46 protein-coding genes, 1 tRNA gene, 1 rRNA gene and 5 pseudogenes (1 of these 53 running past the window's edge) are annotated in these 57,671 nt (G+C 66.0%); 23 read left to right on the top strand and 30 right to left on the bottom strand.

The features are described from left to right. On the top strand, positions 1 to 2,289 hold the 3' portion of the coding sequence (locus BLT59_RS26720) for a PAS domain-containing hybrid sensor histidine kinase/response regulator (protein ID WP_210185991.1). Its footprint begins 603 nt before the window's first position; the window shows 2,289 of its 2,892 coding nt (coding positions 604–2,892); the start codon falls outside the window, past its left edge; its stop codon occupies positions 2,287 to 2,289. A 722-nt stretch (positions 2,290 to 3,011) separates the two neighbouring features. On the opposite strand, the gene BLT59_RS26715 is transcribed toward BLT59_RS26720, so the two are convergent. From BLT59_RS26715 to BLT59_RS26650, 14 genes are all read right to left on the bottom strand, one after another. After that, positions 3,012 to 3,428: a DUF1236 domain-containing protein gene (locus BLT59_RS26715; protein WP_091788134.1), complete on the bottom strand. Its 417-nt coding sequence runs from the start codon at positions 3,426 to 3,428 to the stop codon at positions 3,012 to 3,014. A gap of 44 nt (positions 3,429 to 3,472) precedes the next feature. Then, positions 3,473 to 3,709 (bottom strand): hypothetical protein, encoded by a 237-nt coding sequence (locus BLT59_RS26710; RefSeq protein WP_091788131.1) that lies wholly within the window; start codon positions 3,707 to 3,709, stop codon positions 3,473 to 3,475. 171 nt (positions 3,710 to 3,880) lie between these two features. Further along, positions 3,881 to 5,281 carry an amidase gene (locus tag BLT59_RS26705; RefSeq protein ID WP_091788129.1) on the bottom strand — a complete coding sequence of 467 codons (1,401 nt, stop codon included), beginning with the start codon at positions 5,279 to 5,281 and terminating at the stop codon, positions 3,881 to 3,883. Further along, positions 5,274 to 6,206 (bottom strand): DUF1028 domain-containing protein, encoded by a 933-nt coding sequence (locus BLT59_RS26700; RefSeq protein WP_091788126.1) that lies wholly within the window; start codon positions 6,204 to 6,206, stop codon positions 5,274 to 5,276. Before BLT59_RS26700 ends, BLT59_RS26705 begins: the two co-directional genes overlap by 8 nt. A gap of 150 nt (positions 6,207 to 6,356) precedes the next feature. Then, entirely contained in the window at positions 6,357 to 7,088 is a 732-nt protein-coding gene (locus tag BLT59_RS26695; protein WP_091788153.1) for an ABC transporter ATP-binding protein, read from the bottom strand. Next, the gene (locus BLT59_RS26690) at positions 7,081 to 8,886 is read right to left on the bottom strand and encodes a branched-chain amino acid ABC transporter ATP-binding protein/permease (protein ID WP_091788123.1); all 1,806 of its coding nucleotides are present in this window, start codon (positions 8,884 to 8,886) and stop codon (positions 7,081 to 7,083) included. Before BLT59_RS26690 ends, BLT59_RS26695 begins: the two co-directional genes overlap by 8 nt. Continuing rightward, positions 8,879 to 9,712, bottom strand: a complete 834-nt coding sequence (locus tag BLT59_RS26685) for a branched-chain amino acid ABC transporter permease (RefSeq protein WP_091788122.1) — start codon at positions 9,710 to 9,712, stop codon at positions 8,879 to 8,881. The genes BLT59_RS26690 and BLT59_RS26685 overlap by 8 nt, the downstream gene beginning before the upstream one ends. 177 nt (positions 9,713 to 9,889) lie before the next feature. Next, the gene (locus BLT59_RS26680; RefSeq protein WP_091788119.1) at positions 9,890 to 11,044 is read right to left on the bottom strand and encodes a substrate-binding protein; all 1,155 of its coding nucleotides are present in this window, start codon (positions 11,042 to 11,044) and stop codon (positions 9,890 to 9,892) included. Between the two features lie 60 nt (positions 11,045 to 11,104). After that, positions 11,105 to 11,950: a nitrilase family protein gene (locus BLT59_RS26675; protein WP_091788117.1), complete on the bottom strand. Its 846-nt coding sequence runs from the start codon at positions 11,948 to 11,950 to the stop codon at positions 11,105 to 11,107. Between the two features lie 174 nt (positions 11,951 to 12,124). Then, positions 12,125 to 12,751 (bottom strand): ANTAR domain-containing response regulator, encoded by a 627-nt coding sequence (locus BLT59_RS26670; RefSeq protein WP_091788114.1) that lies wholly within the window; start codon positions 12,749 to 12,751, stop codon positions 12,125 to 12,127. Then, a complete protein-coding gene (locus BLT59_RS26665; protein WP_091788111.1) occupies positions 12,748 to 13,902 on the bottom strand; it encodes a transporter substrate-binding domain-containing protein in 1,155 nt (384 codons plus the stop codon). The genes BLT59_RS26670 and BLT59_RS26665 overlap by 4 nt, the downstream gene beginning before the upstream one ends. Before the next feature lie 249 nt (positions 13,903 to 14,151). Further along, entirely contained in the window at positions 14,152 to 14,646 is a 495-nt protein-coding gene (locus BLT59_RS26660; RefSeq protein ID WP_091788108.1) for a hypothetical protein, read from the bottom strand. Between the two features lie 10 nt (positions 14,647 to 14,656). After that, entirely contained in the window at positions 14,657 to 15,811 is a 1,155-nt protein-coding gene (locus tag BLT59_RS26655; RefSeq protein ID WP_091788105.1) for a zinc-dependent alcohol dehydrogenase, read from the bottom strand. Between the two features lie 63 nt (positions 15,812 to 15,874). After that, positions 15,875 to 16,459: a DNA-3-methyladenine glycosylase gene (locus tag BLT59_RS26650; protein WP_091788102.1), complete on the bottom strand. Its 585-nt coding sequence runs from the start codon at positions 16,457 to 16,459 to the stop codon at positions 15,875 to 15,877. Between the two features lie 151 nt (positions 16,460 to 16,610). Between BLT59_RS26650 and BLT59_RS26645 the strand changes: the two genes are divergently transcribed. Continuing rightward, positions 16,611 to 18,335, top strand: coding sequence for an adenylate/guanylate cyclase domain-containing protein (locus tag BLT59_RS26645; protein WP_091788098.1), 1,725 nt, complete (start codon positions 16,611 to 16,613; stop codon positions 18,333 to 18,335). A gap of 163 nt (positions 18,336 to 18,498) precedes the next feature. On the opposite strand, the gene BLT59_RS26640 is transcribed toward BLT59_RS26645, so the two are convergent. Next, positions 18,499 to 19,722 (bottom strand): MFS transporter, encoded by a 1,224-nt coding sequence (locus tag BLT59_RS26640; RefSeq protein WP_091788094.1) that lies wholly within the window; start codon positions 19,720 to 19,722, stop codon positions 18,499 to 18,501. Positions 19,723 to 19,815: 93 nt separating this feature from the next. Between BLT59_RS26640 and gcvA the strand changes: the two genes are divergently transcribed. Continuing rightward, positions 19,816 to 20,703, top strand: coding sequence for a transcriptional regulator GcvA (gene gcvA, locus BLT59_RS26635; RefSeq protein ID WP_091788093.1), 888 nt, complete (start codon positions 19,816 to 19,818; stop codon positions 20,701 to 20,703). Positions 20,704 to 20,931: 228 nt separating this feature from the next. Beyond that, positions 20,932 to 23,076 (top strand): helicase-related protein, encoded by a 2,145-nt coding sequence (locus BLT59_RS26630; RefSeq protein ID WP_091788090.1) that lies wholly within the window; start codon positions 20,932 to 20,934, stop codon positions 23,074 to 23,076. Between the two features lie 9 nt (positions 23,077 to 23,085). Here BLT59_RS26630 and BLT59_RS26625 read toward each other — a convergent pair whose 3' ends face one another. Continuing rightward, positions 23,086 to 23,523 carry a LysR substrate-binding domain-containing protein gene (locus BLT59_RS26625; RefSeq protein WP_244514161.1) on the bottom strand — a complete coding sequence of 146 codons (438 nt, stop codon included), beginning with the start codon at positions 23,521 to 23,523 and terminating at the stop codon, positions 23,086 to 23,088. 1 nt (position 23,524) lies between these two features. On the opposite strand from BLT59_RS26625, the pseudogene BLT59_RS26620 reads away from it, so the two are divergent. From BLT59_RS26620 to BLT59_RS30830, 17 genes and pseudogenes are all read left to right on the top strand, one after another. Next, positions 23,525 to 23,908: pseudogene (locus BLT59_RS26620) on the top strand (IS5 family transposase); the annotation flags it as partial. Further along, a pseudogene (locus tag BLT59_RS30835) lies at positions 23,904 to 24,064 on the top strand (IS3 family transposase); the annotation flags it as partial. The pseudogenes BLT59_RS26620 and BLT59_RS30835, both read left to right, overlap by 5 nt. A gap of 667 nt (positions 24,065 to 24,731) precedes the next feature. Further along, on the top strand, positions 24,732 to 25,244 hold the full coding sequence (gene tssB / locus BLT59_RS26615; protein WP_091788082.1) for a type VI secretion system contractile sheath small subunit: 513 nt from the start codon (positions 24,732 to 24,734) through the stop codon (positions 25,242 to 25,244). Between the two features lie 163 nt (positions 25,245 to 25,407). Beyond that, positions 25,408 to 26,907 (top strand): type VI secretion system contractile sheath large subunit, encoded by a 1,500-nt coding sequence (tssC, locus tag BLT59_RS26610; protein ID WP_091788079.1) that lies wholly within the window; start codon positions 25,408 to 25,410, stop codon positions 26,905 to 26,907. Positions 26,908 to 26,971: 64 nt separating this feature from the next. Then, a complete protein-coding gene (tssE, locus tag BLT59_RS26605; protein ID WP_210185990.1) occupies positions 26,972 to 27,424 on the top strand; it encodes a type VI secretion system baseplate subunit TssE in 453 nt (150 codons plus the stop codon). 11 nt (positions 27,425 to 27,435) lie between these two features. Beyond that, the gene (gene tssF / locus BLT59_RS26600; RefSeq protein ID WP_091788073.1) at positions 27,436 to 29,199 is read left to right on the top strand and encodes a type VI secretion system baseplate subunit TssF; all 1,764 of its coding nucleotides are present in this window, start codon (positions 27,436 to 27,438) and stop codon (positions 29,197 to 29,199) included. Beyond that, positions 29,163 to 30,203, top strand: coding sequence for a type VI secretion system baseplate subunit TssG (gene tssG, locus BLT59_RS26595; RefSeq protein WP_091788070.1), 1,041 nt, complete (start codon positions 29,163 to 29,165; stop codon positions 30,201 to 30,203). Before tssF ends, tssG begins: the two co-directional genes overlap by 37 nt. 2 nt (positions 30,204 to 30,205) lie before the next feature. Next, a complete protein-coding gene (gene tagH, locus BLT59_RS26590) occupies positions 30,206 to 31,738 on the top strand; it encodes a type VI secretion system-associated FHA domain protein TagH (RefSeq protein WP_175544141.1) in 1,533 nt (510 codons plus the stop codon). 3 nt (positions 31,739 to 31,741) lie between these two features. Further along, positions 31,742 to 32,290, top strand: coding sequence for a type VI secretion system lipoprotein TssJ (gene tssJ, locus BLT59_RS26585; RefSeq protein ID WP_091788065.1), 549 nt, complete (start codon positions 31,742 to 31,744; stop codon positions 32,288 to 32,290). A 33-nt stretch (positions 32,291 to 32,323) separates the two neighbouring features. Next, positions 32,324 to 33,685 carry a type VI secretion system baseplate subunit TssK gene (gene tssK / locus BLT59_RS26580; RefSeq protein WP_210185989.1) on the top strand — a complete coding sequence of 454 codons (1,362 nt, stop codon included), beginning with the start codon at positions 32,324 to 32,326 and terminating at the stop codon, positions 33,683 to 33,685. Continuing rightward, positions 33,682 to 34,512 carry a type IVB secretion system protein IcmH/DotU gene (gene icmH / locus BLT59_RS26575; RefSeq protein WP_091788062.1) on the top strand — a complete coding sequence of 277 codons (831 nt, stop codon included), beginning with the start codon at positions 33,682 to 33,684 and terminating at the stop codon, positions 34,510 to 34,512. The genes tssK and icmH overlap by 4 nt, the downstream gene beginning before the upstream one ends. Before the next feature lie 8 nt (positions 34,513 to 34,520). Then, positions 34,521 to 37,148, top strand: coding sequence for a type VI secretion system ATPase TssH (gene tssH / locus BLT59_RS26570; RefSeq protein ID WP_091788059.1), 2,628 nt, complete (start codon positions 34,521 to 34,523; stop codon positions 37,146 to 37,148). A gap of 10 nt (positions 37,149 to 37,158) precedes the next feature. Next, complete coding sequence (locus BLT59_RS26565; RefSeq protein ID WP_175544140.1) at positions 37,159 to 38,682, top strand: sigma-54 interaction domain-containing protein; 1,524 nt, start codon at positions 37,159 to 37,161, stop codon at positions 38,680 to 38,682. Continuing rightward, a complete protein-coding gene (locus BLT59_RS26560; protein ID WP_091788053.1) occupies positions 38,679 to 39,476 on the top strand; it encodes a type VI secretion system-associated protein TagO in 798 nt (265 codons plus the stop codon). Before BLT59_RS26565 ends, BLT59_RS26560 begins: the two co-directional genes overlap by 4 nt. A gap of 24 nt (positions 39,477 to 39,500) precedes the next feature. Continuing rightward, entirely contained in the window at positions 39,501 to 43,139 is a 3,639-nt protein-coding gene (gene tssM, locus BLT59_RS26555; RefSeq protein WP_091788050.1) for a type VI secretion system membrane subunit TssM, read from the top strand. Then, positions 43,136 to 44,638: a type VI secretion system protein TssA gene (gene tssA / locus BLT59_RS26550; protein ID WP_091788046.1), complete on the top strand. Its 1,503-nt coding sequence runs from the start codon at positions 43,136 to 43,138 to the stop codon at positions 44,636 to 44,638. Before tssM ends, tssA begins: the two co-directional genes overlap by 4 nt. Beyond that, positions 44,635 to 45,459 carry a hypothetical protein gene (locus tag BLT59_RS30830; RefSeq protein WP_139174117.1) on the top strand — a complete coding sequence of 275 codons (825 nt, stop codon included), beginning with the start codon at positions 44,635 to 44,637 and terminating at the stop codon, positions 45,457 to 45,459. The genes tssA and BLT59_RS30830 overlap by 4 nt, the downstream gene beginning before the upstream one ends. Here the strand turns inward: BLT59_RS30830 and BLT59_RS32280 are convergent. From BLT59_RS32280 to BLT59_RS26490, 12 genes and pseudogenes are all read right to left on the bottom strand, one after another. After that, a complete protein-coding gene (locus tag BLT59_RS32280) occupies positions 45,404 to 46,150 on the bottom strand; it encodes a hypothetical protein (RefSeq protein ID WP_091788043.1) in 747 nt (248 codons plus the stop codon). The genes BLT59_RS30830 and BLT59_RS32280 overlap by 56 nt on opposite strands. A 96-nt stretch (positions 46,151 to 46,246) precedes the next feature. Beyond that, complete coding sequence (locus BLT59_RS26540) at positions 46,247 to 46,933, bottom strand: GAD-like domain-containing protein (protein ID WP_091788041.1); 687 nt, start codon at positions 46,931 to 46,933, stop codon at positions 46,247 to 46,249. Between the two features lie 805 nt (positions 46,934 to 47,738). After that, a complete protein-coding gene (locus tag BLT59_RS26535) occupies positions 47,739 to 48,083 on the bottom strand; it encodes a GAD-like domain-containing protein (RefSeq protein WP_139174116.1) in 345 nt (114 codons plus the stop codon). 27 nt (positions 48,084 to 48,110) lie between these two features. After that, complete coding sequence (locus BLT59_RS26530) at positions 48,111 to 48,605, bottom strand: hypothetical protein (protein WP_091788035.1); 495 nt, start codon at positions 48,603 to 48,605, stop codon at positions 48,111 to 48,113. A 1-nt stretch (position 48,606) separates the two neighbouring features. After that, on the bottom strand, positions 48,607 to 49,647 hold the full coding sequence (locus BLT59_RS26525; RefSeq protein ID WP_091788032.1) for a beta propeller repeat protein: 1,041 nt from the start codon (positions 49,645 to 49,647) through the stop codon (positions 48,607 to 48,609). Positions 49,648 to 49,656: 9 nt separating this feature from the next. Next, a complete protein-coding gene (locus BLT59_RS26520; protein ID WP_091788029.1) occupies positions 49,657 to 50,865 on the bottom strand; it encodes a DUF4150 domain-containing protein in 1,209 nt (402 codons plus the stop codon). After that, positions 50,862 to 51,932, bottom strand: a complete 1,071-nt coding sequence (locus BLT59_RS26515; RefSeq protein ID WP_091788026.1) for a DUF2169 family type VI secretion system accessory protein — start codon at positions 51,930 to 51,932, stop codon at positions 50,862 to 50,864. The genes BLT59_RS26520 and BLT59_RS26515 overlap by 4 nt, the downstream gene beginning before the upstream one ends. Before the next feature lie 10 nt (positions 51,933 to 51,942). Further along, complete coding sequence (locus BLT59_RS26510; protein WP_091788023.1) at positions 51,943 to 53,919, bottom strand: type VI secretion system Vgr family protein; 1,977 nt, start codon at positions 53,917 to 53,919, stop codon at positions 51,943 to 51,945. A 61-nt stretch (positions 53,920 to 53,980) separates the two neighbouring features. Then, the gene (locus tag BLT59_RS26505; protein WP_139174115.1) at positions 53,981 to 54,343 is read right to left on the bottom strand and encodes a hypothetical protein; all 363 of its coding nucleotides are present in this window, start codon (positions 54,341 to 54,343) and stop codon (positions 53,981 to 53,983) included. A 158-nt stretch (positions 54,344 to 54,501) separates the two neighbouring features. Beyond that, positions 54,502 to 55,017, bottom strand: a complete 516-nt coding sequence (locus BLT59_RS26500; protein WP_091788017.1) for an Hcp family type VI secretion system effector — start codon at positions 55,015 to 55,017, stop codon at positions 54,502 to 54,504. 623 nt (positions 55,018 to 55,640) lie between these two features. After that, positions 55,641 to 55,760, bottom strand: a pseudogene (locus tag BLT59_RS31995) (DUF2274 domain-containing protein); the annotation flags it as partial. 20 nt (positions 55,761 to 55,780) lie between these two features. Beyond that, positions 55,781 to 56,071: pseudogene (locus BLT59_RS26490) on the bottom strand (IS3 family transposase); the annotation flags it as partial. A 43-nt stretch (positions 56,072 to 56,114) separates the two neighbouring features. On the opposite strand from BLT59_RS26490, the pseudogene BLT59_RS31625 reads away from it, so the two are divergent. Further along, positions 56,115 to 56,666 (top strand): annotated as a pseudogene (locus tag BLT59_RS31625) (helix-turn-helix domain-containing protein); the annotation flags it as partial. A 14-nt stretch (positions 56,667 to 56,680) separates the two neighbouring features. Further along, on the top strand, positions 56,681 to 57,010 hold the full coding sequence (locus BLT59_RS31990; protein WP_244514159.1) for a recombinase family protein: 330 nt from the start codon (positions 56,681 to 56,683) through the stop codon (positions 57,008 to 57,010). A 335-nt stretch (positions 57,011 to 57,345) separates the two neighbouring features. Here BLT59_RS31990 and BLT59_RS26475 read toward each other — a convergent pair. Continuing rightward, positions 57,346 to 57,422, bottom strand: a tRNA-Met gene (locus BLT59_RS26475). 110 nt (positions 57,423 to 57,532) lie between these two features. Beyond that, positions 57,533 to 57,648, bottom strand: a 5S ribosomal RNA gene (gene rrf / locus BLT59_RS26470). Positions 57,649 to 57,671: the final 23 nt, after the last annotated feature.

Here is a 57,671-nt window from a genome sequence, read left to right as displayed (position 1 = left end):
TACCCGGCCGAAACGGTCGAGGCGCTGATCCTGCCGGAGGACCAGCCCCTCATCTCGACGACGGTCAGCCGGCGCCGCGGCGACGCCCCGCGCGACGTCGCCTACCGGATCCGGCGACCGGATACCGGCGAGATCCGCTGGATCGCGCGACAGGGGGAGATCGAGCGCGATGCCGACGGGCGACCGGTGCGGTTCTCCGGAGTGGCGCGCGACATCACGGAGCAGAGGCAGGCCCGCGACGCCCTGCGCGCCGGCGAGGCGCGCTACCGGACGCTGTTCGAGGCCATCGACGAAGGCTTCTGCATCATCGAGTTCTTCGACGGGCCGCACGGCCCCCTGAGCGACTACGTCCATGTCGAGGCCAATCCGGGCTACGAGCGCCACACCGGCATCTCTCGGATCGTCGGACGGACGCTGCGCGACCTCGTCCCGGCCGAGGACGCCGAGGCCTGGCTCGACCTGTACGGCGGCGTGCTCCGCACCGGCATCCCGATCCGGTTCGAGCGCTTCTTCGCCCAGGCCAACCGCTTCATCGACGTCTCAGCCGCCCGAATCGAGCCGGCGAGCCGGCGCCAGGTTTCGGTGCTGTTCCGGGACGTCACCGCGCGCCGGGCGGCGGAGGATGCGCTGCGGGCCAGCGAGGCCCTCGCCCGGACGAACGTCGAGCGCGTGCAGCTTGCTCTTGCGGCCGGCGCGATCATCGGGACCTGGCTCTGGGACCTGCCGCGCGACCGCTTCACCGTGGATGAGGCTTTCGCCCGCAGCTTCGGCCTCGATCCGGCCCTGGGGCGCGAGGGGCTGAGCCTGGCCCAGGTGGTGGAGACCGTGCACCCCGACGATCAGGCGGGTCTCGCCGAAGCCATCAGGGCTGCGATCGCCCGCGGCGGCGCCTACGCGCACCAGTACCGAGTCCGGCGCGCCGACGGGCACTATTACTGGCTGGAGGCCAATGGCCGCGTCGACCATGGGCCGGACGGCACGCCCCTGAGCTTTCCCGGCGTCCTGATCGACGTGGATGAGCGCCGCGCCGTCGAGGCGGAGCGGGACCGCGTCACCGCGATGCTGCGCAGCCTCAACGAGACCCTGGAGCACCGCGTCGCCGAACGCACGGCCGAGCTGATGCGGACCGAGGAGGCCCTGCGCCAATCGCAGAAGATGGAGGCGGTCGGCCAGCTGACCGGCGGCCTCGCCCACGACTTCAACAACATGCTGGCCGGCATCGTCGGCTCGCTGGAGCTGATGCAGACCCGGATGATGCAGGGCCGGGTCGGGGACCTGGAGCGCTATATCAGCGCGGCGCAGGGGGCGGCCAAGCGCGCCGCCGCCCTGACCCACCGCCTGCTGGCCTTCTCGCGCCGCCAGACCCTCGATCCGAAGCCGACGGACGTGAACCGCTTGGTCGATGGCATGATGGAACTTGTGCGCCGTACGGTCGGCCCCGCGGTGGCGATCGAATCCGTGGGGGCCGGCGGTCTGTGGCCCACGCTCGTGGACCCGAGCCAGCTCGAGAACGCGCTGCTCAACCTGTGCATCAACGCCCGGGACGCGATGCCGAAGGGCGGCCGCATCGTCATCGAGACCGCCAACCGCTGGCTCGACCACCGGGCCGCTCAGGAGCGCGAACTGGAGCCGGGGCAGTACGTGACGCTCTGTGTCTCGGACAACGGCACCGGCATGACACCCGACGTGGTCGCCAAGGCGTTCGATCCGTTCTTCACCACCAAGCCGATCGGCGAGGGGACCGGCCTCGGCCTGTCGATGATCTACGGCTTCGCCAAGCAGTCCGGCGGGCAGGTCCGGATCTACTCGGAAGTCGGCCAGGGCACGATGGTCTGCCTGTACCTGCCCCGCCATATCGGCGAGGCGGAGGCGGAGGTGAGCCTGCCCGACCTCGCCCACGCGCCCCGCGCCGAACAGGGCGAGACGGTCCTGGTGGTGGATGACGAGCCCACCGTGCGGATGCTGGTGACCGAGGTGCTCGAAGATCTCGGCTACGCGGCGATCGAGGCGGCGGACGGCGCCACGGGCCTGAAGGTGCTCCAGTCGGACGTGCGCATCGACATGCTGATCACCGATGTCGGTCTGCCCGGCGGCATGAACGGCCGCCAGATGGCCGATGCCGGCCGCCAGCATCGCCCGGACCTGAAGGTCCTCTTCATCACCGGCTATGCCGAGAATGCCGCGCTCAACCACGGCCATCTCGGCCCCGGCATGCAGGTGATGACGAAGCCCTTCGCCCTGGAGGCGCTCGCGACCCGCATCCGCGGCATCATCGGGGGTGAGGGGTGAGATCCGGGCCCGGCTGACGGGCGATCCCGTCGGAACGAGCGGGGCCGGGCGTCAATGCCATACCGGGCCGACGCACATGAGGGCCCCGCCATCGCGAGGCCCACTCGGGGCGCGGAAGCCGGTGGTGCGCGTCAGGGCCACGGGCTGGCCGGAATTTCCTTAGCGAACCCGCAAGCGAGATCTCCGAGGTCCTGGATGGCGCCGGGTGGGCGACAGCTCCCCCTTCGTGGGGCCCGCGGTGGGAATCGATGCGTCGGCGGGGGACTTGCGGCTCTGCGCGCAATGCCGGCGCCCGCCCACCGGGCAGGCCTGCATGGGAGTACGGCCCCAATGCCGGGACCTTCATGGTCGACAACACCGCCGGCACGGTGTCCGGCCTCGCCCCGACACACAGCATCCCACTGCCGCCCTAGCGGCAAGCGCGCTCCGCGAGGGCCGTCCCGGCTTCGAGACGGCGTTCCCGGATCACACCCTGCAGATGCCGGAGTTGGTGCTCACACGAAGCTGACGCAGCCGTTCAGGGCCCTAGCCTGTCGCACAGCGTGCCCGTCCTTGCGAGCGCAGCGAAGCCATGCAGTCGGTGCCATGCTTGCCGAGGTTGTGCGGCCCTGAATTGCATCACTGCCCCGGCAAAGACGGGCGTGTCTCCGTACCCTTCACCGGTAAGCCAGGATGGATCTTCAGGAGACGGGGCGCCGGATCATCCGGCGCCCCGTGCAAGATCAGTCGATCACCTCGACGATGCGGTGACCGCGGTCGACCAGGACCGGCTGGTCGTTCACGATGGTGTAGCGGTAGCCCGGCCGCACCCGGTACTCTGTGGGCACGTCGTAGTAGGTGACGCTGTCTTCCGGTAGCACGGTCCCGACCCGGACCGGGCCGCCCCAGCTGTACGAGCGAGCACCGCGCTCGCGGACGTAGCTGCGGAAGCGCGGGCGGTCGTCGACGCCCAGGATGCCACCCACCGTGCCGGTGGCCGCGCCGACCGCACCGCCAACGATGCCGCCGACCGGGCCCGCCGCGGCCGATCCGGCCTCGGCCCCCTCGGCCGCGCCGCGCAGGGTCCCCTGAGCCTGGGCGGCCACCGGAAGGGCGAGAAGGCCTGCGGTCGCCAGCGACAGAAGAAGCTTGTTCGTCATGGGGAAATCTCCGAGGTCGTCAGATCGTTTCAGGCGGCGGCTACTCAGTTGCAGCCTTCCTTATGGACGGTCTTGGAGTTGCCCATGCCGTCCTCCTTGTGGACGGTCTTGGAGCCGCAATCGACGCTGCCAGTCGTGACCTCGCGGCGCTCGACCACGCCCTCGCGGTGATCGACGGCGACGCTCGGACCGCTATCGCGACGGATGACCGTGGTGTCCTCGGCGCTGGCCGCGCCGCACAGGGCAGCAAACAGGGCGCCCGAGAGAATGATGTTCCGCATCAGTAACCTCCTGACTGCAATCAATCAGGGGCAGTAACGGGGATCGCGGAAGAAGGGTTCCGCGGCGATCGACCGGATAGATTGCGGAAACGACCGCGATAAGATGCGGTATTGGTTGCGAACAACCGATCGCATCCGGATCGCTCAGCTTCAGCGGATTGTGCAACCGCTTCAGCCCGCATGTGGCGGAACCCGTCGCCACCAATCATGTGCCCGCTCGTACTGGTGGGCCGCGCGCAGCATCACGGCCTCGGCGAAAGGCCGGGCGGCGATCTGAAGGCTGATCGGCAGGCTGCGCCGGTCGAAGCCGCAGGGCAGCGCGATGGCGGGCAGGCCCGTGAGATTGAACGGATAGGTCAGGCGCCAGGAGGCCGCCAGCACGCTCTCCGCGCGGCCGGCGACCGACACCGTGGTCTCGTCCGTTCGCCAGGCGGTCAAGGGCGAGGCCGGGCCGATGATCACGTCGGCCTCCGCCAGGATGGCGGCCATCTCGTCCATGATCAGGGCCCGCACCTGCTCGGCGCGCAGATAGTCCGGCCCGGTGACGAGTCGGCCCATCTCCACGAGGTCGCGGACATCGGCGGCGAAGCCCGCCACGTGGCCCTGGGTGAGGCTGCGGTCGTGATAGGCGGTCGAGGAGGCGAGTTCGATGGCGTAGATGGCGCCGAGCCCGTGGCGCAGGGACGGCACCGCGACATCGCGGATCGTGCAGCCCTGCGCGGCGAAGAAGCGGAGCGCTCCCTCGACGGCGGCAGCGACATCGTCGTCGACCGCGTCGAAGAAGTGATTGCGGATCACCGCGACGCGCAAGCCCCGGATCGGCCGGTCCAGCCCAGCCGTATAATCGTCGACCGGAGCCGCGCTGGACGCCGGGTCGCCGGCATCCGGGCCGGCCAGGACCTGCAGCATCAGGGCGGCGTCGGCCACCGTCAGGGTCAGCGGCCCGGCATGGTCGAGGGACCAGGAATGCGGCACGATTCCCGAGCGCCCGACCCGGCCATAGGTCGGCTTGAGGCCGACCACGCCGCACAGGGCGGCCGGGATGCGGATCGAGCCGCCGGTATCCGAGCCGAGGGCGGCGGGGCAGAGCCGGGCCGCGACCGCGGCGCCAGAGCCGCCGCTGGACCCGCCGGGCACCCGGGCGAGGTCCCAGGGGTTGCGCGTCGGCGGCGTGATCATGCCCCAGGCGAATTCATGCATGCGCAGCTTGCCGAGGATCACCGCGCCGGCCGCGCGCAGCCGCGCCACAGCGTGGCTGTCCTCCATCGGGAAGGTCAGGGCCTCCACCGCGGTGCCGGCCCGGGTCGGCAGGTCGGCCGTGGTGTAATTGTCCTTGATGGCGATCGGGATACCGTGCAGCGGGCCGCGGGGCCCGGTCCTGGCGATCTCGGCGTCGGCCTCCCGCGCGGCGTCGAGTGCCCCGGGCGACAGGCGGACGACGCTGTTCAAAGCGCCGTCGAGGCGTGCGATCCGGTCCAGCGAGGCACCGACGAGGTCGGTGCTCGACAGCGCCCGTGCCGCGATCCGCCGCGCGAGTTCCGTGATCGGCAGCTGCCACAGGGCGTCAGTCATGGGGCACCCGGCGGTAGGGCAAGGTCGGATCGAAGACGATCGGCGGATGGATGTCCGCGAGGTCGAGATCGCGGAGCCGCGCGATCTCGGCGAGCACCGGCGCGAACCGGGCCAGCAGATGCGCGGTCCGCCCGGGCTCCTGGCGCAGGCCGATGACGTCGCGCAGGAGGTCGGGCGCTCCGACGGGCCCGCCATCGAGTGACCCGCCCGGCCGCTCGGCGGGCGCCTTGAGGAGCATCGCCACGATATCGTCCGGCAGGGCGCCGGCCGGGCCGCCCTTCCGGGGCATGCCGGCCACGAAGGGCACGAGCTGCCGGCGGGCGATTGCGAGGACGCGGCGCAGCTCTGCGACAGGTTCCGCGTGCTCGTCGACGCGCAGGTCGAGGAACGGGTAATCCTCGCTGGCGACGATCTTGAGCGCCGCCGATTGCTTGCCGCGCCGGTCGCCGCCGGCGGCATCGCCGGCCTCCAGGGTCCGCATGAGCCGCTCGTCGAGGTCGCGGGCGGCGCTTCCTTCGAAGGCCTGCGCCATGGCGTCGATCACGTCGGGCCCGGCGAGCATGTTGCCCTGGACGGCATAGCCGGCCCCGGTGCGGTGGCCGGCCGCCCGCGTGCAGCCGGTGCCGGTCCAGGCCGCGCCGGTCCCGCGCGCGTCGACGAGGCCGAGCTGGCGCAGGTCAGGCCGGTCGTCGGTGGCGAGCGCCGCCGCCAGCGCGGCCTCGGGATCCTGCCCGCTGGCCAGCCCGTCGAGGATACGGGCGGCGAGGTAGGGGTTCACCCAGGACTGGGTGGTGACGGCCCCGATCCCGACCCGAATATATGGGCAGAGCCCGCCTACCGCCGGGACGGCGCTCGCCACCGCCACGCCGAGCTGCCCGGTGCGCGGACAGCAGGCGGCGATCGAGAAGGTGTTGAGTTCGATCATGCGCTCACGGCTCCCGGTTCAGGGTGAACTCGCCGCCCTTGCGAGCGCAGCGAAGCGACCCAGACGGCGCCGCGCTCGGAGAGGTAACCCCGCCCTGGGTCGCTTCGCTGCGCTCGCAAGGACGGCGTGGGGATCGGCACCGAAACGGCCTCACACCGCCAAATGGTCGATGACGCGCCCCTGCGCCTCCGGCGCCCTGGCGGGGCCGCTGTCGACGATTTCGCCGAGCTTGAGGACGGCGTAGCGGTCGGCCAGCGCCAGCGCGAAGGCGACGTGCTGCTCCACCACCAGCATGGACACGCCCGAATCCCGCTCGGCCTGGAGCACCCCGCGCAGGCGCTCGACCATGGATGGCTGCACGCCCTCGGAGATCTCGTCGATCAGGAGGAGCCGCGGGCGCAGCATCAGGGCGCGCCCGAGGATCAGCATCTTCTGCTCGCCCCCCGAGAGGGTGCCGGCCCGCTGGGCGAGGCGGTCCTTCAGGAACGGGAAGTGGCCGAACAGCCGCTCCAGAGCCTCCGGCAGCATCCTGTCGGACGGCACCGCGAGGCGCAGGTTGTCGCGGATCGACAGGTCCTGGAACAGGGGCTGCTCCTGCGGCGCGTAGCCGACGCCGAGCGCCACGAGCCGGGCGGGCGAGAGGCCGGCCAGCGCCTGCCGCCCCAGGGTGACCGCGCCGCCACGCAGGGCCACCATGCCTAAGATGGTCTTGAGGAGCGTGGTCTTGCCCATGCCGTTCTTGCCGAGGAGCGCCACGATCTCCCCCTGCCCCACCGACAGGGACACGTCCTTCACGATCGACACGGCTCCGTAGCCGCTCGACACGTGCTCCAGGGTGAGTGCGGCCCCTGCCGGCTCGATCCGCCGCGCTGCCTCAACCATGGGCACCTCCCGCATAGATGGTCCGGACCAGCTCGGAGCCGACGACGTCCTCGACCGTGCCGTCGAGGACGAGCCGGCCCTGGTGCAGCACCACGATCCGCGACGAGATCTCGCGCACGAAGTCGAGGTCGTGCTCCACCAGCACGGCGGCGATCCGGCCCTCGGCAGTGAGCGCCTTGAGCACGGTCCCGATGGTGGTGCGCTCGGCCTTGGTCAGGCCGGCGGTGGGCTCGTCGAGCAGGATCAGACGCGGCTCCAGCGCCACCACCATGGCGAGTTCGAGCGCCTGCTTCTGGCCGTGTGACAGGAGGTGCGTCGGCCGGGTCAGCAGCCGGTCGAGGCCGGTCATGCGCAGGACGTCGAGGGCCGGCTGCGGCAGGCCCAGCGTCTCGGCCTGCCCGACCGGGCTCAGGCCGTCATGCGGCGCCCGGGCGAGACGGAGGCAGTCGGCCACAGACAGGCTCTCAAACACGCTCGCGACCTGGAACTTGCGCCCGACCCCGAGGCCGACGATCCGGTTCGGCGTCAGCCCGGTGATCGGCGTGCCGCCGACCGCGATGGCGCCCGTGAACGGCTCGGTGCCGTCGCTGAGGCAGCGCATCAGCGTGGTCTTGCCGGCGCCGTTGGGGCCGACGAGGCTGACGAGCTCGCCCGCCCGGATCTCCAGGTCGATGCCCTCCAGAACCGTCAGGCTGCCATAGGCCTTGGCGAGGCCCTCGACCTTGAGGATGGGGGTCGCGGCAGCCGTCGCTTCCGTCTCGGCGGTCCGGGCGACGAGGCGCGGCGGCGCCGGCACGCGCCGGCCCACCGGCAGCGCCCGCCACAGGCGGCCGACGAGGTCGGCGAGGCCGCCCGGCAGCAGGATGATGATGGCCACGAAGGCCGTGCCTAAGAGGAGCTGCCAGAGGAACGGCAGGTCGCCGGACAGGTTCGCCGCAAGGTAGTCGATGGCGACGGTGCCGAGCACCGGGCCGAGCAGCGTGCCGCGGCCGCCGAGCGCCACCCAGATTACCAGCTCGGTGCCGAACAGGAAGCCGGCATTCTCGGGCGCGACCACGCCCGAGGCGTTGGCGAACAGGAAGCCCGCGAGCCCCGCGACCCCGGCGAGCGAAGCGGTCAACCGGATCTGCAGGCGCCGCGGGTTGAGGCCGAGATAGGCGCAGCGCGCCTCGTTGTCCCGGAGTGCCACGAGGGCGCGGCCGGCATCGGCCCGGACCAGGATCCAGGCTGCCAGCGTGACGACGATCAGGAACAGCGCCGCGAGGCGGAAATAGCCCTCGATCTCGAAGGGCAGCACGTCGAACCCGACGAGGCCGCTGCTGGAGCCGGTCCATTCCCCGCCCGAGTAGATGAGCTGCACCACGACGATCGGGACGACCAGCGAGATCACCGAGGCGTAGAGCGGGGTCGAGCGGTGATAGAAGGACAGCCAGCCGACCGCGAGGCCGAGCAGGGCCGGCGCCAAGAGCGCCGCCGCGACGGCCGCGGCGATCCCCAGCGGCGTCGCCCCGTAGGCGCCGAGGATCATCGCGGTGGCGTAGGCGCCGATGCCGAAGAACGCCGCCTGCCCGAAGGTCAGGATCCCCGCGAAGCCCCAGAGCAGGTCCACCGTGACGGCCAGCACCGCGTAGATCATCGAGCGGGTCAGGACGTTGACCGCGAAGGTGTCGAGGAAGGGCGGCGCGATCCAGAGGGCCAGCGCCGCCAGGGCCGCGACTACGAAGGGCGCGGCGCGGGACAGGCGGCGTCCGCGGGGCGCCGCGGCGGCGCGCTCGGCGACGGGCAGGGTCTCAAGCACGGGAGAAACCTTTCGGGCTGATCCGCAGCACGAGGGCGGCGAGCACCGCGACGGCGATGCTGCCCAGGATCGGGCTCACGAAGGTGCTGATCAGGACCTGCGCGGCCCCGAAGACGAGACAGGCCGCCGCGAGCGCCAGGTAAGAGGCGTCGGCGACCATCACCAGCATGAAGGCGCCGATCAGCCAGGAGACGCCCATGTTCGGGTCGACGCTGGTGAGCGGCGTCAGCAGGACGCCGGCGAGGCCCGCGAAGCCGGCGCCGATCATGAACACGACGAGGCGCACGCGCCCGGTATCGATGCCGAGGCTGCGCGCCAGGGTCTCGTTCATGATCACCGCCCGGGCCGAGAGGCCGAGCCGGGTGCGCTCGATGGTGAGCGCGAACAGCGTGCCGATCGCCAGCGCGATGCCCAGAGCCACGAGGCGGTAGGCGGAGTAGTCGACGCCGAGGATCTCGACGGTGCCGGCGTAGAGGTTCGGGGTGAGCTGGACGTCGCGGCCGAAGGCCAGGGTGATGAGCTGCCCGAGCACGATGCCGAGCCCCCAGGTGGCGAGGATCGCGTCGAGGGGCCGCCGGTAGAGCGGGCGGATGATGAAGTGCTCCGCGAGGCCGCCGAGCGCCGCGCCGATGACGAAGGCGAGCGGCAGCGCTGCCCAAGGGTTGAGCCCGATCTTGGCGGTCACCACCGCGCAGTAGGCGCCGACCGTCAGCCACGCCCCGTGGGCGAAGTTGATGATCTTGAGCACGCCGAAGATCGCCAGCAGGCCGATCGAGACGATGAACAGGATCGCCGCCGTGGTCAGGATGTCGAGGGTGAGCAGCATCGGGGAGTTCCGGTTGAAGGACCGTCATCGCGAGGCGGAAGAGGCACGGCGAGACGAACGCCCCACCGCGGGTCTGCCGCATCACGCATCTGCGCGGGCCATCGGCACGGGCAACGCGGTCTCAGGAGAGGGGGCGCGTCGCCTCTGCGGCGAAGGACGAGCGTCAGCCCCCTCCCCTTACGGCAGCTTCGGGCACTGCTCGCCGGGATCGACGTCCTTGAAGGTGCCGGCGACCTTCACGGTGCCGTCCTTCTGGATCTGGCCGAGATACATGGTCAGCGGCGCGTGGTGCTGCTTGCTCATGGTGATCGTGCCGCGCGGCCCGGTGAAGCTCACGGTCGGCAGCGCCTCCAGCACCTTGGCGGTCTCGGTCCCGCCCGCCTTCTCGACGGCGGCCTTGTAGAGGTAGATCGCCTCGTATTCCGGCACCGAGAGGTCGTTCGGGGTGCGCAGCTCCGCGCTGAACTTCTTCTGCATCGCCGCCAGGAAGGCCTTGTTCTCCGGGCTGTCGATCCCGGTGACGTAGGAGGCCGAGAGGTAGACGCCCTCGGCGTCCGCGCCCATGCTCTTGGCGGTGCCCTCGTCCAGCGCGAGGTTGGCGAAGGGCAGCGTCACGCCCGCGCCGCGCAGTTGCTTGGTCAGCGTGACGTTCGGCGCGCCGCCCGCGGTCGAGGTGATCAGCGCGTCGGGCTTGGCCTCCTTCAGCTTGGAGACGATCGCCGTCCAGTCGCTGCCGTCCATCGGCAGGTACTCCTCGCCGAGGACCTTGCCGCCGGCCTTCTCGACGTAGCTCTTGGCGAAGCCCAGCATGCCGCGGCCGAAGGCGTAGTCGCTGCCGATGAGGAAGTAGGTCTTGGCGCCCTTTGCCTTGAAGGCGTCCACCACCGGCGGAACCTGCTGCTCCGGCACCCAGGCGTCCACGAACATGTTCCTGTTGCAGGAGTGGCCCTCGTAGAACGAGGTGTAGATGTACGGCACCTTGCCTTTGGTCACGGCGGGCAGGCCGGCGTTGCGGGCCGCGCTCGTCTCCATCGAGATCAGGACGTCGACCTTCTTCTGGTAGATCAGGCTGTCGAAGGCCTTCTGGGCGCCGGCCGCCCCCGAGGCGTCGTCGGCGACCTCCAGGACGAGCTTGCGGCCGAGCACGCCGCCCTTGGCGTTGATCTCCTCGACCGCGAGCTCGGCCGCCTGCACCACCGAGGGGGCGACGACGCTGTTGGCGCCCGACAGGCCGATCGGGATGCCGATCACGATCGGCTTGCCATCGGCGGCCTGCGCGGCCGTGGCGGCGAGGGCGAGCGCCGCGGCGCCGACGAGGGACCATTTCACCATGAACGAACTCCTTGAAACGGGCAGGGATGGGGTCGGACAGGGACGGGGACGGGTCTCGGCTCAGCCGTAGATGTCGGTGCGGCGGTCACGCAGCAGCGAGTTGAACGTGTTGAGGTCCTTGCGGCCTGCCGCATCGAGGTCGACCTGGGCCGAGAGGGTCTCGGTCCGGTCCCGGCTCGCCGGGCCGGCGAGCGGCCAGCCCTTGGGGCCGATGATCAGGCTCTGCCCCTCGAAGGGCTGGCCGCGCTCGATTCCGACCCGGTCGGCGCAGGCGATGAAGATGCCGTTCGTGTGGGCGGCGGCCCGGTGCAGGGTGTTGGCCATGGCGGCCTCGCCCTCGGGCTGGTCAGGCATCGGCACCCAGTTGGTCGGGATGCAGACGATCTCGGCGCCGGCGAGCGCCAGTTGCCGGAAAGTCTCGGGGAACCAGCCGTCGTAGCAGATGGCGACGCCAACCTTGCCGAGCGTGGTGTCGAAGACCGGGAAGCCGAGGTCGCCCCGGGCGAAGAACACGTTCTCCTGGTCCCAGAGATGCGCCTTGCGGTAGGTGCCGATATAGCCCTCGGGCCCGACGATCACGGCGGCGTTGTAGAGGGTGTCGCCCGCGGATTCGGCGATCCCCGCCACGATGTGGACGCCGAGTTCGGCGGCGAGCGCCGCCCAGGCCTGGGTGGTCGGGCCGTCCGGCACCGGCTCAGCCAGCGCGGCGGCCTCCGCGGCGGATTCGAACACGTAGCCGGTGCTGGCGAGTTCCGGCAGCACGATCAGGCGGCTGCCCTCGGCGGCGGCCGCGCGGACGAGGTCCGACGCGCGCGCCAGATTGGCCGCGACCGCGCCGAATTCCGGCTCGAACTGGATGCACGACACCCGTATCGGCGGGCGCGCAGGACCGTTCGTCTGGATCATGAAAGCTCCAAAACGCAAAAAGCCCCTGGGCGCGGACAAGTTCGTCCGCGAACCAGAGGCCTCAAAGCCGTGATGTAGTGCAGCAATCCTGCTGCGGGGCAACCTTGCCCGGTTAGACTACGATACGCGTCGCGATACGGACCGCAAGACCATAAATGCGGCAGGCTGCTGCGATCAGGTCTTTTCCGCCAACGCGATGCGCAGGCCGAGACCGCTCATCGCCTCGTGGGCCGAGACCACGCTCTCGGCCACGCTCGCCATCGGCACGCGGGAGGCGGTGGCCCGGTCCCGGAGCATCTTGTAGGCGGCGTCCTCGTCGATCCGGTTCAGGTCCACGAGCAGCCGGACCGCCTTCTCGACGGTGCGGCGGCCCTTCATGGTCTCCTCCAACCGGTTGATCTTGCTGGTCAGGCGCCCCTCGTAGCCGCGCCTGTAGCGGGCCAGGGCGAACTGGGTGAGCACGCCCCGCGGGTGAAGCGGCTTGTTGAGCACGCCGTGGGCGTTGACGTCGGCGATCGCCTTCAGCGAGGTCGGGCTCTCGTAGGCCACGATGGCGATGACAGCGGGCTCGATCGCCTCGATCGCCGGCAGCAGGTGCATCACCTGAGCGTCGTCGAGCTGGATGAACAGCGTGTCGATGTCGGCCGGCAGGGCGGCGGGTGGCGGCCACGCGAGGGAGACCGCGCAGCCAAGGCGGCGCAGTTGCTCCAGGAGCGCGGCGCCCTCCTCGTCCCGGGGATGGATGACGAGGGCGCGAGCGCGCCGCAGGTCGTCCAGGATCTTGCGGGCGGGGGCGGTCACGCGGCGAGCCCCTCCTCCAGCCAGTTCGTCTCGAACCGGGACCACGCGAGGTACGGGTCGGGCCGCACCGGCCGGCGCGCCCGCCAGACCACGTCGAACTGCCCGTCCGCGCGGGCGACGCCGATGCCGGGGGTGAGCCAGATGTGGCGCGTCTCGCCATCGAAGGCGAGTTCGCCCTCCGGGGCCGCGAGGCGCTGCCGCAGGGCCGCCGCGCCGAGGCGCTCGGCGTCGAGGGTGCCGGCCTCCGCGAGCGCCCGGGCGAAGAGGTGGACCTGCGCGTAGGCGGTCTCCGACCACATGCTGGTGGGGCGCTCGGGCCCGAACCGGGCCTGGAAAGCGGCGACGAAGCGCCGGTTCTCCTCGCTCGCCAGCGCGCCGAAATACGGGGCCGCCAGGACGTGGCCGGTGCAGTGCTCGGGGCCGATCGCGTGGATCTGGCCCTCCGCCAGGGTCAGGCTGGCGATCGGGCAGCGGGCGCGGTCGATGCCGGATTCGGCGTAGGCGCGGTAGAGCCGCTCGGCGCCGCGCCCTACCACCGTGGAGAACACCGCGTCGGGGGCGGCGTCGCGGATCGCGGCGATCATGGCAGCATGGGCTGCATCATCCGCATCGAGGGCTGCATACAGCTCGCCGACGATGATTCCACCCTTCGCCTCGATCAGGTCGCGCATGACCCGGTTCGATTCCCGCGGGTAGATGTAGTCGGACCCGATCAGGAAGATCCGGGAGCCATGCGCCTGCAGGAGGTAGTCGGCCAGGGCGAAGACGTTCTGGTTGAGGGTCGCGCCGGTATAGATGATGTTCTCCGAATACTCGAAGCCCTCGTAGATCGACGGGTACCAGAGCAGCCCGTTGTGCCGCTCCACGGTGGACAGCACCGACTTGCGGCTCGCCGAGAGCGAGCAGCCGAACACCACCTCGACCCCGTCCTCGGCAAGCATCCGCCGGGCCAGGGTGCGGTAGGCGTCGGTGTCGCCGGCGGGGTCGTAGCAGACCGGCTCGATCGGGCGGCCGAGCACGCCGCCGGCTCGGTTGATCTCCTCGATCGCCAGGGCGGTGCCGAGGAAATGCTCGGTCTCGGTGATGCCGCTGACCCCGCTGCGGGAGAACAGGACGCCGACCCGCCACGTCGCTTCATCCCTGCCGGCCATGGCCCCTCCCCTCACCCGCAGGCGCCCGGAGGGCTGCGCGTCCCGCTGTCCTAGCCGAGGGAGGACCCGCTGCGAAAGCTACCCCCTGATCGGACGGACGCGATCCGGAGCGCAGCTCAGCACCGGCGTTCCGGGGTGCCGGAGGCAAACCCGGAACCGAGAGCCGCCGCCGGTGACGGGCCGGGCGTAGCGGCGGGTCCGGATCCCGGGTTCCGCTGCGCGGCCCCGGGATGACGGGAGGAAGCGACGCTAGCGCCGCTCCGCCCGGGCGAGGCGCGAGACCAGGATCCCGAGCCCGATCACCGCGCCGGTGAGCGCGAGCTTGCCCGCCAGGCCGGAGCGGTTGTGGGCCAGCTCGGCCCGGGCCCCCATCTCGGCCGGGACGTTGGGGACGCGGCCCCGTGCGAGGTCGTCGACCACGCCCTCGACGACATTCACCCGGTCGGCCGCCATCAGCATCAGCCAGTGCGCCCACTGAGACTCGCTGTACTTGAAGGCCTGCCGGCGGATCACCCCGCTCACGCCCCGCGGCGGCGTCGCCGTGCCGACGACCGCCGGCCGGGCCTTGTACTCGATCGAGGTGAGGACCTCGACGCGCGCCGGCTGCTTCGGCGGGCGCGTCCAGTTCATGCCCCGGCTGTCGTCGCGCGTGATGTCGCGCATCGGGTAGGTCGGGTCGTTCTGCGGATCCGCGTCGACGCCCCAGCCCGGGACCGTCGACGGATCGATCGGACGGTTTCTCATCGCCCCCTCCTCACGCGCGTGCCGTCGGGGGGACGAGGACCGGCTTGATGCAGTCATCGAGCTTGGCCGAGAAGAGGTGATAGGCATCCGCGGCCTCCTCGAGGGGTACCTTGTGGGTGATCAGTTCCTTGGGGTTCAGGCGGCCCGCCTCGATATGGGCGATCAGCTTCGGCAGGAGGCGCTTCACCGAGGCCTGGTTGGCCCGGATGGTGATGCCCTTGTTCAGGACGTTGCCGATCGGGATCAGGTTGCCGGTCGGCCCGTAGACCCCGACGATCGAGACGATCCCGCCTTTCTTGACCGAGTTGATCGCCCAGTGGAGCGCCACCGCCGAGCCGCCCTCCAGCTTCAGCTTGGTGCCCATCAGGGTGTGCAGGGCGCTCCCCGCGGCGTCGCCGCCGACGGCGTCGATGCAGACGTCGGCCCCGAGGGAATCGGTCGTCTTCTTCAGGAAGACCACGGGATCCCCGATCGAGCGGAAATTGTAGACCTCGGCGGGACAGTAGCGCCGCGCGAAGTCGAGGCGGTACTCGACGTGGTCGATGACGATCACCCGGCCGGCCCCGAACAGCCACGCGCAGCGCGCCGCCATGATGCCGACCGGTCCGGCCCCGAAGACCACGACAGTGTCGCCGCGCTGGATCCCGCCCATCTCGGCCGCCTGATAGCCGGTCGGCACGACGTCGGTGAGCAGCACCGCGTCGTCGAGGTCCATCGTCTCGGGGATCTTGCAGGGGCCGACATCGGCGTAGGGCACTCGGACGTACTCGGCCTGACCGCCGTCGTAGCCGCCGGCGGTGTGCGAGTAGCCGAAGATGCCGCCGACCGCGGTCGCCTGCGCGTTCGCCTCGTGGCAATTGCCGAACAGCCCCTGCTTGCAGAAATGGCAGCGGCCGCAGGCGATGTTGAACGGGACCAGCACGTGGTCGCCGACGGCGAGATTGCGCACGCCGGGGCCGACTTCCTCAACAACGCCGGTGAATTCGTGACCGAACGTCATGCCCACGCGGGTATCCGGCACCATCCCGTGATAGAGGTGAAGATCAGACCCGCAGATGCAGGTGCGCGTAACCCGGATGACCGCGTCCTCGACATGCTCGCAGACGGGGACCGGCTTGCGATCGACCCGCACGCGGTACGGTCCACGGTAGTTCATCGCCAGCATGCTGCGGCTCCCTCATCCACGACCGGGGAACCTCAGGCGGATGCCCAAGTTCCCGGGCCTGTGTCACGGCGTGCCTCGGCCGGCACCGGGAACCGGTCCAGGCCTCGGTGCCGGCCGGCTGACGAACCGGGAGCCGGCGAGGAGGAAGCGCCAGGGCGTCTCGGCGCCGCGGGTGATCCCGATGCGGCGGGCGCTCACCACGTCGGCTGGCGCGGCGCGGGGCTCGAACCGGAACGGCGCCCGCGCCAGCGGCGCCCCGTCCAGCGCGTCGGTGATGCCGAGCGCCTGAGCGAGGCGGCCGGGGCCGGCGCAGAGCAGCCGCGGCGCGTCCGTGCCCCGGCGGGCCGCCATGGCGGCGAGACCCTCGGTCGGCGCGAGGGCCCGGAGCAGCACCGCGCTGCCGGGCTCACAGACGAGGTTCAGGCACCAGTGCATCCCGTAGGAGCGGTAGACATAGGCATGGGCCGGCGGTCCGAACATGCTGGCATTGCGCCGGGTCGGGCCGCGGAAGCTGTGAGAGGCCGGATCGGTGCTGTCATAGGCCTCGGTCTCGACGATGATCCCGCCGGTCGCGCCGACGAACAGGCGGGCGCCGATCAGGTCGGCGGCCACCGCGGCGGCGCTTCGGGCGAAGTAGGATTCCAGCATCGGGTCTCCGGCGCGGCCAGTCCGCGTGGCTCGCACCGATGAGCCTCACGGATCGCCGGGAAGTAGAAATAAATCGGGCGGGGCGGAAGTCTTGCTGGTACGAGGGTCCGTGAATGGCGGACCCAAAAGCGATCCCCTCGGACCTCCCAGCATGGTGCGCACAGCCTCGATCGCGACGCTTCGCTCCGCCGATGCGGCCGCGCAACCCCGATCGGCCACGCCAGCCGCACGGATCCGCCTGAACCTCCGGCGCCTCCGGCTGGCCAGCGGCCTGGTCCTGTTCGGCTACGTGCTGACCCACCTGCTCAACCACGCCCTGGGCAACATCTCCATCGACGCCATGGAGGACGGCCTCGACATCGTCACGGCCGTCTGGCTCAACCCGTTCGGCCTGACGCTGCTCTACGGCGCCCTCGTGGTCCATCTGCTGCTCGGGCTCCAGGCTCTCTACGCGGCCCGCTTCTTCCACTGGCGGCCATCCGAGACCCTGCAGCTGGTCTCCGGCCTGCTCATTCCGACGCTGCTCATCAGCCACATCACGGCGACCCGGATCTCCTTCGTCACCGAGGGCCTCGACAAGGGCTACGCGCAGGAACTCTACGCCTTCTGGATCGCCTCGCCGACGCTCGGCCTGCTGCAGGTCACGGTCCTGGTCATCGCCTGGATCCACGGCTGCATGGGGTTGTATTTCTGGCTGCGGCTGAAGCCCGCCTTCGGGCGCATGGCGCCCTGGCTGCTGGCTCTGGCGGTCCTGGTGCCGGTCCTGTCGCTGCTGGGCTTCGCGCAAGGCGGCCGGATGATCCTCACCCTGGCGCAGGATCCGGCCTGGCGGGCGGTGGCCCTCCAGCCGGTCCATGTCGGGCTGCCCGATCAGGTGGCGCGGCTCGCCGCCATCCGGAACGGGCTGCTCGGAACCTATGCGGGCCTCGTAGCGGCGGTGATCGCGGCCCGCGGCGTGCGGACCCTGGCGGAGGTCAAGCGCGGCACGATCCGGCTCAGCTATCCGGACGGTCGGGTGGTGCGGGTGCCCCGGGGCACGAGCGTGCTGGAGGCGAGCCGGCGCAACCGGATCCCCCATGCCAGCGTCTGCGGCGGCCGCGGCCGGTGCTCGACCTGTCGGATCCGGGTGACGGATGGCAGCGACGGCGCGCCCACGCCCGGCCGGACCGAGCGGGCGGTGCTGGAGCGGATCGCCGCCGGTCCGGGGGTGCGCCTCGCCTGCCAGTTCCGGCCCGAGACCGACATGGCCGTGGTGCCGCTGCTGCCGCCGCAGCCCCGGATGCGCCAGGCCGACCTGCTCGACCGGGCGCAATCCGGCGAGGAGCGCTTCATCGTGGCGATGTTCGTCGACCTGCGCGGCTCGACGCGGCTCGCCGAGGAGCGCCTGCCCTACGACACGGTGTTCATCATCAACCGCTTCCTCGGCGCGGTCGGCGACGCCGTGCGGGAGGCCGGCGGCTCGACCAACCAGTTCCTCGGCGACGGTCTGCTGGCCCTGTTCGGCCTGGAGACGGAGCCCGAGCAGGCCGCCCGGGACGCCCTGCGGGGGATCGACCTCATCGCCGAGTCGGTCGAGACCCTGAACCGGCTGCTGGCAGCCGATCTGGAGCACACCCTCCGATACGGGATCGGCGTGCATGCCGGCCCGGCAATCGTCGGCGAGATGGGCGACGCCACCGACGCCCGCTTCACGGCGCTCGGCGACACCGTCAACGTCGCGGCCCGCCTCCAGGGCCTGACCAAGATCCTCGGCTGCGTGGCGGTCGTGTCGGAGGCGGTCTACGAGGCGGCCCGCGTGGCGCCGGCGGAGATCCGGGACGTGGCGGTGGACGGCCGGTCCGAGGCGGTCCGAGTCAGTGCCCTGGGGAGCCTCTGAGGCGTCCATCCCGGGAGAGGCCGTCCCCGTCATTCCGGGACTGCGGAGCAGGGCCTGGAGTCCCGAACCGCACCGGGCGCCCGGATGGCAGCGTCGGCGGCTCCGGGTTCCGGGCTCGCCTGCGGCGCCCCGGAAGGACGGGGCGTTACGCTGAGGCCGCGCCTCAGGCCGACCGCGCCGCCTTGAGGCGCGGCGCCAAAGCCAGCATCAGCGGTACCGCGGCGAGCGCCGTCGCGGCCGCCGCCACGGCCGCCCAGTGCGGGCCGGCCGCGTCGCCGAGCTTTCCGTAGAGCAGCGGCGCCGCCAGCGCGCTGCCGCCGAGCGTCCAGGTGTAGAACACCGCGAAGGCATGCTCGACCCGGCCGCCCGGAGCCAGTTCCGGTACCGTGCCGTAGAGCACCGAGGAGGTGCCGTTCAGCATCACGCCCAGCAGCGGCAGCAGGATCAGCCCGGGGGTCAGCGGCAGCACGATCACCGCCAGGATCGCGAGCGCCGTCCCGGTCTCGGTGAGGATCACGGTCCGGGTCACGCCGAGGCGTTCCCCGAGCCGGCCGCACACGGCCTTGCCCAGCGCACCGCCGACGAAGACCAGCGACAGCGCGAGGCCCACCGTGGTCAGCGCCGCGCCCTTCTCCTGCAGCAGGAACGGCAGGTAGAGCAGGAAGGCCGGACGGGCCGCGTTGTCGAGCATCCCGATCCCGACGAGCAGCCGGAAGCCGGTGCCGCTCCCCGACCCGCCCGCGGCGCGCGCAGCCGTCCGCGTGGCGGGCAAGCGGCTGCTGCGTGACTGTGGCTCACGCGGCAGTAGGCGCCCGACGGCCAGCGCGACCACGAGACCCGCCCCGGCGATCGCCCAGAGGGCGTGCCGCCAGCCCGTCAGGGTCAGCAGGAGGCCGACCATGGGGGGGACTGCCGCCTTCCCGAGATCGCCGGTGAAATTGTAGGTGCCGAGGGGCCCGCGGGCGCCGGGGCCATAGGCCCGGGCGATCACCGCCGAGGCCAGGGGATGCTGCGTGCTGCTGCCGGCGCCGCCGAGCAGGAGGCCGAGGCCGAGCCCGACGAGACCGCCCGAAGCGCCGGCGATCGCGTAGCCGGCCGCGCTGAGCAATGTGCCGAGCACCAGCACGGTGCGGGCACCCCACGCCTGGGCGAGGCGGCTCGCCGGCATCTGCAGCGCCGCCAGCGCGCCGTTGTAGAGCGAGCGCAGGAAGGCCAGGGCCACGTAGTCGAGGCCGAATTCCGCCTGCCAGACCGGCAGCAGCACGTAGATCAGGTCCGTGTAGCCGTCGTGCAAGGCGTGGTTCACGCCGGTGGCCACCAGCGTGCGCCGGGCATCCGGCAGGGACGCGGTTCCGGAAGACGCGGTCAGATCGGACGCGACGGACATCCAGCCATCCTTCGTGGTGCCGATTCAGGATGGCGCCCTGGCCCGGAGCTGACAAACGACTTATGCTGACGCTCGCGTGAGGAAACCTGACCCATGCACCGTCGCCTGCCGCCGCTCAACGCCGTGAAAGCCTTCGAGGCGGCCGCGCGGCACGGGAGCTTCACGCGGGCGGCGGACGAGCTGCGGGTGACCCACGGGGCGGTCAGCCGGCACGTCCAGACGCTGGAGGGCTGGCTCGGGCTGCCGCTGTTCGAGCGCCACAACCGGCGCGTGGTCCTCACCGAGGCGGGCAGCGCCTACGCCACCGAGATCGGCGCCGCCCTCGACCGCATCGCCCTGGCCACGGCCCGCCAGGCCGAGCGCGGGCGTCCGCGCCTGCTGCACGTGAACGCGCTCGCCACCTTCACCCTGCGCTGGCTGATCCCGCGCCTGTCCGGCTTCCAGAGGGCGAACCCGTCGATCGAGGTGCGGCTGACGACCTCGAACGTGCCCCTGGCGCAGCTCGCGGACCCGTTCGACGTCGCGATTCGCGGCGGGCCGGACGCACGCCCGGGCCATCGCGCGGAGCCGTTCCTGTCGGAGCGGCGCATCCCCGTCTGCAGCCCGACGCTGCTGCAGCGCCTGCCGCTCGAACGGCCCGAGCAGCTCCGGCAGCATACGCTGCTGCATGCCGCCACGCTCCCGCGGGTCTGGCCGGACTGGCTGCGGGCGGCGGGCGTCCCGGACCTGGCGCCGCAGGCCTCGGTGACGCTGGAGCATTTCTACCTGACGCTCCAGGCCGCCCTCGACGGGCTCGGGGTCGCCATGGGGCCGGAGCGGCTGATCGCCGATGACGTGGCGGGCGGCCGCCTGACCCTGCCCTTCGCCGGCCCGTCCCTCCCGGCGCGCAGCTACTACACCTACGTCCCGGAACCCCGCGCGGAGGATCCGGCGGTCCGCGCCTTCTGCGGCTGGCTCGCCGAGGCAGCCCGGCGGCCATGAACGCCGCTCTCGCAAGGCGCGCCCAGCTCGGCACACCGTCATCGCGAGCGCAGCGGAGCGACCCAGGACGGCGGCACAACGGTGCGCGTCGCGCGACGGGATGGCTTCGCTGCGCTCGCAATGACGATCTCGGCTTGGTGCCCGGCCCCGCCCGGCGCATGGATCGAATCCGGAACGCCCCCGACCGCGTCCGGGTTGGCGTGAGACGCTTCTGCCGAAGGTGACCGCATGGCGCGCAAGCGTCTCCGCCCGACGATCGAGAGCCTGATCGAATCCGTAGGCCGGCTCGGCCTGTCTCCGGACACGGTCGATCTCGACCGGCTCCTCGCCCATCTCGAGCTGCCCGATTACGGCGCCGAGGTGGAGGACGAGCGCGTCGCCCGGGCGCTCCGCGAGATGCAGGCGGCCCGGGCCTTCGCGGAGACCGGCATCCCGGCGATCCGGAAGGCGATCCCCGCCCTCCGGGCCGTGGTGACCAAGGACCACCGCATCACCTGGCTGATCCGGACCGAGATCCCGCTCCTCGACAACGGTCGCCTGGACCTGCGCCTCGACATGGCCCCCGAGCCGGAGGCGGCCGAGATCCTCGCCCGCATGGCCGCCCGGAACGACCCGGCCCACCGCCTGGAGGCCCTGCGCGAGGCCGTGGCACGCACCGCGCTCCAGGCCACCCGCGCCCTGCACAAGCCGGTCGACAAGCTGCGGGCGCAGCTCCTTGTCGACCTGCGCGAGGTCGGGGCGGACGCCGCCGCCTACATCGCCCACATGGACCGCTCGCTCCGGTCCCGGGTCTTCACCTACAGCCCGAAGCTCGCCCGCGGCCTCAACGACACGCTCACGCCGGTGCGCCGGCACGCCAAGGCGGTGGCCCGCGAGGGCTCGCGCCTGCGCCGCCTGCGCGATCAGGTCGGCTTCGGCGCCTATATCGAGCGCTTCACCGCCGCCCGGCGCCTCAACCGGCGGATCCTGTTCCACATGGGCCCGACCAATTCCGGCAAGACCTACGCGGCGCTCCAGCACCTGACGGCGGCCGAGACAGGGGCCTACCTCGCGCCGCTGCGCCTCCTGGCGCTGGAGAATTACGAGACCCTGCGCGAGCGGGGCTTGCGCGCCGGCATGATCACCGGCGAGGAGGTGCTGGGCGAGGCCAACCCGACCCACACCGCCCGGACCATCGAGACCGCCGACCTGACGCGCCCCATCGACGTGGCGGTGATCGACGAGATCCAGATGCTGTCGGACCCCGACCGCGGCTGGGCCTGGACCAACGCGCTGTTCGGCGTCGCGGCCCGGACCGTGATCGTCTGCGGCTCCGACGACGCGCTCTCGTATGTCCGCCGCGCCGCCGAGGCCGCCAACGAGTCCCTCGAGGTGATCCCTTTCACCCGCAAGTCGCCGCTCCTGCTGCTGGAGGAGCCGGTCCCCCTGGAGAAGGTCGAGGCCGGCGACGCGGTGGTCGCCTTCTCCCGCCGGGCCGTGCACGAGAACCGCGAGATCCTCGTCGCCCGCGGCCACCGGGTGGCGACGATCTACGGCGCCCTGTCGCCGGAGGTGCGCCGGGCCGAGGCCGCGCGCTTCCGCTCCGGCGAGGCCAACGTGCTGGTGACCACCGACGCGATCGGCATGGGCCTCAACCTCGGGCCGCTGAAGCGGATCGTGTTCTCGGCGGTGCGCAAGTGGGACGGGACCGCCGAGCGGGCGCTCACCCATTCCGAGATCCGGCAGATCGCCGGCCGGGCCGGCCGCTACGGCCACCAGGATGTCGGCTACGTGGCGGCGACCGACCCGTTCGCCGTGGAACCGATCCGCACGGCCCTCTCGGGCGCCCCGACGGCACCTGCGGCCGACACCCGCTTCTTCGTCCGCCCGGATCTCGGGGCGATCCGCTCGGTGGCCGAGGAGATGCGCACCCACAGCCTGCACGAGGTGCTGACCCACTTCGCCCGGGCGACCTTCTACGCCGGCTCGCCGTTCCAGCCCTCGGCCCTGGAGGAGGTGCTCGACGTCGCCCGCACCGTCGACCGGGCCCGGCTGCCGATCGAGGAAAAATTCGCCTTCTCGGTCTGCCCGATCGACCGGCGCGACGAGATCGCCATGGGCCTGCTGGAGCGCTGGTGCCAGGCGCGGGCCGCCGGCCTCACGGTCCCGGCTTTGCGCGGCAACCTCGCGGGCGAGCTCGACTACCAGGAGCGCACCGTGAAGCTCGCCAGCGCATATCTGTGGCTGTCCCGGCGCTTCCCCGAGACCTTCGACGACGTGGACGCCATCCGCCACATGCGCGGCCGCGCCAACGACGCCATCGAGCAGCATCTGCGGGAGACCGCGACCCGCAAGGCGGAGCGCCGGAGCCGGCGGAGTGGCGGGGCGCGCTGACCGGCCTGCCTAGATCCGCTCCCCCGCCAGACGGCTCCGCAGCAGGTCAACGAAGGCCCGGGTCCGGGCCGGCGTCGGCGCGTGTCCCGGCCAGAGGGCGTGGACCGGAATCGGTGGCGGCTCGTGCGCGGGCAGCAGCAGTTCCAGCAATCCCTGATCCAGCTCGGCCCGCACCTGCCAGAGCGGCGCCAGGCCGATCCCGGCGCCCTGGAGGACGGCGGCGTTGGCGGCGGCGGCGTCGTTGCAGCGGAACCGGCCCGCGACCGGGACCCGGATCACGCCCCCAGCCTCGGTGAGCGGCCAGAGATCCTCCTCCGGTCCGGAGGTCCTGACCACGCAGGAATGATCCTTGAGGTCGGCGGGGGCGGCCGGGCGGCCGTTTTGCGCGAGGTAGCCGGGTGAGGCCACGACGACCCGGCGCAAGCGCGCGAGCAGCCGGGATCTCAGCCGCACGACCAAGATCCACGCGCTCACCGACCATGCCTGCCGCCCACTCACTTTCCTGCTGACTGGCGGGCAGGTCGCCGACTGCAAGGCTGGGACGCTGCTCTTGAAGCGCCTGCCTAGCTCCCGCATCGTTCTGGCTGACAAGGGCTGCGACAGCGACGCCATCCGCCAGCAGATCGAGGCGATGGAAGCCGCGCCCAACATCCCGCCAAAGGTCGACCGCCGCTGGAAGCCGCGCTTCTCGCCCGTGCCCGGTCGCGGGCGTAACGCCATCGAGCGTATGTTCGGGCGGCTCAACGACTTCCGCCGCATCGCCGCCCTCTATGATTGGATCGCTCGCAACCACCCCGCTGCCCTCTGCCTCGCGGTGATCGTCCGCTGCTGACTATGAGTCCGGACGGTAGGGCCAGCGAGCCGGACAGACAACGGACAACTGCGACCGGATCAACGCGCTGGAGCGGGAGAACCGTGAACTCCGACAAGCCAATGAGATCCTGAGGAAGGCATTGGGCTATTTTGCCTTGGCGGAGTTCGACCGCCGGGATGGCGTAACCTAACCGAGAGGGCCTCCGACAAACCCGGTGCGGTTCAGGGGGTTGTGGAAGCGGTGCGAGTTGAGAGAAGCCAAGCGGATCTGGGCGCGGTCGTACCAGCTTGAATAGCTTGGACCAAGCTCAATCGTCGATGACAGAATACACTAGCGGGGCGTTTTTCGGGAACATCGACATAAAATATTTGAAGCATCTTCTTTATTTGCTGTATTCGCCGACAAATTATGTCGACATAACGCGCCTAATGCGGACAACAATCAACACTGAGCTTCAATATCAGAATAATTAGACAATTGTACAATCCTGTTCGCCTTTTATGCATATTACAAGAAAGATAAATGAAAGTTTTTTCTGCGTTTTCCTTATTGCGACTCAACCTAACATATGATTTATCGTCGAAACGGCCGACGCCGGCCACACCGAGAATAAACATACTGTAACTCTCGACATTCTTACTGATATAGCAAAGTTTCAAATTTGTTTTATATGCCAAAATAACATTTACTCTGCAGAAAAACCGAGCCGCCAAACATTAGAGAGATTAGAGACCTATCACAAAACACCCCTGAAGGTTGCAAAAAGCACACCGACAGTCGTAACTGGCGGACGTTTTGTGTGAAATTGTTATTGATCTTCTACTACTGAAGGAATGACACGATGAATGAAACAGAAGGGTCTATTGCTCCGAAGGAGCGTATCAACATTCGATACGTTCCGGCGACAATGGGACAAATATCTGAGACGGAATTGCCGCTCAAGCTCGTCGTGCTCGGAAATTTTCTCGGGAAAGCGGACACGACGCCCGTCGAAGAGCGAAAAATGATTAATGTCGATAAAAACACCCTATCGACAGTTATGAGCGAATCTGAAATCGAAAAGAAGATTACTGTTCGTAACGTGCTCGATGAGCAAAATGGCAGCACAGACCTGAGGGTCAATTTGAAATTTGAGTCGTTTAAGGATTTCGAGCCGGATTCTCTGGTTCAACAAGTGCCAGAGCTTATGAAGATGATGCAGTTGCGCGAGGCGCTGGTTGCGCTGAAGGGGCCGCTGGGAAATATGCCGGCATTTCGTAAGCGGATGCAGCAAATCCTTGAAAATGAGGGGAGCCGCACCCGGCTGATCGCCGAGTTGGAAGCGCTTCATCAGGGTGATTCGAACGCATCCTGAGATGCCGGCCCGCGCGGAAGTCCGTCTCTCATCGAGATCGGTACAGCCCAGTAACGTGTCGATATAGATACCGGTGAGCTAAATCTGGCTGACTGTCGTTGAGCACGATTTGCAAAATCGTGGCTTGATCTTCGTTTTTCCTATACGATCTCAAGAGGCCATCATGGATACTCTGGTTTCAGCACCGTCGTCCCAGAGAATTCCGAGTGAGTCTGGATCCCTACTTGAGCAGATTATGGAGGAAACTCGGATCAATCCAGGAGAAGAAGGGTACGATGTTGCGCGCATGGGCGTGCGGGCATTTATCGCTGACCTTTTGAAATCGGATGAACATAATCAGAAGATCAACAAAGTTCTTGTTGATCGAATGATCGTTGAAATCGATAAAAAGGTCAGCGCGCAAGTCGACGAAATCCTGCACCACCCGGAATTCCGGGAACTAGAGGCGGCATGGCGTAGCCTTAAGATCCTCGTCGATCGCACCGATTTTCGAGAAAATATAAAAATTGAATTATTGTCAGTCTCAAAGCAGGAATTGCTCGAAGATTTTGAGAATGCGCCAGAAGTAGTCCAATCTGGCCTATACAAACAAGTTTATTCCTCAGAATACGGCCAATTCGGTGGCGAGCCGGTTGGCGCGATGATTGCGAATTTCGATTTCGGGCCGTCCGTTCCCGACCTTAAGCTCCTTCAGTACGCGGCATCCGTAGGGGCCATGGCGCATGCTCCGTTCATTGCGGCAGCGGCTCCGCAGATGTTCGCGATTGATAGCTATCTTGAACTTCCCAATGTCCGCGATCTGGCCTCAGTCTTCGAAGGGCCACGCTACCGTAAATGGAACGCATTGCGCGAGAGTGAAGATAGTCGCTATATCGCCCTTACGGGACCGAGATTTCTTCTGCGTCAGCCTTACCATTCGATCGATAACCCCATACATAGCTTCGCATATAATGAAGACGTGACTTCACGTCATGAAAATTATTTATGGGGCAATACCGCTTTTCTTTTGGCGTCACGCATAACGGACAGTTTTGCTAAATATCGCTGGTGCCCCAATATTATTGGACCGAGATCCGGTGGTGCGGTCCACGATCTGCCTATTCACGTCTACGAGTCTCTGGGGCAGATCGAGGCTAAGATTCCGACTGAGGTCTTGATTACCGACCGTCGAGAATACGAGCTGGCCGAACTCGGCTTCATCGCACTGACCATGCGCAAAGGCTCGGACAACGCGGCCTTCTTCTCGGCTAACACGATCCAGAAGCCGAAACGGTTTCCCGGGACGAAGGAAGGTAAAGCAGCTGAGACTAATTATAAGCTCGGCACACAGCTTCCTTATCTCTTCATTGTCAACCGGCTCGCTCATTACATCAAGGTTCTGCAGCGCGAGCAGATTGGATCGTGGAAAGAACGGGCGGATCTTGAGCGCGAGCTCAATATTTGGTTGCGCCAGTATATTGCCGATCAGGAAAACCCACCTTCCGAGGTTCGGTCGCTCCGCCCCCTAAGGGATGCGACCGTCCAAGTCAGCGATGTTGAAGGCGATCCGGGTTGGTATCAGGTGACGCTGAAGGTTCGGCCACATTTCAAATACATGGGTGCAAATTTCGAATTGTCGCTCGTTGGCAAGCTCGACAAGTCTGATGCCGCGACGAATATTTGATAAGCAGCCGCAGTGTAGCCGGGTTTAACTCCGTCCTCCCTCGCGCCACCGGTTGACTATGATCTTGCGCAAACCTGTGACGGCATCGGCATCGCGCCTGCGCATCTTGAACGGAAGCCTCTTCGATCGCCTCGTGGCGGACGAAGAGGATATCGGGCACCTCTCAGGGATGAACGTCGATGAGGCGCAGATCGCTTCGATCAAAGGCAATCTCGGCCGCGTGCTCAACCTTCGCGCGGGCGGCGCAGCCGCCAACCCCGGCTTGGGCATCATTGATATGAACGATGGGGCGGTCCGCTCCAACGACATGATCCGGCAGATCGCCGAGTCGATCCGCCAATGCATAGTAATGGGTGAGCCGCGGATCGCTGATGTACGGGTCGGCTACATCGCCGCAACCGATGAGCCCTTAAGCCTACGCTTCCGCATCACGGCGCGCATCGGCAAAGCTGAAGCTGAATCCTCCGCTGAATTCGATCTGTGCTTGAACAAAGATCGCCACTTTATTTTGAGTTGAGTGTCAGGTCGATGGCAAGTCTATTCCATGACGAACTCAGTTACTTGCGAGAGTCCGGAAAGGAATTCTCACGTCTGAACCCGAAGCTTTCGAAATATCTTTCTGAGAGCAGCACGGATCCGGACGTCGAGCGGTTGCTGGAGGGATTTGCGTTCCTGACCTCACGCGTGAGGGAAAAGATCGAAGACGATCTTCCCGAACTCACCCATTCGCTCGTGCAGTTGCTGTGGCCCAATTTCCTCCGGCCCTTCCCTCCGACCTGCCTCATGCAATTCCGGCCGGTCCGCGGCACGATCACCGAAGCCCATGTCATTCCGCGGGGGATGGCGATGCGCGCCCGGCCGATTGAGGGGGGATCGTGCGACTTTCGAACGACCGCGGACTGCCTTGTCTACCCGGTCGAACTGACCGACGTGGCGCATACCCGTACGCAAGATCGATCTCAGCTTGCCTTGAGCTTTGCGATGCTAAGCGAACGCACGGTAGGCAGCGTCAACTTTTCAGATTTGCGCCTTTGGTTCACGGGAGATGCGATCGTCGCGCAGACCCTATATCTCTGGTGCCTACGCTATCTACTGGCCTTGCACTTCATTACACCGGACGGGCGGCGGGTGAGGTTGCCGAATACCAGCGTACGGGCCAGTGGCTTCGCCTTCGACGAGACGTTGTTACCTAGCGCATCGACGGCATTCGATGCCTATCGGCTGCTCCAGGAGTTCTTCGTCTTCCCCGACAAATTCCACTGTGTCGATTTAGACGGGCTCGCGGCGGCGGCGGCGGGCAGCGAGGCTAAGGAGTTCGGGCTGGACTTGGAGTTCGAGCGACCGCTGCCGGCACATGTTAAATTACGCGCCGACAACGTACGGTTGTTCTGCTCGCCCGCCGTCAACCTGTTCGAGACCGATGCTGAGCCAATCGCTGTCGATCATCGCAAAGTGCAATACCGGGTCAAGCCGTCCGGAAATGACTACGCGGCTTGTGAAATCTTTTCCATCGACAATGTCGTCGGCTTCCGTGCTCCGGAAAAGGATAGAGGTTTCCAGATCGAGCGCGCCTACCCTGCCTTCGAATCGTTCCATCACGAACTCGAAATGGCGTCGCGGCGAGAGCAGGTCTACTACCGTCAACGCCTAACGGCGGCGGCAAACGAGGCCGGGTTCGAACACGCGATCACCTTCGTGCTGCATGACGGCGAGCAGGCGGTGCCCGCTGAAGAGGCGGTGAGCATCCGGCTAACCTGCTTCAACCGAACGAGGGCAGTCGAACTGGCCATCGGCGACATCGACCTCGCGACCGATTCGAGTCCATCCTTCATTGAATTCTCAAATATTACTCGTCCGACGGCGCCAGTTTATCCGCCGATCGATGGCGCGCTGAACTGGAACCTTATCTCAAATCTGTCGCTCAATTATATGTCACTCCTGGATAAAGACGCTCTCGGTGTGATCCTGCAGATCTACGACTACCGATCGCTGACGGATCGGCAGGCAGAGCGGGCGGCGCGTCTCCGTCTCGGCGGCATCCGTAACCTGAGCACCCGGCCGGTGGACATGTTGTTCAAAGGACGCCCGATTCGCGGAATCCGCTCAATCCTCACCCTCGACGAGACATGCTTCCAATCAGAGGGGGAGATGTACCTCTTCGGTAGCATCCTCAAGGAATTCATCGCCATCAGCACGACCACCAATTCGTTCCACGAATTGGAACTGCGCGGCGACAACAACGGCGAGATTTATAGATGGCCAGCGACAATCGGCCGTCAGCCGTTGATCTGATCCGCGCCGAGGCCGAGGCGCGGGCTCCAACCTACGCCTTCTATCGCCTTGTGCAGATGATCCAGGACGCCCTCGACGACGGACGCGAGGTCGGCACGCATCTCCTGCCAGCCGAGGAAAGGATCATCTTTGAAGTCGATAATGGCCTGGGTTTTCCACTCTCGGACGTGGCCAGCATGCGGCTGCTCAACCCGGCCTGCAACGGTGCGCGGGCGGATTCACCGCCGTGCTTTGTGATCACTGTCACCTTCCTCGGGCTGCACGGCTCGGGATCGCCGCTGCCCTCCTATTATGTCGAGCAGATCGCCGGCTACGATCCGAAAGGATCGGTGCTGACAGATTTCTTCAACTTCTTTCACAATCGTCTGATCGGCCTTCTCCATCGAGGCTGGCGCAAATATCGGTATTACATGCGCTACCGTCCCGGCGGGGAGGACGACTTCTCTCGGGGAATCTTCTCTCTTTTCGGCCTCTATGATGCACGATTGAGGGCGGGCTCTGGAATTTATTGGCCGCGACTGTTGTGCTTTGCTGGGGTCTTGGCGAGTCGAAACCGCTCGCCTGCCGTGCTTTCCACCATCATTCGGCACACGTTCCGGCTCGAAAGAGTCTCGATCGAGGAATGGGTGCGACGCCGGGTGCCGATCCCAGAGCACCAGAAATGGGGCCTCGGCGGCGCCAATTCCCGCCTGGGCGAGGGAACCATCTCCGGCGATCGCGCTCCCGACTATCAGGGCAAGATCCGGGTGGTCATTCACGATCTCGACGACCGGCGCTTCCGGGATTTCCTGCCTCGCGGACAGGAGCATCGGCGGCTCCGTAACCTCGTGGAATTCATGCTCCGCGATCAGTTCGCTTACGATTTCAAGCTGTGCCTGCGTCCCCGTGCCACCCAGCCAATAACTTTGACGCGGGACGATCCCGGCCGGCTCGGATGGTCGAGTTTTCTGGGCGACGGGCGGCGTGACGAGGAACGGGTCGTCGTGATCACGGCGAGGGCATGAGGATGACAACCTTCCTCACTCTTGTCGTGGATAACACGGCGCTGCTCGAAGGCGGCAGCCGGTCATCGATGGTCTTCCCGGCGGAAGGGGGGCTGATTGGCTCTGCGGCGGATTGTACCTGGACGCTGATCGACCGGCAGCAGACCGTCGACGGACACCACGCCCGGATCTTCCACGCGGATGGTCAATTCTGCGTCGAGGCGCTGAGCACGCGCGGTGTCCGGGTGAACCATTCGGTCCGAGCACTCGGCCCAGGCGAGCCCTTTCGGATCTCCGATGCGGACAGGCTGTCGATCGGCCGGTTCGACGTGACCGCCTTCCTCATTCAGCGGGTCGACGAGGCGGGCAGGGCTGCCAAGTCCGAGGATTGGGCACGGAAGTTCATTTCCGTCGAGTCGATCGTGGATCCTCGCCGGGAGGAAGAGGAGCACCGCAACCTCTTGGATGAGACCCTCGTGGCGCAGCATGGGCTCGATCCGTTCAGCGCGCGATTGAAGCAGAACGAGGAAGACAAGGATCCTCTCTCTTTCCTCTCGGATAGGACGGTCCGTCAGGGCGATCCTGTGACCTCCGACCCAGTTGCGGCTCTGAATCGGGAAAGTCCTCTGGAAGGCGGCACCATCGCAGCCGGACTCGAGATGTACGTCCTCGGCCGCCCTATCGAGGGGCCACGGCCGGAAAGCCCTGACGATCTGCTGCCGACCTCGGCCTATTTCACACCGCAACGGGTGAAGGATACTTCCATGAAAGCTGCCGAGCACGGTCGGGCGGATTTCCCACTGGCCGGGATCCGCGATGAATTAGACAGCTATCTCGGCGAACTCGAGAATAACATGCGGGATCGCAAGGCCCACGCTGCGCGCGGTCCAGACGAGGTAGCTACCCGCGACGCTTGGCTCGGCGAAGTCCCGCTCGCCGAGGAGCGTGGGGTCGCACGGGAAGATCTGGTCGATCACGTGGTCCTGCGCCCCCTCTGTGCGGCCCTCGGCCTTCCGGTCACATCCCTCACAGGTCCCGAAGCTGACCGCTTGGCCGCTGATATAGGCGAGGCCTTACGGGCGGCGATCGACGGGCTGCGGAGGTTGAGCCAGGACCGAAGCGCGGCGGGTGTGCTGGCCAGTGACACCCATCTCCACGCCATCGAGGACAACCCGCTCCGCCTGGCCGGGGATGCGAACGAGGCCGTGCGTGACCTGTTTCTGGTTCACAGCCCGGTACATCTCTCAGCGAAGACGGCGATCGGCGAGAGCATCGCCAGCATCGAACACCATCAAGCTGCCGCCTCGGTCGCGACCGAGGCAGCATTAAAAGCTATTTTTGCAGCTCTGTCCCCGGTCACTCTGGCCCGACGCTTTCTCAAATACAAAGGTCACGTTCCGCGAACCGGCGATCTCGATGCGTGGCATTGGGGAATGTACCAACATTACTATCGAGAAATCGCGTCCGACAGGCAGGGCGGCCTCGCGCGCCTGTTCTGGGAAGTCTTCCGGCAAGTCCACGACCGTGAGATGCGCACGCTCTCGGCAGGAGAATGAACCATGAGACGGGTGATGCCGCCTCGCGCCCACCTGTTTTCCGTCGTTGTCGTCGGCTGCCTAGCCGCCTGCACGCCGCTGCAGACGATCCAGGGCGCGACCAAAATAGGGCAGATTATGATGAACCCCGACATGCCCATCGGGCCGCCGAAAGATCAGCCCTCGAAGGCGACGATCGCCATCTATGTCGAGGAGGATGCCAACAAGAACGCGTTCGGGCAGGCGGCGCCGGTCGATGTCTGGCTGTTCCAGCTCTCCGACGACACGCGTCTCAGGACTCTGGATTTCTCCACCCTTTCGGCATCACCCAAGGACGCGCTCGGGACTTCTTATGTCACCCATAAGGAAAAGCAAGTCGAACCTGGAAATTCTAAAGTCATAGAGGATTGGGAAATCGAAGAGGAGACGTCGAATATCGGCGTCGCTGTCGGTTACAAGGATATCGATCACATCAACTGGCGTAGTCTGGATGCAATCAAGCCTAAAGGTGAGACTTACAAGATCGTCGTCGCGATCCGAGGCCGAAACGTCGCGATCCAAACGCATCGCTGAGCGGCAGGCTATGCGCCAGCTTCTATCGAGGAAATGATGTCTCTTCGTAATGCCGTGATGTGGTCGGACGGCCTGTTCATCAAGCCGCAGCATCTGCAGCAGCAGCAGCGCTACCACGATTACGTGGCCCGGCGGCGCGGCGACGCTCTCAGCGCCTACCAAGTGGGCTTCGAGCAGATCGAACTGAATACGGAGACTCTGCTTCACGGCAAGATCGACATCGTGCGCGCGAGCGGAATCCTTCCGGATCGGACGGTGTTCGAGATCCCGGGCGAGACGCCGGCGCCTGGCGCCCTCGATCTTTCCGCTGTGACGGTCGTCAACGAGGTCGTCTACTTGGCCGCGCCCCTTGTGGTGAGCGGTTTGCCCGAGATCCCGACGGGTGAGACCACCACGAGGGGGGCCCGGTACCGGATCGCCGGTCAGGATGCCAACGACGTATCGAGCGACGACGCCGAGCCCTATTCGATCGAAGTCACGCAGCTCAACTTGCGCCTGATGCTCGGGCGGGAGGACCGCTCGTCCTTCGCCTATCTCCCGGTGTGCCGGGTGCAGGAGAAGCAATCGGATGGGTCGATCCGCCTCGACCCGTCCTTCATGCCGACGAGCTACGGCCTCGAGGCGATCCCGCAGCTGACCCGTGTCCTCGACGATTTTACCGGCCTGCTTCACCAGCGCGCTTTGCAGATCGCGGGCCGACTCGGCTCGTTGAGCCAGAATGGCGTCGCAGAGATCGCCGAGTTCTTGCTTCTTCAGACAATTAACCGGTGGCAGCCAGTATTCAGGCATCTATCCACCATCAAGCGCGTTCATCCTGAACGACTTTACGAGGTCTTCGCCTCTTCTGCCGGCGAGTTGGCGACCTTCACCCATGAGCAGCGGCGGCCTGAGGCTTGGCCGCCATACAACCACGAGATGCCGGAACATTGCTTCGACCCCTTGATCCGGTCGTTACGGCGCTCGCTCACCACGATGTTGGAGCCCAATGCGATCGTCCTCGACCTGCACCGGCACAAATTCGGGGTCTTGACTGCGCCTCTGACGGATCCGGACATGATCCGAACCTGCGCTTTCGTGCTCGCTGTGCGCGCCGCCATTCCCCTCGACCGGCTCGCCAAGACGTTTCCCTCGCAGGTCAAGGTCTCGTCGATCGAAAAGATCCGGGAACTGGTTCAGTCACATCTTCCAGGTGTCGTCCTGCAACCGATGCCGACCGCGCCGAGACAGCTCCCTTATCACGCAGGATATACTTATTTTATGCTTGATAATAATTCAGTCGGCTGGAAGGACCTGCTCAAATCCAGCGGCTTCGCGTTTCATATCGCCGGCGACTTCCCCGACCTCGAGATGCAGTTCTGGGCGATCCGTGGTCGAACGGACGGGAGGCTGTCATGACCGATCGCGCCCTCGCCCGCGCGTCGGAATTCGACGCGCGGGAGCTCTTCGATACCGATCCGAACGCCGTCGCGGCGCGGTCTCAGGATCTCACCGCAGTGCCACAGGTTGAGCCGCAGCGGCCGTTCTCGTTCGAGATCCGCGGCAGCAGCCTCAACCGCGTGACCGACGCCAGTGCCGCCCTGATTGCCCTGATGCTGCGCATTGCCACGCTCGGCCATCTGGACGACGTCGACACGCTGCATCGCCGCTCCACCGTCGAGATCGAGTCGATCGAGCTTGAGTTGCACCGGCTCGGCTATGACCGTGTGAGCGTGCTCGCCCTCCGCTACTGCCTCTGCTCGGCTTTCGACGAGGCGGTGATGAACAGTCCCTGGGGGCTCGAGACCAACTGGTCGGAGCGCAGCCTGCTCGCGACGTTTCACAATGAGACTTGGGGTGGCGAAAAGTTCTTCGTCATCCTCGCGCGGCTGATGACCGAGCCGAACCGGTACATCGACCTCCTGGAGTTCCTCTATCTCTGCCTCAATCTCGGTTACGAGGGCCGCTACCGAGCCATGCACAATGGCCGCGTTCAGCTTGAGGCGGTCATCAAGGAACTGCACGACGTCATCCGCACGGAGCGCGGCCCCACCGAGCCGCTGTCGCTCTTCAAGTCCGAGGGCATCGTTCGGAAGGCACACCGAGTCGCGTGGCAGACACCCATCAGCCTGGTTGTGATCGCGGCCTTCGCGACGGCAGTGCTCTTGTACCTGACGTTCTTCCTGCTGACGCGCTCTGAAGCCACGCGCTCCCTCGAACAGCTCAACCAGATCATCGGCCGGTGAGAGACGTCATGCGCGACATCGAGTTGATGCCGGGACTCATCGAGCGCCTCAACCCCGTCTGCCACGAGGCGTTGCAGACGGCAGCCGTCGCCTGCGTGTCTCACGGCCACCGGGAAGTCGCGGTCGAACACCTCCTCGTGCCGCTACTGACGCAACCCGGAGCGGATTGCCGGCTGATCGTCCAACATTGCGACGCCGATCCCGACCGGATCAAGAACGCGGTCGAGGGTGCGTTCGCACGGTTTCGCACGGGAGACGGCGCATCCCCACGTTACTCGACGCTTGTATGCGAGTTGTTGCAGGACGCGTGGATGGTGGCCTCCGTGCTCCTCGGGGAAGGGCAGATCCGCTCCGGCGCAATCCTGCTGGCTCTCCTGTCCGATCTCGGGCGCTACGCCCATTTCGATTACGGCCTGCGTCTGGAGCAACTACCTCTCTCCCATATCCGCGGGCAGTTCGACGAGATCGTGAAGGGCTCGGTGGAAACGCCGGCGATCACCAAGGCGGCCGCCGCGCCCCAAGTACCGGGGCACGTGCAAGATGCTGGCACCGCACTCGGACGCTACGGCCACGACTTCACCGAGGCGGCTCGCCAAGGGCGGATCGACCCGGTCTTCTGCCGAGACGATGAGATCCGCCAGATCATCGAGATCCTGGCCCGGAGGCGCAAGAACAATCCGCTCTGCGTCGGAGAGGCCGGTGTCGGTAAGACGGCGGTCGTGGAGGGGTTGGCTCTGCGGATCGTTCAGGGCGACGTGCCTGACTTCCTCGTCGGAGCGTCCCTCTACGGCCTCGATCTCGGTGCGCTTCAAGCGGGCGCCTCGGTCAAGGGGGAGTTCGAGCGACGGTTGAAGGCGGTGCTCGATGACGTGAAGGCCGCCGACCGGCCGATGATCGTGTTCATCGACGAGGCTCACACGCTCATCGGCGCGGGTGGCCCGCAGGGCGGCTCGGACGGAGCCAACCTTCTGAAGCCCGCTTTGGCGCGGGGCGAGATTCGCGCCATCGCGGCGACCACGTGGTCCGAATACAAGAAATACTTCGAGAAGGATCCCGCCCTCGTCCGCCGGTTCCAGCTCGTGCAGCTCGCCGAGCCCGGAATCGAGCAGGCGCGCATCATCCTCGGCGGTCTCGTTCCCGCCTACGAGAGGGCCCATGGCGTCTTCATATCCAGCGCCGGCGTGGCCGCGGCGGCAGCGCTCTCTGCGCGCTATATCAGCGGGCGCCAGCTCCCGGACAAAGCGATCGATCTGCTCGATACCGCCTGCGCGCGAGTCAAGGCGAGTGCCTCCGGCGTTCCCCATCGCATCGACGTGCTGCGCCGCGAGGAGCTGATGCTCGCTCACGAGGCTGAGGCGCTGAACCGTGACATCGATGCCGGCCATCCATCCGGCAAGTTCGGTGAGCGACTGAGCCAGATCGAGGAGCGCCGCATCGCGATCGCGGCACAGATCGACCGCCTCTCCGGAGAGCACGACGTCCAGAGGCGGCTGGCCGGAGAACTCGTCGCGCTTCGTTCCGCGCAGGCGACGGCGGAGACACGGACCGCGATGGAGCGGCTGCGGGCGGAATTCGCGCGCGTGCGCGAGACCGAGCCCCTGGTTGCGCTGGAAGTGGGAGTCGATGAAGTCGCTTCGGTCGTCTCCGATTGGACCGGCGTCCCCGTCGCGGCCATGACCCAGGACGAGGCCTTCCGACTGACGACTCTCGGACGGCGCATCAAGGACGCGATCCGCGGGCAGGATCACGCGATCGACCTGATCGTGGAACAACTGCAGACCGCACGGCTCGACCTCCACAAAGCTGGGCGCCCGATTGGGGTGTTCCTGCTGGTCGGCCCCTCCGGCGTGGGCAAGACCGAGACGGCTGTGCAGGTGGCCCGGCTGCTGTTCGGTTCCGAGCGATTTCTGACCACGATCAACATGACCGAGTATCAGGAGCGTCACACGCTCTCGCGCTTGATCGGCTCGCCGCCCGGTTATGTCGGGTACGGTGAGGGCGGCGTGCTGACCGAGGCGATCCGCAAGACGCCGTATTCCGTCGTGCTTCTCGATGAGGTCGAAAAGGCGGATATCAACGTCCTCAATCTATTCTATCAAGCTTTCGATAAAGGGGAGCTGAACGACGGCGAAGGTCGAGCGATCGATTGCCGTAACGTCGCCTTCTTCCTTACATCGAACCTCGCGGCGGAAGAAATCAGCCAGCTCGCTGCGCAGACGGGACAGGGCGTGCGCGTCCCTGAAATCCTTGAACGGATCCGCCCACGATTGGCCGAGCATTTCAAGCCGGCGCTTCTCGCGCGCATGCAGCCCCTCGTCTACCTGCCGCTGTCCGAGGAGGCGATGGGCGAGATCGTTTCGGCCAAGCTTGCCGAGCTCGGCGAGATCCTGCGGGCGCGCCAGGGGGTCGTGCTGCATGTCGGTGCGGAAGCCGAGGCCCACATGCGTCGGCAATGTCTGGCGGCGACGAGCGGTGCCCGCCTCGTCGATCAGGTGATCCAACGCCGGCTGCTGCCGGAAATCTCCCGAGCCATCCTCCAGGCCGGACTGGATCATGTCGTTCTCGTCTCCGCCACGGTCGACATCGGTGAGGGCGACGGATTCCGTTTCGCCTTCGAGACGGTCGTTGCGCCATGAGGGTCGGCCGATGGAGCTGACCGGCCGCCTCCTCGACCTCTGCCGCGAGGTCGCCGCCGCGGAAAATCTCGATGCGATGCGTAAAGCCGTTCTGCGCGGCCTCGCTATCCTCGCCGACGTGGAGAGCGGGTACCTCTACGGCCCGAACCAGATCGGCAATGCCTTTGTGTGCCTGGCGAGCGTGCCGGCCCTGCTCGAAGGACAGGCGTTTCCGCTCGGACCGCTGCCCGGCGCGGCATGTGCGATCTCCGGGCTTCTGCGGATCACTCAGGCGGCGATACTGGGTCCGGGGGAAGGCGCTGACGCCTTGCGGGAGACGCTGTTCGGCGTCGCGGCGGGGCGGGTGCTCGCCATCCCCGGGCGGATCGGAACCGGAGCCTGGTCCGTCACCGCCTTGCTTTTGCTGCAGGAGGAGCGGGTCGTGCCACCGGCGAGCTTGGTGCTGCTCGACCGCTTCATGGCCTTTGCCGGAGCGGGGATGGAGCGCACCCTCCGCCTCGACTGCCTGGATGCCGCGTCGCGCCGCCTCAAGGCGGAGCCCGGCCGGGACACCGCAGGGCATGCGAGGGGCAATATGGAGAGGCGGCTGATCGGCGTCTCTCCACCGATGCAACGGTTGCGCGAGCAGATCGCCCGCGTCGCGAGTCGAGATATTTCGGTGCTGATACTCGGCGAGACCGGCACCGGAAAGGAACTCATCGCGAGGGAATTGCACGAGCTCTCAAACCGTAAGGATCATCCTTTCGTCGCCCTGAACATGGCCTCCCTGCCGGAGAATCTCGTCGAGGACGAGTTGTTCGGCCACGTCAAGGGCGCCTTCACGGGAGCGCAGGCAGCCCGCACTGGACTGATCGCTGCTGCGCGCGGAGGTACGCTGTTCCTCGACGAGATCGGCGACATGGCGCCGGCACTCCAGGCCAAGCTTCTGCGGGTGCTTCAGGAGCGGCGGTATCGGCCGGTTGGGGCCGACCGGGAGGAGAGCGCCGACATCCGCCTTGTGGCCGCGACCCATGCAGACCTGCCTCACATGGCCGCCGACGGGCGATTTCGCAGTGATCTGTTCTTCCGGATCGCGCAAATCCGCATCGTCAGCCCGCCGCTGCGAGAGCGGAACGGCGACATCATGCTGCTCGCCCATCATTTCCTGGCAACCAGCAGCGCCCAGTTCGGGGACGCGAAAGTCTTCGCGCCGACCGCCGAGGCCCTGCTGGCTGGCTACGCTTATCCAGGCAACGTGCGGGAGCTTCAGGCCATCGTGGAGCGCGCGGTGCTCCTGTCCGGCGAGCGCGCGATGATCGAAGCCGAGGATCTCGCTCTGGTGGCCGCGGCGAAGTCGCCGGAGCTTGGGGTTTCCGGCTTTGCGCTGCCGAAAGCGTGCGACCGATTCGAAGCCTCATTGATCACGCGCGCGCTCGAACAGCGCCGGGGATCGCGCCGTCTCGCCGCCGAGGATCTCGGCATCCCGCTGCGCACCCTATCCAACAAGATGCGGAAGCTCGGCCTCGATGGGCCAGAAGCGGGAGAGAACGCATGAAAACCGCTGGACGCATGATCGCCCTGGTGGTCTTCGCCATCGCGCCCGCTTGGGCCGGGACGCCCACGCTGCCGGAAATCGACGCCTGTCGGGCTACCCGCGACAGGGTGGGACGTCTCCTCTGCTTCGATGCGTTGTTCAAGACTCCCGTCGAAGATAGCGCTGCGGAAACGCCGCCGCCCGAGACGGCCAAGGTCATCCGTAAGCCGAGTCCGCTTCGAGAACTCGGCCTCGACCAGGAGCGTGGCCGACCCGATGGAGTGGCCGGTGCCCTGGTTCGTATCCGGCCCTGGCGCAGCGCCGCCTTCATAGAGCCGGCGACCTTCGAGGGCATCCTGACCGGCAGGGCGGGCCAGTCGGCAGACCTCCCCGCTGACCAGCGTGCCTGGACGGCCGAGACAGCGGATGTCTTCCTGACGCTCCGTGAGGGAGACGGGGCGTCTCCGCTCGGGCGGGGCACGCTCGACCAGCGTTCAGTGATCATGCTCGCCTGCGAGGACGACATCACCGCCTTCTATATTCTTCTCCCCAAGCCGGTCGGCCACGCCCGCACCAAGTTCGCACTGACGACCGACCGGGGTGTGACCCTCAATCTCCACTGGCGGGATTACGAGAACGGCGACGTCATCCTCGCCGGCAGAGGCCTCGAGAGTATCGATCTCATCAAATCTTTGATCAACTCTCGACGCCTCGCGATCCAAATCGACTATCCCGACGGTCCGCAGACCTACCTGTTCGAGGCGGGACAGCTTACCGAAGCGCTGCGTCCACTTCGCCGCGCCTGCCACTGGTAGTTTCGACTTCAACCAGAGCCCGCCATGCTTTCTTCTGGATATTCACCTGCCCAGATCGTGGCCAACACGGCCGCGCTCCTGTGGAACTGGGTCGCGTCGGCTTTTGGCGCCTCCGCCCTGATCGCTCTCGCCCTCATGGCCGCCATCTGGTTCGGCGGCGAGAGTCTCGACATCAACGGCTACAAGCCCTTTGCGGCGACCTCACACCGGGTCATCGCGTTGCTCATCGTCTTCATCTGCTGGCTGATCGGCGTTGTGTTCGTGCGCTGGCGGACCCGGGGACTGAAGCCGCCGGGCCCCGAGAAGCCGGTGGTGCAAGATCCCGTGGAGCTTGAAATCGAAGCGATGCGGCAGAGCTTCCGCAACGCCGTGAAGACCATCCGCACCAAGTGGACCGGCGAAGAACGCGGACGGCAAACACTTTATACATTGCCCTGGTACGTGGTGATGGGTCCCCCCGCGGTCGGCAAGACGTCGTTGCTCGCCGCATCGGACATGAAATTCCCGCTTGCCCATTTGCTCGGGCTCGAAAGCTTCAAGAGCATCAAACTCACGGTAGAGCCGCAATACTGGGTCACGAACGACAGCGTCCTGTTCGACCTGCCTGGAGCGTGGCTGCGGCCAGCCTCTCAGAAGGCGGGGGCCGAGACGGGCAAGACCCGCGAGTCTCGCCTCTGGAACGCCTTCTCGGCCTTGTTGACGGAGCACCGGCCACGCCGCCCCATCAACGGCGTCATACTGGTGCTCGACATCTGTGAGCTCATGCGCACCACGGAGGAGGAGCGGGGTAACCTTGCCGCCTCAATCCATGGCCGTCTCGTCGAGATGTCGGAAGCGCTGGGGACTCGCTTCACGATCCACATGGTGGTCAACAAGATCGATCACCTGCTGGGCTTTCGCGATTACTTCCAGCAGTTCAGCAAGCTCGACCGGCTCGCGCCGTTCGGCTTTTCGTTCGACGTCTATGACGAACTGCACGCCGACGCTTGGCGGGACACCTTCGCCACGGATTTCGCAGCCTTCATGGAGCGGGTGAACGACGACCTGATCGACCGGCTCTACGCGCAACGCGATCTCACGGCGCGTAAGAACATCTACATGTTCACCCGGCAATTGTCGGCGGCGGGGGTAGTGCTGCAACATTTCCTGGTCGATTGTCTCCAAGCCGACCGTTTTTCGACTCCGCCTCTGGTGCGGGGTCTCTACTTCACCACGACAAAGCAGGAAGGCGTGCCGTTCAACGCGCTGCTCGCCCGCATCTCGCGAGACTACGCCCTGCCGGCCCCGGTCATGCCGGCCTACTCGGGCTTGTCGCAGCCGTATTTTCTCGCGCGGCTGTTTGCCGATGCCATCTTTACGGAGGCCGGGCTCGCCGGCGATAACAAGATCGTCGAGCGGCGCAAAATGATCGCCGTCAACTCGACCGGCATGGCCGCCGCCGTGGCGCTGATAACGTTGGGCTTCTACCTGTTCGAAGCCTACTGCGACAACGCCGCCCGGGCAGCGTCGGTCGTGGCCAGGACACGCGACTTCGTCACCCTGCCGCAGGGCGTCGATGCCTCTGGCGAGGTGGCACTGCTGCGGCCGGCGATGGATGCCATCCGCGACGCCACAACGGTCTTTCCCGACTGGCGCACCAAATATCATTTGCTGGACTACGTCGCGCTCTACCAAGGGCACCGGATCGGACCGGCGGTCGAGAAAGTCTACGCGACGCTACTGGCGGAGCGGTTCCTGCCGGCCCTTGCGGCGCAAGTGAAGGACCGAATTATCGCCCTCGGCCGAGACGATGTCACCCGGGACGAGGACGAACGCCTGAACCTGCTTCGGGTCTACTTGCTGATGGGAGACAAGGCCAAACGCGATGCCCTCGACGCGCGCCCGGATGCCAAGGGCGCGCCGTCAAAACTCGGAACACGAGCCATCGAAACCTGGTTTTCCGAGCGGTGGCAGGGCGCCTATCAGGGCCAGGGACAAGTGCAGGATTCCTTGAACGGACACCTCGCCCACGCCCTCGAAGTGTCGGACGTCACGGTGGCCCTGCATCAACCCGTAATTGATGCCGCCCGCGCAGATTTTGCCAAGGTCGACCGCACCCAACGCATCCTGCGCCGCCTGGAGCGCATCGCGGAGATGCAGCACCCCGTCCCGGTCTCCTTTCGCAAGGAGATCGGACCGGCCTTCGACCTGATCTTCGATCAAGGAAGCAGCACCCCGCTCCAGGGCAGGGATATACAAATCCCATTTCTTTATACCAAAAAAGGTTTTCACGAGTTCTTCGTGCCGCAAAACGAGCAGATCTCGGCGATCGTCGTGGAAGATGCCTGGGTCATCGGCGAGCGCGACACAATCGCCTACTCGCCCGAAGACCTCGCCGCCTTCCGGGATGGCGTGCTGAAACGGTACGTCTCGACCTATATCGGCGTCTGGGACCAAGCGGTGAATGTCCTCGACATCACGGCGATGCGCAATCTCGACCACGCCATCGCAGTGCTCGAAAACGTCACCGGTCCGGCCAACGGGATCGGCCGGCTGCTGATGCTGATCAAAGCCAACAGCGTTGTCTACGAGCCGAAGACGACGGAACTGCGCAAGGACCAGCCCATAAAGGCCCTCGATAACACGATCACGCCTTTCGACCCGAATGAGGCGGAGGGTCTACGTATCGTCCGGCGGTTCGATCCCCTTGCTCGGATTGTCACGGCGACCGGCACCGGCAGGCCTTACATGGAGGAAATCGTTGCCAAAGTCGGCGCGGTCGAGACCTACCTGCGAGAAATCCGCGCGGGCGAAGCTTCCTCCAAACCGCTCGCACTGGAGCGGGCGCGGGAGCGGGCAACCCTCCAGGGAACCACTGACCCGATCAGCGACCTCGAAAAGGTGGGCGTCAACCAGCCGCTGCCGCTTAACAGGATCATAGAGAAGCTCGCCGCTCAGTCGTGGAAGGTCGTGTTGGAGGCGGCACGGCTCGATCTTCAGGCGGTCTGGCAGGGAGAGGTCTACCGCAGCTTCAGCGTGTCGCTGGCCAACAAATATCCCTTCCGCAAAAATACTCAGGAGGAGGTCACGCTTGACGAGTTTCAGACATTCTTTGGACCGCAAGGCACTTTTGATCGATTTTTTACCAATTATCTCGCAAATTTCGTCGATTTTAGCACGCACAAATCTAAGATTATCGACCGACAATCCATCGAAATCCGGCCAGAATTTCTATCTGAATTGGACAAATTGCGCCAGATTCGCGCCATTTACTTCGACGCAAAGGGGGCACCTTCCCTGCGCTATCAGGTCGAGCCGCTCAGCCTGTCGAACACCGCCGGGGCGGCGATTTTGAATATCGAGGGACAGCTCGTGCCCTACCGGCACGGTCCGGCTCAAACCTACACGATCCTGTGGCCCAATGCCTCGACGACGCGCAACAACGCCTCGTCACTAACGGTCACCGGTCGATCGAATGGTGCGATCTCCCATAGCGGTGTCTGGTCAAGTTTCCGGCTCATCGATGCCGCTCGCGTTACGGACGTTCGTGGCCCGGCCGACCCGGTAGAGATGGTGTTCAGCGTGAACGGCGTGAACGCCCTCTACGCGATCCGGGCGCTCGCTCCCGTCAACCCCTTCCGCGAGCAACCGCTCATGCATCTGCGGGTGCCGGAGACCTTATGAGCACGCGTCAGGCGGTCGCCGAGTCGGGGTTCGTCTCGGGCGAGGAGCGGATCGATCGCCACCGCTGGGTGGAGGCCGTCCTTGCTCCCCTTCCGGGCCCCGACGCCTATGGCATGCCGGCAGACGAGCATGAGAGCTGGGACGAGATCGAAACCGATCTGATGAAACGCGGCACCCTCGTGCAGGCAAGTATCCGCTGGTCCGCAATCGCGGAGATCGCGGCGGCCTTGCTGCGCACCAGTTCGAAGGATCTGCGGCTGCTCCAAGTTCTGGTCCATGCCGCGCCGCATCTCCTCGGCCATGAAGCTTTGCCCGTTTGTATGGTCGCCGCCGCACAATTCCACATCAGCTATGGGGGCGCCCCCCATCCCCGCAACCGGCCGCGCGAGAAGCTCGCAGAGCTCCTCGTGAAGGGCCTCACAGATCTGATGCCGTCGCCGGGCCGAGGCCATCTCGATCCGGTCGACGCTATCGTCGTGGTGAAGGCGTGCGATGCGCTCGCGGCGAAGCTCGCCGAAATCTCGCCCGATCTCGGGCTTGACCTTGGCCTTATCGGCAGCCGGGCATCCGAGATCGTCCGGGCCAACGCGGAGGCGCATCCGCTGCCGGCCCTGGCGCCCGCCGTTTCCGCAACTGAGTCAAAGCCGGATGTTCTGGATGCGGCCGCCCCACGGTCCGATCAGCTCCGCCTCGACCCTTCGAATGAGCGGGCGTTAAAGCAAAGTCTGGCGACGGTGGCAGAGTTTCTTCTCGAGCTCAATCCAGCCCATCCCCTTGCCTACCGATTGAGGCGGTTCTCCACATGGTACGGAATTTCCTCCCCCCCGCCCTTGAGCCGCTCGGCGCAACGCAGCGTTCTGCACCCTGTAAGCGAGGATATTGCTGACAACTATCGTCAGGCGACCGAACGCGGAGGCGCCGACACAGCCCTCGTGATGCGGCTTGAGCGTACCTGCGGCCAGCAGCCGTTCTGGTTTGAGGGGCAGTATCTCCAGTACCAAATTGCCGTGAATCTCGGTCGTGAGGAAGTCGCTCAGGCGATCCGCGAGGAAGCGTCCCGCTTCCTCCGCACAGTATCGGGCGTCGAGGCGCTCCAGTTCTCAGATGGCACGCCCATGATCCCGGAGGCCGTCCAAGCATGGCTCGAAGCCACCCGCCGTTCCGTGACGCTCGGGGAGACCATGTCTCAGCAGGAGGGCAACGAGGGCTTCCTCGTCGTGGATCGAGCCTTCCAGGCGGTGGCGAGCCAAGTGCAAAGCAGTATCGAAGCCGGTCACATCGACGAAGCCCTCACCCTGCTCGATGAGACGCGCGGCGGTACGCGGGGCCTGCGCAATCAGACGATCTGGGACCTCTTCATCCTCGAGAACTTGCGCAACCTCGGTTTGCGCAGCCATGCGGCGCGGCAGGCGGACCGTCTCCTCGCCTCCATTGCGAAGGTCGGCCTCGCCGAATGGGAGCCGGAATTGCTCAAGCGTATCGAGAGACTCAAGGGATGAGACGAAAGTCCCAAAAAATCGCCGTACTGTGCCTGTGCGTCGCCGGGCTTAGCGGAATCGGCGCGGCCTCGGCTGAGGAAGGGCTGGAAGAGCCGAGCTTCGACCTGCGGAAGCTCTGGCCATTCACACTTCTGGCCGGACCTTCGCCCGAGGTGGAACGCGAGGCCAGAACGCAGGCCAAAGTGCGGTGGCTCGACACGCACCGGCTCACGAGCGAGCTAGGTCGGCAGGAGGATTGGCCCTTGGCCGCCGAGACTTGTGAGGCGAAGAACCTGCGCATGACGGAGCGCCCGCAGCTTACGCTTCCCGAGACGGTGGCTGAAGCGTTCCGCCGGAAGGAGCAGCGGCCGTGGTCGTTCATCCGATATGATGTGGAGGCGAAGGGTATCGCAAGTGGTGTCGCGGCGATCGATTCAAGCGGTGACCCCGATTTCGATGCAGCGGCTGCAGCTGCGATGATTTCCGCACGCTTCGAGCTTTTGAACGGGACCGATCGCGCCAAGGGCTGTATTGCCTATTTTGCCGGCACCGACTTTGTTGGCACAGCGCCCGTACAGCCGAGCGAGAACCGGGAAGCTGCGGCCGTTCCACGGCCGCTCACCCCGCGCCGGCGGCCGAAGGCTATCCAGCCTTCCGGCACACCGGACACTTCACCTTTGCAGGGTGCGACCACTGAAGATAATTCCAGTCCAACCAAGCGTTGGTGGTATCGGGATGCACGCGACCAGTCAGGTTCCGCCTCTCGTACCGCACCACCTGAGGGTATTACCTGTGCAACCTTAGCCGATAGGCTGGCGCGGCCCGCGCAGTGCGAGCGCTAAAACTTTGAGGGGCACCACAAGGATTGTAGCATGGACGGCGATAAGCTGAACATCGTGCGAACGCAGCCCACACCACCCTGGCCCCGGGCTCGTCACGGAGGTTGAGCGGACGGTATCCGTCGCGGTCCAGCTCAGCTGCGGCGTTCTGCCAGAGGTCGTCGCCGGTAAGGCTGATGTGCCGCCAGCCGAGCGGGGCGACATGGGCGAGCAACTTGTCGGGCGCAGGTTCACCGAGGCTGCGCAAGCGCTCGACCGCGCCCCGACTGGAGACCGCGACGCCCGCGAGGTTGCGCGCCGGATCATACGAAAAGCGCTCCGCCCGCTCGCCGAAGCGCGCCTCCGCCACCTGCCCGTTGCGGTGGCCGGGGGCATAGTTGTCGAGGTACTCGTCGAAGGCGGAGATCTGGCAGGGGCCGAGCGGCCCGCGCCATTCCGCAGCGTCGGGCCTCTGAAGGCCCATGTAGCGGGCGCCGTCGAAGGGCAGCGCGCCCAGAACCGGGAAATCGTGCCACGTTTCCAGGTACTCGCCGGTCGCGAGGGAGACCGGTTCGCCAACTTCTACAGCAGCGACACCCGCATCTTCGGCAGCAACGGCGCCCCCTTTGGCAGCGACCACCGCCATGACCGCCCCGTCCCGGTGCAGGTCGTCGAAGCCGATCGCCGCCAGCGGCGTGTCGTTGCGCAGCAGCATCGCCCGCCCCTCAGCGCGAGGGGTTCAGGTCGATCACCTTGCTACAACCATACTCGACTTCGAAGCGCTGCTAAGAATTCTGCATATCGACTATGCTTATTGCGAGCCGATCCGCCTGACATCTTTCATCCGACCAAGTGGTGCGCCGGGTTCTGGATCGGTGATTTCGATAAGCGTTAACGGTTCTATTTGGGCCAGAAAGTCCAGATATTCCATCGCCTTGAAGCGTTGCAGATTTTCCGGGAACGGGTCGCCTCCAAGTTGCAGAGCCGGCACGAATCCAAAAACTTCATCAAGTTTTAGCTTTCCAAGACGCTCAACGGCTTCTGAGTAATAATCTTGCATCCCTCCATTCGAAATTCTACCATGTATCTTTGATCCAATAAGAAAATCTTTATTATATTTTTTCCCGGTAGATGGGTTCACGATTTTACTTTGTGAATTTACGCGCGAGTTAGCGAGATTAACATATATCCCGTAACCCTTTCGACTCCAAATATCCATTTCGCACAACGCAGTGAACATTATAACCGTCAAATCTTGATGATCAAAATCCGGATCATTCGTAAACATAGACTTGACAAGCGGTTGAAATGGTCGCGGATCACAGATCCGGCAGTATCCAGATTTATAGTTTCCCCACCCGTATGTTTCCCAGAACCTAATCATGGAGGGAGGGAGATAATCTTTGTACAATTCGATCACATCGGGTGGGACGCTTTTGGCATTTTCCGGCGGCCCGAAATCACCGATCACGCGTGCGAAGGCATCGATCTCTTCCATATCGTCTCGTCCTCGTCGTCAAAGGATTATCTGACCATCGTCATTGGGGGCGGCCTCGCAGACGTCTAGCGTCACTGACATCCGACAGCCCTTCTCACACATCTCAGTGACGTAGCGTATCAATTTCCCTTTGCGGCTGTCGGCTGGCCACGACGCACCGATGGATTTGTTGATTTTCCAACGCCCATATCTACAGAATCCTCTTCATGCTCACCCGCGACCATGTTGATCCGATGCATTCATGCTATCCATCAATACTTCCGGATGAGTATCTATGTAATTTTGTACAGAAATATTTCTTTATAACGATCTGCTCTTCTGCCTTGGTCTTCCCTTTTCAGCCGGACTCTGCGCACCGAAGCGCGCGATATCATCTTTGTTTTGGCAGGCCGCTTTAGCGTTCAAGCCATCCTGCTGGGTCTTCAACTGCCGCCGGTATTCCGTCTCATCGTAATTTTTGCGCTCGAAGCAGATCAGCTCGCTCCTGCATCCTGAGGCACGGAATCCTCCTGATCCTCGTGGTCCCGGCGTCAGCTCCGGCCCGGGTTCCGGCCCCGGCTTCGGGGCCAAACGCGGAGGCACTTTCGGCACGGGCGACGATCCGCGCGGTCCAAGGAACCGCTCCATGCCCGGTGCCAACCGCGGGAGGAACTTCAGACCTTCGTAAAAGGCCTGCTGCTGAACAGGCCGGGCGTGAATTTCTGACCGGTTTCGGAGCTAATTTGCGATTTTTCAGGATGATTGCCTACAGTATGCTGAGTAAATCAACTGTCACCTCGTATCGTTCTCGATGCCAAATCGAAAATCAACCGAAGCCGTCGTAACCGACAGCTGTCATCAAAGCAGAATCGAATTCCGGGCCACCACTGAAGATGGCTTCGATTAGTCCTTGGTAAGGCGCTGGGTCGCAGATCCAATAGCTTCCGCCCTTGTATGTGCCACGACCATGCTCTCGCCAGAACCGTAATAGTGCGTCTGGCAGGCGTCCGGTGTAGCGTTGCGCCTCGTCATACGTCACCTCTAGCGCCTGCTCCGGTTCACCCAACCGGCCAAGAAGATGAGCGAACATGTCGACTTCTGGCATTCGACCGACCTTGTTTCTCTGCAGTCCCGGTGCAGCAGCCCTGAACCGAGAGGAGATCGCGGCCACGCGACTGCTGTCCGCCCACTTCGCAGATCAGCGGCTGGATGGGTCCCTCCAATCCCAAGGTTCTCCGAGGCGAGCGATGAGGATGCGGTCGAACCCCACAAGGCTCGGACCGAACCGCAACTCGATGACCCGCCCTCCGGACATGAAGAACGATATGCGCCGATCCCCGGATGCCAATTCGGCTGACGAGCCGCCCACGACGGATTGAGACAGCTTGGCACTCGCGCTGCTGATGGTCTCCGCTGCCGCGTCCAGGCCGAGCGGCATTGGGGCCGTTCCGTTACCCTCGATCGTGATCAGATGAAACAGATCTCGCGAATCCGATAGGGAAGGCTGGGCCGGGACTGAGCCTATCCGGAAGACGAGGCCCGATACGCGCGGCAACGCGATCCCCGGCGTGGGGCCGGCCGCGGCTGGAAGCGGTTGGCCCGCTGCCGTAAGCAGCCGCTCCAGCCACGCACCGACGGCGTAGCAGTTGATCCGTTGGACAGCCTCGTCCATCAGCGTCGGCGTCACCGTCATCTCAGTCAGCCCATTCCGGCAGCTTGATGCGCTCCCACGACTTGCCGTCGAAGCGCGCGAGCGTCGTCGAACCGATCACCCAGAGCACACCGTCGCGCGCATCGACCGTGTGGACGTCGTCGAACGCCCGCGCCCCGTCACTCGCAACCTGCCAGAGCTGGCCATCGTAGACGAACAGGCCACGCGGAGACGCGAAGCTGGACAGGTAGATCTTACCCTCGAACAGCGCCATGGTCGAAAATCCCTGCCGCCCGGAAGCGAGGGTCTGGAACCCGGCCCGGGCGTTGCCGCACAGCAGGGTTCCGTCGCGGCCACTGACCCAGACCGTGTCCGGGTCTTGGACCAGGATGTCGAGAAGCGCGCTCGACACCGGCGACGTGAGCTTCCGTGTTGTGTGCCCGTCATTGTGGAAGATCTCGCCGTTGCCACTCGCGATGTAGATATCGTCCGGAGAGGGGCCATTGATCGCGTAGAGCTTCTTGTTTTGCAATGATAGATCTATGCGACGATCCCGCTCTCTTTTCAGATCCGGATGCTTCCCCCAGTACTTATCCTGCTCGCCCATCGTCGCGCCCGGCGCGCGGATTTCAAACACCCAGTCGTTGGAAATCTCATCGTCGAACAACCCGAGGTCGAGCGGATGCCAGACGCCGTCCTTCCCGACCCGGCGATAGGTCTGGCCGCCGTCGCCGCAGGCGTAGAGATCCGCCCCGATTTGTCGGATATCCACCATGCGACCGAGCTTCTTCGTGGATTGGAGCTCGGGCGTATCTTCGGCGATCACGGCCGCTTTGAAAGAATCGTTCGGCGAGTAGGTGTCGCCCTGCGGCGACAGCAGGACGGCGATGCGCCCGCCCTCGGGCCTAACGTAGCGGGCCAGCCGCTGCGTGCCCCGGTTGTAATCGACATGCTCCCATTTGCCGCGGTCAAACTGAAGCAGGCGCGTGAACGGCGCGTTGGCCTCCTCGTCTTCGGGCAAGGCGGCAAGATACACCACCTCATTTGTGATGGCGCGCGCGCGCGTCACGGTCAGTTTCGGCACGATTTACCCCTAATGTACGGCGTGGGAGGTTCGCTGATCGGATAGGGCTCGGAGCGCAGTTCCGGTCGGAAGCCGGTCAATAGTCGTTCGTCCCAGAGTGTTGGGATTTATACCCGAGAACTCGGACGAGACAACCGCGCTGATTTGCTCCGCGCAATCTTCTCTCAGTTTGATAACTTGTCTTGTTGATTTGTCGCGTATATCCTCGATGAAAGCCGTGCCCTTGGGCATAAGCAACGTATCTGGATGGTTCCCCAGTTTCTCAATCTCGCTATCCGCTCCGTGAGCTTCGAAATGTTCTGACCCATCGTCTTTTGCATTGCCCTGTAGGCAAATCGATGCGCCATCATCGTAGCTCGCCAGCCCTTTGATACGGCCCGCCTCGCCCCTGGCATATTTACGAGCGACATAACGCTTGGTAAAATCTGGCACGATGTGGTGCGCTTGGCCGTTTTCACAAAGGTGGGCGCAAATATTTTTGAGATCTTTATACTTTCCAACCTTGCAGGGGCACTTTCCCCTAGGCTTTCCCGTGGTGCGGAACCCGTCCTTTTCCGGTTCACCGGCAGGGCTTGTCATCGCCAGTAGGAAAGCAGCCGCGAGCGCACTCGTCGCCATCCCGGCCGCCTCGATAGCACCGGTTACGACACGGAGCGCGATGCCATCGCGGCCGAGCGCAGGTATCTCCAGAGGTTGCGGTTGTGGCGCTGGCGCGGTCTCAGGAGGCGCTGACGGTACAGTAAACGGGGAAAAATCTGTGGTGGTGTTTGGCGTCTGATAAAAAGCGAACCGCGTCCTCGGCTCAACGGTCTTGGCTTTTGGCGTATCGTAAGTGTTCGTATCCTTGGGGTAGGTGAGCTTGCCCCAAGTCTCCTTATGGTTCATCCACCACTCGTCGTCGTGGCGCACCACCCCCTTGTCCTGGATCTTGACCGTCTTCGACCACGTCTTCGGCTCGCACTCCGCGCCCTGCGTGCCGAACTGGACGCCCCCGCCGGTCGCCGCCTCGTCGCCGTAGCAGGCCTTGATCAGCGAGCCCTCGACGTACGACGCCTGATCCGTCTGACGCACACTCCCCGCCGCCTGCGCCCCCTCGATCTGACCCTGCGTGTGGATCCGGTACGGCACGATCGCCTGAGGCGACCGGCCCCAGTTCATCGGGACCGACATCAGGATCCCGTCGCGCGTCACGCGCGCGCCTTCGCGCGGCAGGCTCATGCGGCCTCTCCCCCATCGCGCAGGCCGTGATCGCCCGAGACCGGCAGGCCCGCCGCCTGCCCGGCCGGCACCGCCTCCAGCGCCGCGCCCAGATACGCCGGGCACCGCGCGATGCAGCCGCGCCACGTCAGATCGACCGACCAGGGCGGCGCCTCCGCCCGCAGGTCGAGGTGCAGCCCGTCCAGCGTCAGCGCCGCCCGCGCCTCCCGGCCGTCATTCCAGCTGTGCCGCACCACCGGCACGAACTCCGGCAGGCGGAACGCTAGAGGCCCGCTCGGCAGCAGCCCGTCCAGGCTCACGCGCGTGCCGCCGGACAGCCGCCGCACGATCAGCCGGGGCGCAGCCACCTGGAAGAAGCGGTAGTCGAAGTCCGCCGGCATCTGCGGGCAGCGCCCGCGCTGCCACGCCTCGTCCCGGGTGCCGCAGTGCCGCTCCCGCCACGCCCAGAACGGCGGCACCGGGCCGAACCCGGCCGGCTCCGGCACCGCGAACGGATCGGTCACCGGCGCGTCCACCGCCTCGATCTGCGGCGCCCGCAGCGCCCGCCCCACCGGGCTCCAGTCCCGGTGCAGCAGCCCCGGACCGATCGGGTTGTACGGGCTGCCCCCGGCCTCCGGGTCGCCGACGAACCGGCCGCCGGCCGCCAGGCGGTAATCGAGCGGCACCCGCGCGACCGGCTCGGCCGGCCCGAGCCGCCACGACGGACCGGCCGGCTCCCAGCGCCGCGGCCCGTGCACCCGCAGGCTCGCGCGACCATTCCCCAGGCCGAGCGACACTTCCCAGGAGGCCGTCGGCCGGCCGCCCGGCGCGTGGGCGCTGCCCAGCACGGTCACGTCCGCGTGCGGCCGGTAGCCGACGAGATCGTTCGCGCGCAGCAGCGGCGTGCGGTGCGGGTCGCCCTCGTAGACGTCGCTCATCGCGATCGCCTGCCGCTCGTACAGGCGCAGGGCGCCCTCTGCGGTCAGCGCGTAGCTCGCCCGCACGGCGACCACCGCCATGACCGCCCCGTCCCGGTGCAGGTCGTCGAAGCCGATCGCCGCCAGCGGCGTGTCGTTGCGCAGCAGCATCGCCCGCCCCTCAGCGCGAGGGGTTCAGGTCGATCACCTTGCCCCAGTGCTTCACCTGCTCGGAGAAGTCGGTGGTCAGGGTCGTGCCGGTGAGCGTGACGTGCCCGTCCTTGGTCAGGGTCAGCGTCGCCTTGCCGACCGTGAGCTGGAACGTCTCGCCGACGTTGATCAGCATCTCCTTGCCGACGTTGATCACGTGCTGTTCGCCCACCGTGACGGTCTGATTCACCCCGACCACGGTGTTCTTCATCATCCCGACCTCCTCCGAGGAGGTCAGGCCCACGGTGCGGTTCATGTTCATGCCGACCGTGAGCTGCTTGTTCTGCGCGATCGTCTCGACATGGTTGCCGCCGACATCGATCGACTTGTTGTGGCCGATGCTCTCCGACTGGTCGTGGTCGACCCGCTTGCGCCGGTCGTGGCGCACCTTCACCCGCATGTCCTTCTGGGCGTGGACGAACACCTCCTCGCGGCCCTGCTCGTCCTCGAACCGCAGCTCGTTGAACCCCTCGCCCTTGTGCGTCTTCGACTTGATCGTCATCCGCGTCTTGTTGGCCGGCAGCGGGTACGGCACCGGCTCGCGCGCGTTGTAGGCCCGGCCCGTGATGATCGGCTGGTCGGGATCGCCCTCCAGGAAGTCCACGATCACGTGCTGGCCCACCCGCGGCACCGCCATCTGGCCCCAGCTCGCCCCCGCCCAGCCCTGGCTCACCCGAATCCAACACGAGGCCGTGTCGTCCGCCCGCCCCGACCGGTCCCAGGGGAAGCGCACCTTCACCCGCCCGAACGCGTCGCAGTGGATCTCCTCCCCCGCCGGACCCGTCACGATCGCCATCTGCGGGCCTTCTACCCGCGGCTTGGTCGGCGCGTCCGGCCGGTAGGGCGTGTCGTGCCGGATCACCCGGAACGACGTGGTCAGATACGCGCCCCCGTCACCGGCATCCGCCTCCACCGCCCCCGGCTGGCTGCCCGCGTGGCTCACCGCCACCACTAAGAACCGCCGGTTCAGCGCCGGATCGGGATGCCCGGTGAGTTCGAACCGGTGCCCGGGCAGCAGCCGCGCGCCCCGCCCCGCCCCCTCGCCGTGGCTCGCCTCGTCGCGAAGACCCTCCAGCCGGTAGCGCGTGAACGCCTTACCCACCGCGTCCGCCTTGTAGCGCCCGGGGTAGTCGTACATCTCCAGCTTGCGCGTCAGCCCGTTCAGCGCGGACGCCTGCGCCCGCGCCTCGAAGTCGTGCACGGGGTTGCGGAAGAAGTGGTCGCGCTGGACCACGTCGGAGGGCGCCACCACCTCCCGCCACGTGAACCGCCCGACATGCGGGCCCTTCACCGTGCCGCCGGGCGTAGCGTTGTACTCGATCGCCTCCGCGCCCGGCGCGTCGGGCGCCAGCTTGGTCGCGTCGGTGAGAACCAGGGTGTGGGCGCCCTCGGCGTGCTCGAAGTGGTAGGCGATGCCCTCCTCGGCGAGCAGCCGCTCGATGAAGGCGTGGTGCGTCTCGCGGTACTGCACACAATACTCGCGCGCGGGGTGCGGCTCGGTCAGCGCCAGGCGATAGGCGCTGACCCCATTCTCCTTGAGCACCGCCTCGACGATCTCGGGCACGCTCTTGGTCTGGAAGATCCGGCAATCGGCGGAAAAGCGCAGGCGGTGGAGCGCCGGCATCACCAGGACGGAGTAGCGCGTGTGGTGCGCGCCGGTGTCGCCGCGCTCGGCCAGGGCGACCACCCCGTGGACGTGGCGGGGCGGCCCGTAGCGGTCGAGCACGGACAGCCGCGCCGGCTTGTCGAGGAGCGCGGTGAGATCGAGGCCTGGGTCGGGTGAGGCCAGCGCGATCTCCGCCTGAAACAGGCTCGAGATCGCCTCCTCCAGGCGGAAGCCCGTGACCGCGAGATCCGCGTCTGTCAGGCCGTCTGCGGTGAACGCGAGGGTGAAGTCGCGCTCGATCTCGCTCAGCGGCTGGGTGATCTCGGCGGGCAGGGCGATCATCAGGATCTCTCGAAGGCGGTGGCGGTCCCGGCCGGCGGGGCCAGCTCAGGGGGTTGCGGGCTCAGGGGGTGCAGCCGGGGACGTGGAGGACGAAGCGCTGCAGCCAGAAGGCGGCGAGCCCCGCGCCCAGGATCAGGCCGAGCCAGGAGCGCGGGCGCCCAAAGCCGGCCAGGCCGATCAGGCCGAGCACCGGGCCCAAGGAGACCAGGGCCAGGAGGATCGGCATCCCGTCGCGGCCGTCCGGCACGGCGCAGAATGCCACGGCCGCCGCCTCGGGCAGGTCGACGACCCACTCGGCCGGGTCGGCGGAGAACACCCGGATCGCCAGGGCGGTCACCCCGGCGGCTGGCACTAGCGCGAGGTCGCCGGCGTGGTCGCGCCAGCCCGGCCACCGCCCCGGCAGCCGGGCGGGCGGCCGGAGCATCCGGGCCGGGATCGGCCACGGCGGAGGTTCGTCCGGGACGGGCTCGTCTTGGACACCCTCGTCCGGGCGCGCCTCGTCCCACGGCTCGCCGGGCCATCCGGCGCGTGACCCGCCCGAGGCGCGCATCCGCTCGTCCCCCGCCGCTCAGGCCGTCCGGCTCAGGCCTTGGGCTTGCGCCAGTCGTCGGCGCCCGACGTGCTGGCGACCGTGTGCTCCCACTCGATCCGGCGATAGGACAGCGACACGGCGATCAGCTGGGTGAAGTCGGCGTTGCGCGCGTCCTGGCAGTGCGGCAACTGACAGTCGATGTCGATGATGGTCGCGTCGACCAGGCGGGTGGTGAAGAAGTGCTCCTGCTTGCCGGCCGAGCTGGTGCGAAACCACTTGACCTCGACCTTGGTCAGCATCTCGCCCGAGGTCAGAGCGTTGTAGAGCAGCGGTGTGGCCTTGTTCAGCGGCGCGGTGAACTTGAACGGCAGGTGGACGCGCTGACCCGAGGGCTGGCCCGACTGGGGGTCGCGCGGGATGGTGACACGGTGGTCGATGGCCTGGACGAGGATCTCGTTCTCGTGGCCCTCCTGCCAGATGTTGCCCACGGAAGCTTCGGTGAACGCCCCCTGGGTGATGTTGCCCTGGGTCGAGCCCTCGATCGAGATATAGGCGGGTGTCGGCATGGTCTTCCCCGATGATCCGAGGCCGGTGAAGGTTGATCCGCAGATCCGGCCAGATGAGGTCCGGTGATCTGCGCTGTGTTCCGGCTTCGCAGGAAGCACATGGCAGAGTTCGTGCCAAGAGTTTCTATGGAGGTCTTATTTTTTGTCAGCGTATCAAGTGCCTGATCTATCAGGCGGATCGTTTTCAGCCACAAGCGTGTGATCTAAAGCATCCATCAGCGGTTGAGATTTTTGGCCAAAAATGGCCGAGGGCTTGGCCAAAAATGGCCAAACTTTTCAAGTGAGGTAAAGGACTGTGGTGGTTGCGGAAATCGACGCGGTTCGAACTGGACCAGATCTAGAGAACGGCTAAGCTATTGATAACGCTGGATTGGGGCGTTTGGCCAAAAGTGGCCGAACCGTCCGGACGGTTGGTTCCGAGAGCGGACTGGCGGGCAGACCGACCTACACCGCAGAAGCTGCCGTATTGACGATGGTCTATCGTACCGGTTGTTCGACAAAGTTAAGGGGGAAACTTGGCGCCGAATATCGATGACTTGGAGATTACCAAAAACTTTCAGACCATCTTCATTGCCAATCAATGCACGAGTCGAACGGAAGATGGATTAATTCAGATCAAGAATTCAGCTTTGACTTCGTCGAGCTTTCGTGAAGGCCCGATCCATTGCGATGAACCGCGCCAACATGGGCGCGATCAGCCGGGTTGGATCGGCAGCCGGTTGTCCGGTCTCCCGCGCCAGCACCCCGGTGGATTTGCTTGTGTTTAGTGGAGAGCGGTTTGGTGGGCGATGCCCCTTTCGAACTGAACGGGGCTGGTGAAGCCGAGCGCCGAGTGATGGCATCGGGGATTGTAGAAGCCATCGATGTAACGCGCCAGCGCGGCGATGGTCTCGGCTCGCGTCTGGAACGCGGTGCGCCAGACCAGTTCGCTCTTCAGCGTCTTGAAGAACGTCTCGACCATCGCGTTGTCAAAGCAATTTCCCTTGCCGAACATCGAAATCACGATGCCATGTCCTCGTAGCTTCGCCTGATATTCGTTCGAACAGTACTGGGTAGATTCAGGTGTTTGTCGCAACAGCCTGGGGAGGGCAGTTGCGATGGCGGGTCGACGGCATTCGGATCGGGCACTACGGGGCAAGCTGAGATCGCCGGGGCGGCCGCCAGTGGCACAGCGGGAGCATCGACGCCGGTTCTGGGTATTGATCGCGTCGGGTCTGTCGAGCGAGCACGCTGCGATGGGATGCGGGATCTCACAGCCGGTGGGAACGCGCTGGTTCCGAGAAGCGGGCGGACTGCCGCCCTCCCATCTCTCACTCTCGTCGCCGTCGCCCTCTGATCGCTACCTGTCCTTCACCGAGCGTGAGGAGATCGCGCTGCTTCGGGCGCAAGGTCATGGAATCCGGGAGATGGCGAGGCGGCTGGGTCGGGCGGCCTCAACCATCTCGCGGGAGTTGCGGCGGAACGCAGCGACGCGCAGCGGCAATCTCGACTATCGTGCCACGACAGCCCCATGGCACGCCAAGCGTGCGGCGCGTCGGCCAAAGCAGGCGAAGCTGGCCGCCAACGCAGCCCTGAGGACGTATGTGCAGGACCGGCTCGGGGGCGCTATCATCGCTCCCGACCGCGCTGCGCTACCGGGACCGTCCGTGCCCAGGGTCAGTCGATCCGCGGCGACCGGACGATCAATCAGGCCGAGGCCGCCGTCGTCCGTCGGATCTTCAAGGACTATCTCGCCGGCAAGTCGTCGCGCACGATCGCGTTTGAGCTGAACCGCGAAGGCGTGGCCGGGCCGCAGGGTTCGCAATGGGGACCGTCGACGGTCCACGGCAAGCCGAAGCGCGGCGTCGGCATCCTCAACAACGAACTCTATGTCGTCCGGCTGGTGTGGAACCGGCTCCGCTACGTCAAAGACCCCGACACGGGTAAGCGCGTGTCGGGGCTCAATCCGGAGAGCGAGTGGGTCGTGCAGGCCGGGCGCGCAGCTCAAGGATAGGATCGGCCGGCTCGAAGACCGCAAGGCCGAACTGACGGCGTTCCTTGCGAACGCAAACGAGCCCCCGCCCCTGCTGCACCCGAACATGGCGGAGACGTACCGACAGCGTATCGCCGGTCTCTACGAGAGCCTCCAGACCGAGGACCATCGTATGGAGGCGGCCAGGCTGCTTCGCACGCTCGTCAATCAGGTGAAGCTCGTCCCTGAGAACGGCGGACTGCGCATCGTGCTGCGCGGCGACCTCGCCGGCATCCTGCGGTTCTCAGCCAACAAAAAGAACCCCGGCTTCCTTTCGGAGGCCGGGGTTCTGGATGACTTGCTATCGCAAGGATCGTTGGTTGCGGGGACAGGATTTGAACCTGTGACCTTCAGGTTATGAGCCTGACGAGCTACCGGGCTGCTCCACCCCGCGCCAAGTGTGTGCGGCTGGTCCGGGGCGCCGGCTCCGTGTGAGCGTGGGCGGTGTATCCGGGGCCGGATCGGTGTTTTGTGTCGAGGGGATGCGTGTCTTGCGATGGGCGGGTCTGGCAGCGACCGACTCTCCCGTGTCTTGAGACACAGTACCATAGGCGCTGGCGTGTTTAACGGCCGAGTTCGAGATGGGATCGGGTTCTGGGCACGCCGCTCAGGCCACCAGACCGGCGCATCGCAAGTGGTTTCG

The sequence above is a fragment of the Methylobacterium sp. UNC378MF genome (assembly GCF_900103195.1).
Lineage (GTDB): Bacteria > Pseudomonadota > Alphaproteobacteria > Rhizobiales > Beijerinckiaceae > Methylobacterium.
Note: the sequence above shows the minus strand (reverse complement) of the source record. Positions and strands in the feature narration are given on the sequence as shown.

What these genes read in the sequence shown, in the direction of transcription:
- BLT59_RS26715 (WP_091788134.1), bottom strand. Translation starts at nt 3,428, where the DNA reads ATGACGAACAAGCTTCTTCTGTCGCTGGCGACCGCAGGCCTTCTCGCC.
- BLT59_RS26710 (WP_091788131.1), bottom strand. Translation starts at nt 3,709, where the DNA reads ATGCGGAACATCATTCTCTCGGGCGCCCTGTTTGCTGCCCTGTGCGGC.
- BLT59_RS26705 (WP_091788129.1), bottom strand. Translation starts at nt 5,281, where the DNA reads ATGACTGACGCCCTGTGGCAGCTGCCGATCACGGAACTCGCGCGGCGG.
- BLT59_RS26700 (WP_091788126.1), bottom strand. Translation starts at nt 6,206, where the DNA reads ATGATCGAACTCAACACCTTCTCGATCGCCGCCTGCTGTCCGCGCACC.
- BLT59_RS26695 (WP_091788153.1), bottom strand. Translation starts at nt 7,088, where the DNA reads ATGGTTGAGGCAGCGCGGCGGATCGAGCCGGCAGGGGCCGCACTCACC.
- BLT59_RS26685 (WP_091788122.1), bottom strand. Translation starts at nt 9,712, where the DNA reads ATGCTGCTCACCCTCGACATCCTGACCACGGCGGCGATCCTGTTCATC.
- BLT59_RS26680 (WP_091788119.1), bottom strand. Translation starts at nt 11,044, where the DNA reads ATGGTGAAATGGTCCCTCGTCGGCGCCGCGGCGCTCGCCCTCGCCGCC.
- BLT59_RS26675 (WP_091788117.1), bottom strand. Translation starts at nt 11,950, where the DNA reads ATGATCCAGACGAACGGTCCTGCGCGCCCGCCGATACGGGTGTCGTGC.
- BLT59_RS26665 (WP_091788111.1), bottom strand. Translation starts at nt 13,902, where the DNA reads ATGGCCGGCAGGGATGAAGCGACGTGGCGGGTCGGCGTCCTGTTCTCC.
- BLT59_RS26660 (WP_091788108.1), bottom strand. Translation starts at nt 14,646, where the DNA reads ATGAGAAACCGTCCGATCGATCCGTCGACGGTCCCGGGCTGGGGCGTC.
- BLT59_RS26655 (WP_091788105.1), bottom strand. Translation starts at nt 15,811, where the DNA reads ATGCTGGCGATGAACTACCGTGGACCGTACCGCGTGCGGGTCGATCGC.
- BLT59_RS26650 (WP_091788102.1), bottom strand. Translation starts at nt 16,459, where the DNA reads ATGCTGGAATCCTACTTCGCCCGAAGCGCCGCCGCGGTGGCCGCCGAC.
- BLT59_RS26645 (WP_091788098.1), top strand. Translation starts at nt 16,611, where the DNA reads ATGGTGCGCACAGCCTCGATCGCGACGCTTCGCTCCGCCGATGCGGCC.
- BLT59_RS26640 (WP_091788094.1), bottom strand. Translation starts at nt 19,722, where the DNA reads ATGTCCGTCGCGTCCGATCTGACCGCGTCTTCCGGAACCGCGTCCCTG.
- gcvA (WP_091788093.1), top strand. Translation starts at nt 19,816, where the DNA reads ATGCACCGTCGCCTGCCGCCGCTCAACGCCGTGAAAGCCTTCGAGGCG.
- BLT59_RS26630 (WP_091788090.1), top strand. Translation starts at nt 20,932, where the DNA reads ATGGCGCGCAAGCGTCTCCGCCCGACGATCGAGAGCCTGATCGAATCC.
- tssB (WP_091788082.1), top strand. Translation starts at nt 24,732, where the DNA reads ATGAATGAAACAGAAGGGTCTATTGCTCCGAAGGAGCGTATCAACATT.
- tssC (WP_091788079.1), top strand. Translation starts at nt 25,408, where the DNA reads ATGGATACTCTGGTTTCAGCACCGTCGTCCCAGAGAATTCCGAGTGAG.
- tssF (WP_091788073.1), top strand. Translation starts at nt 27,436, where the DNA reads ATGGCAAGTCTATTCCATGACGAACTCAGTTACTTGCGAGAGTCCGGA.
- tssG (WP_091788070.1), top strand. Translation starts at nt 29,163, where the DNA reads ATGGCCAGCGACAATCGGCCGTCAGCCGTTGATCTGATCCGCGCCGAG.
- tagH (WP_175544141.1), top strand. Translation starts at nt 30,206, where the DNA reads ATGACAACCTTCCTCACTCTTGTCGTGGATAACACGGCGCTGCTCGAA.
- tssJ (WP_091788065.1), top strand. Translation starts at nt 31,742, where the DNA reads ATGAGACGGGTGATGCCGCCTCGCGCCCACCTGTTTTCCGTCGTTGTC.
- tssK (WP_210185989.1), top strand. Translation starts at nt 32,324, where the DNA reads ATGATGTCTCTTCGTAATGCCGTGATGTGGTCGGACGGCCTGTTCATC.
- icmH (WP_091788062.1), top strand. Translation starts at nt 33,682, where the DNA reads ATGACCGATCGCGCCCTCGCCCGCGCGTCGGAATTCGACGCGCGGGAG.
- tssH (WP_091788059.1), top strand. Translation starts at nt 34,521, where the DNA reads ATGCGCGACATCGAGTTGATGCCGGGACTCATCGAGCGCCTCAACCCC.
- BLT59_RS26565 (WP_175544140.1), top strand. Translation starts at nt 37,159, where the DNA reads ATGGAGCTGACCGGCCGCCTCCTCGACCTCTGCCGCGAGGTCGCCGCC.
- BLT59_RS26560 (WP_091788053.1), top strand. Translation starts at nt 38,679, where the DNA reads ATGAAAACCGCTGGACGCATGATCGCCCTGGTGGTCTTCGCCATCGCG.
- tssM (WP_091788050.1), top strand. Translation starts at nt 39,501, where the DNA reads ATGCTTTCTTCTGGATATTCACCTGCCCAGATCGTGGCCAACACGGCC.
- tssA (WP_091788046.1), top strand. Translation starts at nt 43,136, where the DNA reads ATGAGCACGCGTCAGGCGGTCGCCGAGTCGGGGTTCGTCTCGGGCGAG.
- BLT59_RS30830 (WP_139174117.1), top strand. Translation starts at nt 44,635, where the DNA reads ATGAGACGAAAGTCCCAAAAAATCGCCGTACTGTGCCTGTGCGTCGCC.
- BLT59_RS32280 (WP_091788043.1), bottom strand. Translation starts at nt 46,150, where the DNA reads ATGCTGCTGCGCAACGACACGCCGCTGGCGGCGATCGGCTTCGACGAC.
- BLT59_RS26540 (WP_091788041.1), bottom strand. Translation starts at nt 46,933, where the DNA reads ATGGAAGAGATCGATGCCTTCGCACGCGTGATCGGTGATTTCGGGCCG.
- BLT59_RS26530 (WP_091788035.1), bottom strand. Translation starts at nt 48,605, where the DNA reads ATGACGGTGACGCCGACGCTGATGGACGAGGCTGTCCAACGGATCAAC.
- BLT59_RS26520 (WP_091788029.1), bottom strand. Translation starts at nt 50,865, where the DNA reads ATGAGCCTGCCGCGCGAAGGCGCGCGCGTGACGCGCGACGGGATCCTG.
- BLT59_RS26515 (WP_091788026.1), bottom strand. Translation starts at nt 51,932, where the DNA reads ATGCTGCTGCGCAACGACACGCCGCTGGCGGCGATCGGCTTCGACGAC.
- BLT59_RS26510 (WP_091788023.1), bottom strand. Translation starts at nt 53,919, where the DNA reads ATGATCGCCCTGCCCGCCGAGATCACCCAGCCGCTGAGCGAGATCGAG.
- BLT59_RS26505 (WP_139174115.1), bottom strand. Translation starts at nt 54,343, where the DNA reads ATGCTCCGGCCGCCCGCCCGGCTGCCGGGGCGGTGGCCGGGCTGGCGC.
- BLT59_RS26500 (WP_091788017.1), bottom strand. Translation starts at nt 55,017, where the DNA reads ATGCCGACACCCGCCTATATCTCGATCGAGGGCTCGACCCAGGGCAAC.